56 protein-coding genes and 1 pseudogene (2 of these 57 running past the window's edge) are annotated in these 55,438 nt (G+C 66.9%); 29 read left to right on the forward strand and 28 right to left on the reverse strand.

Going from position 1 to position 55,438, the window contains the following annotated elements:
- From L5G33_RS05025 to L5G33_RS05050, 6 genes are all read right to left on the reverse strand, one after another.
- Positions 1-2: a 2-nt sliver of an excinuclease ABC subunit UvrA gene (locus tag L5G33_RS05025; RefSeq protein WP_236997057.1), read on the reverse strand. It extends 2,521 nt beyond the left edge of the window; a 2-nt sliver of its 2,523-nt coding sequence is all that appears in the window; only part of the start codon is in view: it crosses the left edge, with 2 bases visible at positions 1-2; its stop codon lies beyond the left edge, outside the window.
- Between the two features lie 113 nt (positions 3-115).
- Complete coding sequence (locus L5G33_RS05030) at positions 116-1,297, reverse strand: acyl-CoA dehydrogenase family protein (RefSeq protein WP_236997058.1); 1,182 nt, start codon at positions 1,295-1,297, stop codon at positions 116-118.
- 50 nt (positions 1,298-1,347) lie between these two features.
- Positions 1,348-2,127: an enoyl-CoA hydratase/isomerase family protein gene (locus L5G33_RS05035; protein ID WP_236997059.1), complete on the reverse strand. Its 780-nt coding sequence runs from the start codon at positions 2,125-2,127 to the stop codon at positions 1,348-1,350.
- Positions 2,124-3,737, reverse strand: coding sequence for an AMP-binding protein (locus tag L5G33_RS05040; protein ID WP_236997060.1), 1,614 nt, complete (start codon positions 3,735-3,737; stop codon positions 2,124-2,126). Before L5G33_RS05040 ends, L5G33_RS05035 begins: the two co-directional genes overlap by 4 nt.
- A gap of 12 nt (positions 3,738-3,749) precedes the next feature.
- Positions 3,750-4,490 (reverse strand): SDR family NAD(P)-dependent oxidoreductase, encoded by a 741-nt coding sequence (locus L5G33_RS05045; RefSeq protein WP_236997061.1) that lies wholly within the window; start codon positions 4,488-4,490, stop codon positions 3,750-3,752.
- A 26-nt stretch (positions 4,491-4,516) separates the two neighbouring features.
- A complete protein-coding gene (locus L5G33_RS05050) occupies positions 4,517-5,662 on the reverse strand; it encodes an acyl-CoA dehydrogenase family protein (protein WP_236997062.1) in 1,146 nt (381 codons plus the stop codon).
- A 333-nt stretch (positions 5,663-5,995) separates the two neighbouring features.
- On the opposite strand from L5G33_RS05050, the gene L5G33_RS05055 reads away from it, so the two are divergent.
- Positions 5,996-6,661 carry a TetR/AcrR family transcriptional regulator gene (locus L5G33_RS05055; RefSeq protein ID WP_236997063.1) on the forward strand — a complete coding sequence of 222 codons (666 nt, stop codon included), beginning with the start codon at positions 5,996-5,998 and terminating at the stop codon, positions 6,659-6,661.
- Between the two features lie 4 nt (positions 6,662-6,665).
- Here L5G33_RS05055 and L5G33_RS05060 read toward each other — a convergent pair whose 3' ends face one another.
- On the reverse strand, positions 6,666-7,535 hold the full coding sequence (locus L5G33_RS05060) for a MarR family transcriptional regulator (RefSeq protein WP_236997064.1): 870 nt from the start codon (positions 7,533-7,535) through the stop codon (positions 6,666-6,668).
- Positions 7,536-7,636: 101 nt separating this feature from the next.
- On the opposite strand from L5G33_RS05060, the gene L5G33_RS05065 reads away from it, so the two are divergent.
- Genes L5G33_RS05065 through bluB form a run of 3 tightly spaced genes read left to right on the forward strand, consistent with a single transcriptional unit; the run spans position 7,637 to position 9,601 of the window.
- Positions 7,637-8,419 carry an SDR family oxidoreductase gene (locus L5G33_RS05065; RefSeq protein ID WP_236997065.1) on the forward strand — a complete coding sequence of 261 codons (783 nt, stop codon included), beginning with the start codon at positions 7,637-7,639 and terminating at the stop codon, positions 8,417-8,419.
- Positions 8,420-8,448: 29 nt separating this feature from the next.
- Complete coding sequence (locus tag L5G33_RS05070) at positions 8,449-8,916, forward strand: nuclear transport factor 2 family protein (RefSeq protein ID WP_236997066.1); 468 nt, start codon at positions 8,449-8,451, stop codon at positions 8,914-8,916.
- A 25-nt stretch (positions 8,917-8,941) separates the two neighbouring features.
- Positions 8,942-9,601, forward strand: a complete 660-nt coding sequence (gene bluB / locus L5G33_RS05075; RefSeq protein WP_236997067.1) for a 5,6-dimethylbenzimidazole synthase — start codon at positions 8,942-8,944, stop codon at positions 9,599-9,601.
- A 48-nt stretch (positions 9,602-9,649) separates the two neighbouring features.
- On the opposite strand, the gene L5G33_RS05080 is transcribed toward bluB, so the two are convergent.
- From L5G33_RS05080 to L5G33_RS05100, 5 genes are all read right to left on the reverse strand, one after another.
- On the reverse strand, positions 9,650-10,639 hold the full coding sequence (locus L5G33_RS05080; protein ID WP_236997068.1) for a glycine betaine ABC transporter substrate-binding protein: 990 nt from the start codon (positions 10,637-10,639) through the stop codon (positions 9,650-9,652).
- Entirely contained in the window at positions 10,636-11,400 is a 765-nt protein-coding gene (locus L5G33_RS05085) for an ABC transporter permease (protein WP_236997069.1), read from the reverse strand. Before L5G33_RS05085 ends, L5G33_RS05080 begins: the two co-directional genes overlap by 4 nt.
- The gene (locus L5G33_RS05090) at positions 11,397-12,512 is read right to left on the reverse strand and encodes an ABC transporter ATP-binding protein (protein ID WP_236997179.1); all 1,116 of its coding nucleotides are present in this window, start codon (positions 12,510-12,512) and stop codon (positions 11,397-11,399) included. Before L5G33_RS05090 ends, L5G33_RS05085 begins: the two co-directional genes overlap by 4 nt.
- 86 nt (positions 12,513-12,598) lie before the next feature.
- Positions 12,599-13,246 (reverse strand): ABC transporter permease, encoded by a 648-nt coding sequence (locus L5G33_RS05095; protein ID WP_236997180.1) that lies wholly within the window; start codon positions 13,244-13,246, stop codon positions 12,599-12,601.
- Between the two features lie 154 nt (positions 13,247-13,400).
- Positions 13,401-15,011, reverse strand: a complete 1,611-nt coding sequence (locus L5G33_RS05100) for an AMP-binding protein (protein WP_236997070.1) — start codon at positions 15,009-15,011, stop codon at positions 13,401-13,403.
- 133 nt (positions 15,012-15,144) lie between these two features.
- On the opposite strand from L5G33_RS05100, the gene L5G33_RS05105 reads away from it, so the two are divergent.
- The 4 genes from L5G33_RS05105 (at position 15,145) to L5G33_RS05120 (ending at position 17,634) form a co-directional block, all read left to right on the forward strand.
- Positions 15,145-15,993: a helix-turn-helix transcriptional regulator gene (locus L5G33_RS05105; RefSeq protein WP_236997071.1), complete on the forward strand. Its 849-nt coding sequence runs from the start codon at positions 15,145-15,147 to the stop codon at positions 15,991-15,993.
- Positions 15,994-16,099: 106 nt separating this feature from the next.
- The gene (locus L5G33_RS05110) at positions 16,100-16,498 is read left to right on the forward strand and encodes a VOC family protein (protein ID WP_236997072.1); all 399 of its coding nucleotides are present in this window, start codon (positions 16,100-16,102) and stop codon (positions 16,496-16,498) included.
- A gap of 58 nt (positions 16,499-16,556) precedes the next feature.
- Positions 16,557-16,886 carry a hypothetical protein gene (locus L5G33_RS05115; RefSeq protein ID WP_236997073.1) on the forward strand — a complete coding sequence of 110 codons (330 nt, stop codon included), beginning with the start codon at positions 16,557-16,559 and terminating at the stop codon, positions 16,884-16,886.
- 73 nt (positions 16,887-16,959) lie between these two features.
- Positions 16,960-17,634 (forward strand): hypothetical protein, encoded by a 675-nt coding sequence (locus L5G33_RS05120; protein WP_236997074.1) that lies wholly within the window; start codon positions 16,960-16,962, stop codon positions 17,632-17,634.
- Between the two features lie 13 nt (positions 17,635-17,647).
- Here L5G33_RS05120 and L5G33_RS05125 read toward each other — a convergent pair whose 3' ends face one another.
- On the reverse strand, positions 17,648-18,310 hold the full coding sequence (locus tag L5G33_RS05125) for a PAS and ANTAR domain-containing protein (protein ID WP_236997075.1): 663 nt from the start codon (positions 18,308-18,310) through the stop codon (positions 17,648-17,650).
- A gap of 193 nt (positions 18,311-18,503) precedes the next feature.
- Here L5G33_RS05125 and L5G33_RS05130 point away from each other — a divergent pair, with 193 nt between their 5' ends.
- Both L5G33_RS05130 and L5G33_RS05135 read left to right on the forward strand, forming a co-directional pair.
- A complete protein-coding gene (locus L5G33_RS05130) occupies positions 18,504-18,908 on the forward strand; it encodes a hypothetical protein (RefSeq protein ID WP_236997076.1) in 405 nt (134 codons plus the stop codon).
- A 37-nt stretch (positions 18,909-18,945) separates the two neighbouring features.
- Complete coding sequence (locus L5G33_RS05135; protein WP_236997077.1) at positions 18,946-19,491, forward strand: Dps family protein; 546 nt, start codon at positions 18,946-18,948, stop codon at positions 19,489-19,491.
- An 82-nt stretch (positions 19,492-19,573) separates the two neighbouring features.
- Here the strand turns inward: L5G33_RS05135 and L5G33_RS05140 are convergent, their stop codons facing one another.
- Positions 19,574-20,002, reverse strand: a complete 429-nt coding sequence (locus L5G33_RS05140) for a ChaB family protein (protein WP_236997078.1) — start codon at positions 20,000-20,002, stop codon at positions 19,574-19,576.
- Between the two features lie 85 nt (positions 20,003-20,087).
- Positions 20,088-20,972: pseudogene (locus L5G33_RS05145) on the reverse strand (SDR family oxidoreductase).
- Positions 20,973-21,047: 75 nt separating this feature from the next.
- Here L5G33_RS05145 and L5G33_RS05150 point away from each other — a divergent pair.
- Positions 21,048-22,055: a hypothetical protein gene (locus L5G33_RS05150; RefSeq protein ID WP_236997079.1), complete on the forward strand. Its 1,008-nt coding sequence runs from the start codon at positions 21,048-21,050 to the stop codon at positions 22,053-22,055.
- 54 nt (positions 22,056-22,109) lie between these two features.
- On the opposite strand, the gene L5G33_RS05155 is transcribed toward L5G33_RS05150, so the two are convergent.
- Complete coding sequence (locus L5G33_RS05155; protein WP_236997080.1) at positions 22,110-22,730, reverse strand: TetR/AcrR family transcriptional regulator; 621 nt, start codon at positions 22,728-22,730, stop codon at positions 22,110-22,112.
- 75 nt (positions 22,731-22,805) lie between these two features.
- On the opposite strand from L5G33_RS05155, the gene L5G33_RS05160 reads away from it, so the two are divergent.
- The 3 genes from L5G33_RS05160 (at position 22,806) to L5G33_RS05170 (ending at position 26,428) form a co-directional block, all read left to right on the forward strand.
- Positions 22,806-24,023: an oxygenase MpaB family protein gene (locus tag L5G33_RS05160; protein ID WP_236997081.1), complete on the forward strand. Its 1,218-nt coding sequence runs from the start codon at positions 22,806-22,808 to the stop codon at positions 24,021-24,023.
- Positions 24,024-24,152: 129 nt separating this feature from the next.
- Positions 24,153-24,632, forward strand: a complete 480-nt coding sequence (locus L5G33_RS05165; RefSeq protein ID WP_236997082.1) for a MarR family winged helix-turn-helix transcriptional regulator — start codon at positions 24,153-24,155, stop codon at positions 24,630-24,632.
- Positions 24,629-26,428 carry an MFS transporter gene (locus tag L5G33_RS05170; RefSeq protein WP_236997083.1) on the forward strand — a complete coding sequence of 600 codons (1,800 nt, stop codon included), beginning with the start codon at positions 24,629-24,631 and terminating at the stop codon, positions 26,426-26,428. The genes L5G33_RS05165 and L5G33_RS05170 overlap by 4 nt, the downstream gene beginning before the upstream one ends.
- Here L5G33_RS05170 and L5G33_RS05175 read toward each other — a convergent pair.
- Genes L5G33_RS05175 through L5G33_RS05185 form a run of 3 tightly spaced genes read right to left on the reverse strand, consistent with a single transcriptional unit; the run spans position 26,413 to position 31,561 of the window.
- Entirely contained in the window at positions 26,413-28,767 is a 2,355-nt protein-coding gene (locus L5G33_RS05175; protein ID WP_236997084.1) for an ATP-binding cassette domain-containing protein, read from the reverse strand. The genes L5G33_RS05170 and L5G33_RS05175 overlap by 16 nt on opposite strands.
- A gap of 49 nt (positions 28,768-28,816) precedes the next feature.
- Entirely contained in the window at positions 28,817-30,820 is a 2,004-nt protein-coding gene (locus tag L5G33_RS05180) for a serine/threonine-protein kinase (protein WP_236997085.1), read from the reverse strand.
- Between the two features lie 9 nt (positions 30,821-30,829).
- Positions 30,830-31,561: a phosphatase PAP2 family protein gene (locus tag L5G33_RS05185; protein WP_236997086.1), complete on the reverse strand. Its 732-nt coding sequence runs from the start codon at positions 31,559-31,561 to the stop codon at positions 30,830-30,832.
- 113 nt (positions 31,562-31,674) lie between these two features.
- Here L5G33_RS05185 and L5G33_RS05190 point away from each other — a divergent pair, with 113 nt between their 5' ends.
- The 5 genes from L5G33_RS05190 (at position 31,675) to L5G33_RS05210 (ending at position 36,860) form a co-directional block, all read left to right on the forward strand.
- Positions 31,675-32,706, forward strand: coding sequence for a phosphotriesterase family protein (locus L5G33_RS05190; protein ID WP_236997087.1), 1,032 nt, complete (start codon positions 31,675-31,677; stop codon positions 32,704-32,706).
- A 7-nt stretch (positions 32,707-32,713) separates the two neighbouring features.
- On the forward strand, positions 32,714-33,172 hold the full coding sequence (locus L5G33_RS05195) for a Fur family transcriptional regulator (protein WP_236997088.1): 459 nt from the start codon (positions 32,714-32,716) through the stop codon (positions 33,170-33,172).
- Between the two features lie 75 nt (positions 33,173-33,247).
- The gene (gene katG / locus L5G33_RS05200) at positions 33,248-35,404 is read left to right on the forward strand and encodes a catalase/peroxidase HPI (protein WP_236997089.1); all 2,157 of its coding nucleotides are present in this window, start codon (positions 33,248-33,250) and stop codon (positions 35,402-35,404) included.
- 172 nt (positions 35,405-35,576) lie between these two features.
- Positions 35,577-36,611 carry an LLM class F420-dependent oxidoreductase gene (locus L5G33_RS05205; protein WP_236997090.1) on the forward strand — a complete coding sequence of 345 codons (1,035 nt, stop codon included), beginning with the start codon at positions 35,577-35,579 and terminating at the stop codon, positions 36,609-36,611.
- 93 nt (positions 36,612-36,704) lie between these two features.
- Positions 36,705-36,860, forward strand: a complete 156-nt coding sequence (locus L5G33_RS05210) for a hypothetical protein (protein WP_236997091.1) — start codon at positions 36,705-36,707, stop codon at positions 36,858-36,860.
- A 63-nt stretch (positions 36,861-36,923) separates the two neighbouring features.
- Here the strand turns inward: L5G33_RS05210 and L5G33_RS05215 are convergent, their stop codons facing one another.
- The gene (locus tag L5G33_RS05215) at positions 36,924-37,202 is read right to left on the reverse strand and encodes a hypothetical protein (protein WP_372476860.1); all 279 of its coding nucleotides are present in this window, start codon (positions 37,200-37,202) and stop codon (positions 36,924-36,926) included.
- A 127-nt stretch (positions 37,203-37,329) separates the two neighbouring features.
- Positions 37,330-38,160, reverse strand: a complete 831-nt coding sequence (locus tag L5G33_RS05220) for an adenylate/guanylate cyclase domain-containing protein (RefSeq protein WP_236997093.1) — start codon at positions 38,158-38,160, stop codon at positions 37,330-37,332.
- Positions 38,161-38,384: 224 nt separating this feature from the next.
- Between L5G33_RS05220 and L5G33_RS05225 the strand changes: the two genes are divergently transcribed.
- From L5G33_RS05225 to L5G33_RS05250, 6 genes are read left to right on the forward strand one after another with little or no spacing between them, the layout of a single operon-like run.
- Positions 38,385-39,458, forward strand: coding sequence for an ABC transporter substrate-binding protein (locus L5G33_RS05225; RefSeq protein ID WP_236997094.1), 1,074 nt, complete (start codon positions 38,385-38,387; stop codon positions 39,456-39,458).
- Positions 39,439-40,524 carry a FecCD family ABC transporter permease gene (locus tag L5G33_RS05230; protein ID WP_236997095.1) on the forward strand — a complete coding sequence of 362 codons (1,086 nt, stop codon included), beginning with the start codon at positions 39,439-39,441 and terminating at the stop codon, positions 40,522-40,524. Before L5G33_RS05225 ends, L5G33_RS05230 begins: the two co-directional genes overlap by 20 nt.
- 28 nt (positions 40,525-40,552) lie before the next feature.
- Positions 40,553-41,326: an ABC transporter ATP-binding protein gene (locus L5G33_RS05235; protein WP_236997096.1), complete on the forward strand. Its 774-nt coding sequence runs from the start codon at positions 40,553-40,555 to the stop codon at positions 41,324-41,326.
- On the forward strand, positions 41,323-41,940 hold the full coding sequence (locus tag L5G33_RS05240) for a hypothetical protein (protein WP_236997097.1): 618 nt from the start codon (positions 41,323-41,325) through the stop codon (positions 41,938-41,940). The genes L5G33_RS05235 and L5G33_RS05240 overlap by 4 nt, the downstream gene beginning before the upstream one ends.
- Positions 41,937-42,551 carry a hypothetical protein gene (locus L5G33_RS05245; protein ID WP_236997098.1) on the forward strand — a complete coding sequence of 205 codons (615 nt, stop codon included), beginning with the start codon at positions 41,937-41,939 and terminating at the stop codon, positions 42,549-42,551. Before L5G33_RS05240 ends, L5G33_RS05245 begins: the two co-directional genes overlap by 4 nt.
- Positions 42,548-43,051, forward strand: a complete 504-nt coding sequence (locus L5G33_RS05250; RefSeq protein ID WP_236997099.1) for a hypothetical protein — start codon at positions 42,548-42,550, stop codon at positions 43,049-43,051. Before L5G33_RS05245 ends, L5G33_RS05250 begins: the two co-directional genes overlap by 4 nt.
- Positions 43,052-43,061: 10 nt before the next feature.
- Here the strand turns inward: L5G33_RS05250 and L5G33_RS05255 are convergent, their stop codons facing one another.
- Positions 43,062-44,156 carry a DUF475 domain-containing protein gene (locus L5G33_RS05255; protein WP_236997100.1) on the reverse strand — a complete coding sequence of 365 codons (1,095 nt, stop codon included), beginning with the start codon at positions 44,154-44,156 and terminating at the stop codon, positions 43,062-43,064.
- Positions 44,153-44,434, reverse strand: a complete 282-nt coding sequence (locus L5G33_RS05260) for a hypothetical protein (protein WP_236997101.1) — start codon at positions 44,432-44,434, stop codon at positions 44,153-44,155. The genes L5G33_RS05255 and L5G33_RS05260 overlap by 4 nt, the downstream gene beginning before the upstream one ends.
- A 155-nt stretch (positions 44,435-44,589) precedes the next feature.
- Here L5G33_RS05260 and L5G33_RS05265 point away from each other — a divergent pair, with 155 nt between their 5' ends.
- Complete coding sequence (locus L5G33_RS05265) at positions 44,590-44,934, forward strand: RNA polymerase-binding protein RbpA (RefSeq protein WP_008376263.1); 345 nt, start codon at positions 44,590-44,592, stop codon at positions 44,932-44,934.
- A 47-nt stretch (positions 44,935-44,981) separates the two neighbouring features.
- Here L5G33_RS05265 and L5G33_RS05270 read toward each other — a convergent pair whose 3' ends face one another.
- From L5G33_RS05270 to L5G33_RS05290, 5 genes are all read right to left on the reverse strand, one after another.
- Positions 44,982-45,749, reverse strand: a complete 768-nt coding sequence (locus L5G33_RS05270; RefSeq protein WP_236997102.1) for a polyprenol monophosphomannose synthase — start codon at positions 45,747-45,749, stop codon at positions 44,982-44,984.
- Positions 45,746-47,410, reverse strand: a complete 1,665-nt coding sequence (lnt, locus tag L5G33_RS05275; protein WP_372476861.1) for an apolipoprotein N-acyltransferase — start codon at positions 47,408-47,410, stop codon at positions 45,746-45,748. The genes L5G33_RS05270 and lnt overlap by 4 nt, the downstream gene beginning before the upstream one ends.
- On the reverse strand, positions 47,407-49,026 hold the full coding sequence (locus L5G33_RS05280; RefSeq protein ID WP_236997103.1) for an amidohydrolase: 1,620 nt from the start codon (positions 49,024-49,026) through the stop codon (positions 47,407-47,409). Before L5G33_RS05280 ends, lnt begins: the two co-directional genes overlap by 4 nt.
- A 12-nt stretch (positions 49,027-49,038) precedes the next feature.
- A complete protein-coding gene (locus L5G33_RS05285) occupies positions 49,039-49,572 on the reverse strand; it encodes an FxsA family protein (protein WP_236997104.1) in 534 nt (177 codons plus the stop codon).
- Between the two features lie 82 nt (positions 49,573-49,654).
- Entirely contained in the window at positions 49,655-53,269 is a 3,615-nt protein-coding gene (locus L5G33_RS05290) for a cobaltochelatase subunit CobN (RefSeq protein WP_236997105.1), read from the reverse strand.
- A 194-nt stretch (positions 53,270-53,463) separates the two neighbouring features.
- On the opposite strand from L5G33_RS05290, the gene cobG reads away from it, so the two are divergent.
- The 3 genes in view from cobG to L5G33_RS05305 are tightly spaced (at most 60 nt apart) and all read left to right on the forward strand, a layout consistent with a single transcriptional unit that may run on beyond the window.
- The gene (cobG, locus tag L5G33_RS05295; RefSeq protein ID WP_236997106.1) at positions 53,464-54,624 is read left to right on the forward strand and encodes a precorrin-3B synthase; all 1,161 of its coding nucleotides are present in this window, start codon (positions 53,464-53,466) and stop codon (positions 54,622-54,624) included.
- A 60-nt stretch (positions 54,625-54,684) separates the two neighbouring features.
- The gene (locus L5G33_RS05300; RefSeq protein WP_236997107.1) at positions 54,685-55,308 is read left to right on the forward strand and encodes a precorrin-8X methylmutase; all 624 of its coding nucleotides are present in this window, start codon (positions 54,685-54,687) and stop codon (positions 55,306-55,308) included.
- A protein-coding gene (locus L5G33_RS05305; protein ID WP_236997108.1) for a precorrin-2 C(20)-methyltransferase crosses the window boundary here: on the forward strand, positions 55,305-55,438 show its 5' end (the start). The gene runs 1,354 nt beyond the window's last position; only the first 134 of its 1,488 coding nucleotides appear in the window; the start codon lies at positions 55,305-55,307; its stop codon lies beyond the right edge, outside the window. The genes L5G33_RS05300 and L5G33_RS05305 overlap by 4 nt, the downstream gene beginning before the upstream one ends.

The following is a 55,438-nucleotide window of genomic DNA, read 5'->3' on the forward strand; positions in this document are numbered from 1 at the left end:
ACCACAGTGGTCCAGCATGGCAGCCATCGCGGCGACGAGCGCGCCGTTGTCGAAGATCTCGGTGCTCGTCGAACCGATCAGCGTCATAATGTTCAGATAGCGATAGGTCGTGCGGTCAGCGATACGCGCCCTGTCCGGTGACCGCCTGCCCGATGATCAGCTGGTGCACTTCGCTCGTCCCCTCGTAGGTGAGGACCGATTCGAGGTTGTTGGCGTGGCGCATGATCGGGAAGTCCAGGGTGATGCCGGCTGCGCCGAGGACGGTCCGGCACTCCCGTGCGATCGCGATCGACTCCCGCACGTTGTTGAGCTTGCCGAGGCTGATCTGTTCGTGCCGGAGAGTCCCGGCGTCCTTCATCGCACCCAGGTGGGCGGCCAGCAGCATGCCCTTGCCGAGTTCGAGGGTCATGTCGGCGATCTTGGTCTGCGTGATCTGGAACGACGTGAGCGGGCGGTCGAAGATCTCACGGACGTTCGCGTAGCCGATCGTCGCGTCGAGGCAGTCACGGGCGGCGCCGAGCGAACCCCACACGATCCCGTACCGCGCCTCGTTCAGACACGACAACGGCCCACGCAGTCCGTCCGCTTCCGGCAGCATCGCCGAGGCAGGCACGCGCACGTTGTCGAGAACGAGTTCGCTGGTCACGGACGCACGCAAGGACATCTTGTGCTTGATCGGCGGTGCCGCGAATCCCCGGGTGTCGGTCGGAACGACGAACCCGCGGACGCCCCGTCCGCTGCCGGTCTCGTCCGTCTGCGCCCATACGACGGCGACATCGGACACCGAGCCGTTGGTGATCCACATCTTGTTGCCGTTCAGGATCCAGTCGTCGCCGTCGCGACGCGCACGTGTGCGCATCCCGGCGGGATTCGACCCGTGATCGGGTTCGGTCAAGCCGAAGCAGCCGATCGCCTCGCCTGCCGCCATGCGCGGCAGCCACTCCTGCTTCTGCGCCTCGCTCCCCCACTTCCAGATCGCGAACATCGCGAGCGAGCCCTGCACCGACACGAGCGAACGCAGACCCGAGTCGCCTGCCTCCAACTCCAGGCAGGCCAGTCCGTAGGCCGTGGCGGTCGTGCCCGCGCAGTCGTACCCGTCCAGATGCATCCCGAGGACACCGAGGGCGCCGAGTTCGAGAGCGAGCTCTCGGGCCGGGATCTCACCGGCCTCGTACCAGTCGGCGATGTGGGGTCGCACGGAACGGTCGACGTACTGGCGGACCGTGTCGCGTATGGCGATCTCCTCGTCGGAGAACAGGTGGTCGACGGAGAACAGTTCGAGCGGGGTGGTGACCATGGGAATCCTTTGCCGTGTGTGGTCAGACGAACGCAGAGACGCGCCGGCGCTCAGCGACCCGTCCATTCGGGAGCGCGTTTACCCAGGAACGCAGCGGCGCCCTCGGCTTTGTCCGCAGTCGTGTACAGCAACGACTGCGCGAGCCGTTCGACGACGAGGCCGGTGTGCTGGTCGGCGTTCATCCCCGCGCGAATCACCGTCTTCGCGAGGCGGACGGCCACCGGCCCCTTCGTCATGATCGACGTCGCGACCTCGTGCGCCCTGACGAGCAGGTCCTCGGGCGTTGTCACCCGGGTGACCAGACCGGCCGCGAGCGCTTCGTCGGCGGAGAGCATCCGCGCCGTCAGGATCATGTCGATGGCGAGACCGACGCCGACCAGACGTGCGAGCCGTTGGGTGCCGCCCGCGCCGGGGAGCACCGACAGGGTGGTCTCCGGCAGGCCGAAACATGCTCGTCGAGAGGCGATCCGAATGTCGCACGCCATGCTCAGCTCGCATCCCCCGCCGAGCGCGTATCCGTTGACCGCGGCGATCGTCGGCTTCTCGAACTGCTCGATGCGGTCGTACAGGCGGGCCATCGACCCGGCCAGGCCGGAGTGCATGTCGTAGTCCTGCAGTTGCCCGATGTCGGCGCCCGCGGCGAACGCCTTGTCGCCCGCGCCCGTGAAGACGACGGCGCCGATCGTGTCGTCGCCGCGGATCTGGTCGAGGACGGCCGCGAGGTCGGTCTGGACCTGCGCGTTGATGGCGTTACGGACGTCCGGCCGGTTCAGCGTCACGGTCGCGACTCCGTAGGTCGCGTCGACTGTGACGGTCTCGTAGTCGGTCACTCGACGACCTGCTTGCGGAGTGCGAACTTCTGGATCTTGCCGCTCGCGGTGGTGGGTAGCGTCTCGAGCACCTCGAGGCGCTCGGGCCAGTAGTGTTTGGCCAGGCCCTTCGACTTCAAGTAGGCGGTCATCTCCTCGAACGCGAATCCGTCGGCGACGAACTCGTCCTTGAGGACGACGCACGCACATGCCCGTTCCTGCAGGCGTGGATCCGGGACGCCGACGACGGCGACCTTCGCGATCTTCGGATGTTCGTAGAAGACGTTCTCGACGAAGGCGACCGGGATGTTCTCGCCGCCGCGGATGATCACGTCCTTGGTGCGCCCGGCGATCTTCAGGTAGCCGTCGCCGTCGATGGATCCGAGATCGCCGGTGTCGAACCAACTTCCGTCGAATTCCTCCAAGGTTTTGGCGATCCGGTGAAGGTAGCCGACGAACAGCGACGGCCCGCGGACTTGGAGACGGCCTTCGACGTCCGGGAGCGTCGGCGCTCCGTCGAGGTCGACGGTCCGGATCTCCATCCCCGGCCACGGATAGCCGTCGGTGTTGATCACCTTGTCGTCGGGGTCATCGGGGATGCCGAGGGTGACCAGTGCGTTCTCGGTCTGCCCCCACCCGCCGAGCACCACCAGGCTCGGCAGTTTCGCTCTGGCCGTTGCGACGACCGCGCGCGGGATCGGCGCGCCCATGCAACAGAACAGTCGAAGGCTGGAGACGTCGTGCGTGGCAAGACCTTTGGCATCGATCAGGTCGTGCAGGAACGGTGTGGCCGCGGACGTGTACGTGATCGAATGCTCGGCGACCAGTGCGCAGAAGTTCTCCGCGTCCCAGACGTCCTGCAGGACGCACGTCGCGCCGTTCTGCACGTTCAGCCGTGCGCCGTAGAGAAAGCCGGTCAGGTGAGCAAGGGTCGATGCGATGTGGAACACGTCGTCGGAGGTGATCGACAGACGGTCCGGAAGCGGGAGGTTCGCGGCGGTCAGCGTGTTGTGGGTGTGCATCACGCCCTTCGGCTCGCCCGTGGTGCCCGACGTGAAGATCAACAGCGACACCTCGTTCGCGTCCGGCCGAAGCGCGGCCAGCTCGCGACGATCCCGTCGCTCCTCCCACGGGGTCGCCATGAACTCGTCGTAACTGTCGCCGACGACCAGCGTGTGTTCGACCGTCGGAATGCGATCCGCCATGTCCGCATACATCTGCGGGTAGTCGAAACCGCGGAACGACGTCGGGATCACCAGCACCTTAGACTCGGCGAGCGCGATCATGAAGCCCACTTCGCGTTCGCGGTAGATCGGAATCAGCGGGTTGCTCACCGCACCGATGCGGCTGGCCGCGTAGTGCACGACCACCCATTCGATCCAGTTCGGGAGTTGGAACGACACCACGTCGCCGGGAGCGACGCCGAGCTCGAGCAGGCCGAGCGCACAACGGTCGACCTCGTCGCGCAGGTCCGCGTAGGTGATGGTGCGGTGGGCGTCGACGAACGCGATCTTGTCGGGGGCGGCATCGGCGACCTCGTCGAGCCAGTCGGTGATGACGCGCCCCCGCCAGAAGCCGTCGCCGGTGTGCTGGTCGATCAGGTCCGCGGTCAGAATCGTCTCGAAGGACATGAGGTTCTCATCTCAACTCATGGACAGGCCGCCGCTGACGCTGACGGTCTGGCCGGTGATGAACGACGCCTCGTCGGAGGCGAGGAACGCGACGGTGTTCGCGAGGTCTTCGGGCTGGCCGAGACGTCGCAGCGGGATGGCCTTCTGTAGAGCGGCACGCAGCTTCTCGCCGCCCATCGAAGCGAACAGCGCGGTGTCAGTCGGGCCGGGGCAGACGCAGTTGACGTTGACCTGCGCGCGGGCCATTTCGCGGGCGGTCGACTTGGTGAACGCGATCACCCCGCCCTTGGCGGCCGAGTAGACGGCTTCGCCGGAGGAGCCGACCCGGCCCGCATCCGACCCGAGGTTGACCACGTGTCCGGAGCCCTGCGCGGCCATCATCGGCAGGACCCTCCGGGACGTGTTGAGCACGCCGAACAGGTTGATGTCGATGATCCGCTCCCATGTCTCCGGTTCGGACTCGATGAACGGCTCGGCCTTGTCCCAGCCCGCGTTGTTGACCAGGATGTCGATGCGGCCGAAGCGGTCGACGGCAGTGTCGACCGCGGCGTTCACCGACTCGCGGCTGGTCACGTCGACGGGTAGGCCGATGCTGTCGCCGCCCAGCGACGCCGCGGTCGCTTCTGCGGTCTCGGCGTTGATATCGGTGACGACGACCGTGGCGCCTTCGGCGGCTAGCTTCGCGGCGATGGCGGCGCCGATGCCTTGGCCTGCGCCGGTCACGAAGGCGATCTTGTCTGCGAGCTTGCTCATGGTGGATGTCCTTTGCTGTGAGCGGTTTACGGGGCTGCGGTCCGGCCGAGGAGGCTGCGAGAGATGACGAGTTTGGAGACCTGTGCCGTTCCGTCGCCGATCTCGAGGCCGATCACGTCGCGCAGACGCTGGCCGACCTTGTGCTCGGTGGAGTACCCGACGTGGCCGAGGGTGAGGAGGCACTGGTGGATCACGTCCACTGCGAGCTTCGGCGCCCAGAACTTGGCCATGGCGGCTTCCGCGGAATGCTCGATCGCATTGTCCTTGCGCCACAGCGCCTCATAGCAGACGTGACGTGCGCCGGTGATGTAGGTGGCGTGCTCGGCGAGTGGGAAGGAGACGCCCTGGAACTTGCCGATCGGCTGTCCGAACGCCTCGCGCTCCTGCGCCCAGACGACGGCCTCGTCGAGCGACTGCTGCGCAGCCCCGAGGCAGAGCAGTCCGATGATGGCGCGCGAGTAGTCGAAGCCCTGCATCACCGAGACGAAGCCGCCGCCCTCGTCGCCGATCAGGTCGGCCGAAGTGACGGGCACGTCGTCGAAGTGGACCGATGCCCGGCCGATAGCTCGACTGCCCAGATCGTCGAACGGCGACCGGGTGATTCGCTCGTCGTGCAGGTCGACCCAGAACGCGCTCACCCCACGGGCGCCCGGGCCGCCGGTCCGGGCCAAGACGACCCCGCGGTCGGACGCCATGCCGAGCGTGATCGACGTCTTCTCCCCGGAGAGGAGCCACCCGTCGTCGGTCGGTGTCGCCTTCAGCGACAGCGCCGCAGCATCCGTGCCGTGATCCGGCTCGGTGATCATGATGCACGGGACCGTCTCCCCCGAGGCGATGCCGGGAAGCCATGCGGACTTCTGTTCGTCGGTGCAGTTGCGGACCAGGACGTCGCTGATCAACGCCGTGTTGATGATGAGATAGCCCGCGTTGAAGTCGGCTCGGCCGACCTCCTCCGCGGCGATGCCCGCGATGACGGCAGTCGCGTCCTGGCCGCCGTACTCCTCGGGGATGCGAAGCCCGGTCAGCCCCATATCGGCCATGTCGGTCGCCTGCTGTCGTCGGAACTGCGCGGTCTGGTCGTCGGCCTGATAGTGCGGGGCGAGGACCTTCTGCGCCCACCGCGCCATCTCCGTGCGGAAGGCCCGTTGGTCGTCGTCGAATCCGTAGTGCACGTGCATCTCCTCTGTTCTTGGCTTCTAGCGCACGTGCAGGACGTGACGGCCGCCGCAGTGACTCCCGCCGCAGTGACTCCCAGCGCAGTGGTTCCCAGCGCAGTGGTGCCCAGTGCAGCGGTTCCCAGTGCAGTGATTCATGGCGTACTCCTGATCGATGTCGGGGCTGAGAGCGCCGATTCGAATGAATATCGATTCACTAATGATGAATCTATGTTCATCCCGTCGGAGTGTCAAGGGTCACGCCCTATCTGTGCCGCAGCGAGGGAGTCACGCACCCTCATCTAGAATGAACGCAGATTCATTCCCGCAGATTCATCCCCAGGAGGTGTCATGTCCGCGGATCCACAACGTGCGTCAGTCAGTGACGCGGTGCGAGTGGTCAGCGCGTCGATGCGATCACGACAGATTCTCGACGCGGCGGCCAGGCTGATGGAGCGCACCGGGTCCGAGGCCGTTTCGATGCAGGCACTCGCCACCGAGGCCGGAGTCAGCGTCGGATTGATCTACCGCTACTTCGGCGGAAAGGACGACGTCCTCCTTGCCGTGATCGTCGAGGTCCTCGACGCGTTCCGGACCAGCGTGCCGCAGGCTGTCGACGCCGCGGGGGACGATCCTGTGCGACGTCTCGCCGCCGCGTTCACCGCGTACTGCCACGTGATCGCGCGATACCGCCACGCGGCCGTGTTGACCTATCGCGAGTCGAACACGTTGTCCGCCGAGGGCCGCGAGACCATCAAGACGCTCGAGGTTGAGACGAGCCAGCCACTGCGTACGGCGGTCCGCGACGGGGTCGACGCCGGGGTGCTCTCGACGCCCAACGCCGACCTCGTTGCCTACGACCTGCTGCTCCTCGCACATGCGTGGGCGCTCAAGCACTGGTACTTCGAGCAGACCATGACGTTGGACGAATACGTCGATGCGCAGTTGGCACTGATGCTCCAGGCGCTGATTCGACCAGACCTGCGCGCCGAGTACTCGGACCTGCTCGACCGCTGACCCGTCAGGCGGCGTCCAGCAGCGCCGAGATGCGCGTGGCCGCTTCAGTGAGGGCCAGCCCGAACTCGGCGCGCTCGCGTGGATGCACGGCCGATCGCAGAACTCCGAGCTGCAACTCGTAGCCTGCCTCGCCGTGGTGGAAGATCGGCGCCGCCAGATAGCTGACCGGTAACGCCTCGTCCGCTGCGAGATCGTCGGAGAGATAGGCACGCGACGTCAGGCCGGCGAGCTGTCGGGTTGCTGTACGGCGAACCGCCGGGTCGATGAGCATCGGCCCGACAGCGCTCAACAGATCAGCCAGGGACTCGACGAGCGAGGCATCGGACGACATGGGCCGGTACGCCGCATAACCGAGTTCGCGAACGCTGTCGAGAACCGCTCGCGCCCGGTCGCCGTTGTCCGGACGGTCGCCCTGCCACCTGAGCTGATCGGCCGGCGACCGCCACGCCATGACAGCGGCCACTGCGGGATACGACACCGTCAATGTCTGCCCGAGCCCCAGGCCCGGGACCGGGCGGATCGGCGAGTGGACCTTCGCCACCACCGTCATCCGGTCGTCGACGAGTCGACTCACCGTCACACCGCACGACGTGGCCGCCACCAGATCGTCGAGTATCGAGATGATGTCCGGCGTCATCGCCGTACCGGCTCCGTCGCCTCCTCCGAGGGCTGCGACGCCGGCGCCCAATCGGTACGCGCGCGAGGTGTCTCGCTCGACCCATCCAGCCGCATCCAGCTCGGCCAGGATCGCCGACATCGTCGGGCGCGCCACCCCGACCGCATCGGCGATCTGGGCGATCGTGCACGGGGCCTCGGCGCTCGCGAGATGCTCGAGCGTGTCGACCACGCGACGGGTCGGGGGTGAACCGGGCACGTGTAGGTCCGCCTCTCTTGTCTGGGCCGAGCGACACGGTTACGGTGTGTCGGATATTCACACCATATGAATCGATTATTCGAATAGCAAGGGAGTCTCGGTTGCTCGACACATTCAAGTTGGACGGACAAGTTGCCATCGTGACGGGTGCGGGCCGCGGGCTGGGTGCCGCGATCGCTGTCGGACTCGCGCAGGCAGGCGCCGATGTGGTGATCTCGGCGCGCACCGAGGCCGACCTGTCCGAGGTCGCGGACCAGGTGGCCGGAGCCGGCCGCCGTGCAGTGCCGGTGCCGTTGGATTTCGCCACCGACGAACCCGGACAGCTCGTCGACATCGCAGTGGAGAACTTCGGCAGAGTCGACATCGTCGTCAACAACGTCGGCGGTGCGATGCCCACGCCCTTCCTCAACACCCGGGTGAAAGACCTCGAGCGTGCGTTCTCGTTCAACGTCGGCACCGCGCATGGACTCTCGCTCGCAGCTGTCCCGGTCATGTTGGAGAACGACGGCGGTTCGATCATCAACATCACGTCGTCGATGGGCCGCCTGGCGGGCCGAGCGTTCCTCGCATACGGGACGGCGAAGGCCGCGCTCGCCCACTACACGCGGCTGGCCGCCGAAGACCTCGCACCGAAGATCCGCGTCAACGCGATTGCACCCGGCGCCATCCTTACCTCGTCACTGAGCTATGTCGCCGAAAACGACGACATGCGTGGCGAACTCGAGTCGAACACCCCGCTCCGTCGAATCGGCGATCCGGGCGACATCGCAGCAGCCGCCGTCTACCTGGCGAGCCCCGCCGCCGCGTACGTGACCGGCAAGATCATCGAGGTGGACGGCGGCCTCGAGGCGCCGAACCTCGTACTCCCGATCCCTGATCTGTGACCCGCCCCGACTACCGCAAGGATCGCCCGATGACTCTGCTCGAGACCGTTCGCGAGATCGAACATCTGAAGTACCGCTACCTGCGTGCAGTCGACACGAAGGACTGGGACGGGTTGTCGGCGACGCTGACCGAGGACGTCCACACCGATTACGGGACCAAGATGGGCGGCCAGGACCTGTCGTTCACCGACCGGAAGTCGGTGATCGAGTATTTGAGCCGGGCGATGAGCGGTTCGATCCTCACCGAACACCGCGTCGATCATCCGATCATCAATGTCGACGGTGAAACCGCCACCGGCAGTTGGTATCTGCAGGATCGCGTCATGGTGCCCGAGTTCGACACGCTCATTATCGGAGCGGCGTTCTATGCGGACGAGTACCGGTTGACGCAGGACGGCTGGCGGATCAGCCGAACCGGCTACGAGCGGACGTTCGAAGCGGTCGGCAGCCTCTCGGCGGGCGGTTGGCAGGTCCATCCCGGTCCGGCGCTCACCTGACGACGCGCCCGAGTACGTTCGGGTCATGGTCGAACGAACCTCATCCACCGGCGCAGGCAGCTTCGACCGCGAGTTCGTCGCCGAGTTCGACGAACTCCTGCGCTGGCGTCGGGATGTTCGGCGTTTCCGCACAGACCCGCTCGAACCGGGGGTGCTCGATGAGATCCTCGCGTCGGCGGAGCTCTCCCCCTCGGTCGGCAACAGCCAACCGTGGCGCTGGGTGGAAGTCCGGTCGCCTGGCCCGCGCGCCCTGGTGAAAGCCACTTTCGAGCGGTGCAACTCCGCCGCCCTCGCCGGCTACGACGGCGCCCGCGCCCGTGACTACGCGACGTTGAAGCTGTCGGGTCTCGACGACGCGCCGGTCCATCTGGCGGTGTTCTGTCGGCCCGACCCCGACCAGGGCGCGGGCCTGGGACGTCGGACGATGCCGCAGACACTCGAATACTCCGTGGTGATGGCCGTCAGCGCGTTCTGGTTGGCGGCGCGTGCCCGCGGCGTAGGGGTCGGCTGGGTGTCGATCCTCGAACCCGGCGACGTCGTCGCCGCTCTCGACGTCCCCGACGACTGGGCCCTGGTCGCCTATCTGTGCGTCGGCTATCCGGAGTCGCTCGACGAGACCCCGGAGCTCGAACGGCTCGGCTGGCAGAAGCGGACCGACCCGCACGCCCGCTACGAGACCCGCTGACCAGTCGGTACCGAACAGGCCAGTCGACACTAGACACGCCACTCGGCACTAAACAGTGACGAAGCCCTTCGTCACCATCCAGTCGCGGGCGACGTCGGCCGGCTCTCGGCCCTCGACGTCCACCTGCCGGTTGAGTTCGCTCATCTCCTCCGAGGTCAGGGCCTCGAGAACGGGCTTGGTGACCACGGCGATCGCCGGGTAGGCCTCGGCCGTGTCCTCCCGCATCGTCAGCGCCGCGTTGTAGTTCGGAAAGAACGCCTTGTCGTCGTCGAGCAGCGCGAGGTTCAAGGCCTTGATCCGGCCGTCGGTGGTGAAGACCTCGCCGAACGCACAGTTCCCGTTCGCAATGGCCTGGTAGATGATGCCGGTCTGCAGGATCTGCGTCGGCACAGACGCCGGATCGAAGCCGTAGGCGGCAGCCATGCCGGGGAATCCGTCCTGGCGGCTGCGGAACTCGGTCTCCACGCACGTGGTCGCCGCACCCGGGTCACTGTTAACCAGATCGGCGTACTCCGAGAGTGTGTTGACTCCGAGCTTGTTCAGATTGGCCTGGTTGACCGCCAACGCATACGTGTTGTTGAGGGGCGCGGGATTGACCCACACGACACCGTTCTCCACGAGGTCCTGATCGCGCACCGCCTCGAACTGCTTCGTCGGATCCGGGATGGGCTTCTCGTTCCCGAGGTAGTTGATCCAGCCTGTGCCGGTGTACTCGATGTTCAGGTCGACCTGTCCGGCGAGCATGGCGTCGCGGGCCGAATTCGAGCCCTGAATGTTCGTCAGGTCACGTACATCGGCTCCGGCCGCAGCGAGACTGAACTCGAGGATGTAGCCGAGAATGACCTGTTCGGTGAAATCCTTCGATCCGACCGTGAGTTTCGTACCATTCAGCTCCTCCTGCTCGGTGATCGATCCAGGCTTCACCGGCAACGGGAGCGCGCCGCCGGATTCCAGACCGCATGCCGCACCGACGACGATGGTGAGCGCCGCGATGAGAACCCCGGCGAACCCGCGGAACCACTGCGCACGCGAGCTCATCGCAGCCCCTTCGGTCCGAGGTAGCGTTCGGCGAGCGCACCGCACCAGTCGACGAGCAACGCCAGACACACCGCCAGAATCGCACCGAGAATCAGCGTGACGTTGTCGCGCAACTTGTAGCCGGTGTCGATCAGGATGCCGAGACCGCCCGCGTCGACGAGGAAGCAGAGAGTCGCTGTGCCGACGGCGAGGACGAGCGAGGTCCGCAGCCCGGCGAGGATGAAGGGGACGGCGAGCGGGAACTCGACGATGCTCAGGATCCGGACCTCCGACATGCCCTGGCCTCGCGCCGCGTCGATCAGCGCCGGATCGACTTCGTCGAACCCCAGGATGCTGTTGCGAAGCACCGGCAGCAGCGAATAGAACGCGACAGGCAGGACGCCGATCCAGAATCCCGTGGTCGCCGTCCACAGGAAGAACAGGACGAGCAGACCGATCGCCGGGGCGGCCTGCCCGATGTTGCCGATGCCGACGAAGATCGGTGCCATCCAACGGAATCGCCGCCTCGTCACCAGGACGGCGAGCGGCACGGATATGGCGAGGACGATCGCGGTGATCGCAGCGGTCAACGCGAGATGCTCACCGATGAGCTGGGTGATGTACGACGCGTTGATCGTCGCCTTCTGGGTGTCCGTGAGATCACGGGAGAACGCCCAGATCAGCACGCCCGCCGCCAGCACGCCGACGATCAGTGGCTGCGCCCACAGTTGGACGATGCCCGCCCGGCCGGACTTGGCCTCCGCGGCAGCCGTCGTGGTCATTGACTCGGGCTCTCGGTCGCGGGGGCGGCAGGCGGATCGGCGATCGGCGGATTATCCTTGTGCTCGTCGCGCAGCATGCGGATCGTGTCGACGAGGGTCTCGATCGTGATCACGCCGACGTATCGCCCGCGTGACCCGGTCACCACTGTGGCGGCGTTCCGCTCGGCGAGGATCGCCTCGAGCGCGTCCTGCAGGGTCGAAGCGGTCGTCACGCTCTCGCCGAGCGCCAGTCCGACTCCGGTGAGTGAGGTCGCGCCCCTGAGATGTTCTCGATCCGTCCACCGGACGGGTCTATCGCGCGCGTCGAGGATGATGCCCCAGGTGTCGATGCGGTCCGCGAACTCCGTCGCGGAGTCGCCTTCCCGCGCGGTCGGACGTTGTTCGATGTCGACGTCTCGCACCCGCATCAGATTGAGTTGCTGCAAGGCGGCGCCTTGGCCGACGAACCCTTGGACGGTCTCGTTCGCAGGGTTCGCGAGAATCGCCTCCGGTGTGTCGTACTGCAGTACCTTCGACTGCTCGCCGAGGACTGCGATCCGGTCCCCCAGCTTGACTGCCTCGCTGAAGTCATGGGTGACGAAGACGATCGTCTTCCGCAGTTCGGCCTGCAACTGCATGAGTTCGTCCTGCAGCAGACCGCGCGTGATGGGGTCGACGGCGCCGAACGGCTCGTCCATCAACAGGACTGGAGGGTCGGCCGCCAACGCCCGCGCGACGCCGACGCGTTGCTGCTGTCCGCCGGACAGTTGGCGCGGGTAGCGGTCACCGAACTGCTCGTGGTCGAGACCGACCAGATCTAGGAGTTCCGTCACCCGATCGGCGATTCGCGCCTTACTCCATTTCAACAGTTTCGGGACCACCGCGATATTCTGCGAGACCGTCATATGCGGAAACAGTCCGCCCTGCTGAATCGCGTAGCCGATGCTCTGTCGGAGTTTGTTGGCGTCGAGCGACAATGCGTCACGGCCGCCCATCGTGATGGTTCCCGATGTCGGTTCGATCAGCCGATTGATCATCCTCATCGTCGTCGTTTTACCGCTCCCGGACGGTCCGACGAACACCACGATCTCCCCCGCCGGAATCGTGAGTGACACGTCGGCGACCGCGGGCATCCGTTGCCCGGGGTATGTCTTCGACACGTGGTCGAGGACGATCTCCACTCCGGAGATGCCGTTCCCGGATTCTTCTGGATTCGCGCTCAACGGATTCCCTTCGAAGTCGTGAGTCGACCGATCACCACGTAGATGCCGTCGAGGATCAGCGCCAGGATGACGATGAGGACGGTGCCGGTGAGGGCTTGAGGAACTGCGCTTGGGCTGCCCACCCTCGACAGTCCGGAGAAGATCAGATTGCCCAGGCCGGGGCCTTTCGCATATGCGGCGATCGCCAGGATTCCCATCGCCATCTGGGTGCTGACCCGCATGCCGGTGAGGATCGACGGCCACGCGAGCCGCAGTTCAATGCGGGTCAGGACACGGAATCTGTTCATTCCGATCCCGCGCGCCGCGTCGGTGATCGCCGGGTCGACGGCGCCGAGTCCGACGATCGTGTTTCGGACGATCGGCAGGAGCGAATACAGCGTCAACGCTATGACAGTCGGCGGCACACCGAGTCCGAGTATCGGAATGAGCAGACCCAGCAGCGCGAAGGACGGGACCGTCAGAATCGTGCTGGACAGCGCGGTCGCGAGCGATGAGCCTGCCGGACTGCGATACACGAGAATGCCGACGCCGACGCCGATCACCGTGGCGAGCAATAGGCATTGAATCACGGCACTGACATGCAGATAGGAGTCCACAGCCAGCTGTGACCTGCGATTGCTTATGAAATCCCAGATATCGTTCAGTGGATCTGTCCTCTAATCGAAAGTCGCGCTAATCGACAGTTACCGTAACCCACTCACCGACACCTGTTCACGAGATCGTGCGACAATCCCTGCACCCGCCGACATCGAATCGGTCGGCCCGCCGTCGTGATGCTCGATCGACAGGTGCGATCTCTCAGGCTTCTCGCTTGGCCTGCTCTCGCAACGTGAACTTGAGGATCTTGCCGGTCGAGGTGCGGGGCAGATCGTCGACGAACACGATGTCTCGCGGAATCTTGTATCCAGCGAGCAGTTTGCGGGCGTGGGCGATCAACTCGTCCGCGGACACCATTTCGCCCGGCCTGCGCTGAGCATAGGCACGGGGCCGTTCACCCCACTTCGCGTCCGCCACGCCGATCACCGCGACATCGAGGATCGCGTCGTGACTGACGAGAGCCTGCTCCACCTCCACCGTCGAGATGTTCTCGCCTCCGGAGATCACGATGTCCTTGGCCCGATCCTTCAACTGGATGTAGCCGTCGGGGTGCATGACCCCGAGATCGCCGGAATGGAACCAGCCGCCGACGAACGCCTCCTCGGTGGCCTCCGGATTCTTGTAGTACCCCGCCATCACGTTGTTGCCGCGCAGGACGATCTCGCCCATGGTCTCGCCGTCTGCGGCCACGTCGTTCATCTCGCTGTCGACGACGCGTGCCGCCTCGGCCTGCACCATGCCGACGCCTTGGCGCGACAGCCTCCCCGCCCGCTCGTCGGCGGGCAGATCGTCCCACGCAGGCTGGTACTCGCAGATCGTGTACGGTCCGTACACCTCGGTGAGTCCATACACGTGGACGACTGTGACGCCGATCGCCTCGAGCTGACCGATGACCGTCGGCGACGGCGGAGCCCCGGCCGTGGTGATGTACAACGGCGCGTCGAGTGCATGGGCGCGATCGGCGCTGACGATGGTCGTGCACACCGTCGGCGCACCGCACAGGTGAGAGACGCCGAGATCGTCGATCGCGTCCCAGATCGCGTCGCCGCGCACCGCACGCAGACAGATGTGGGTGCCCGACGCCTGGGTGACCGCCCACGGCGTGCACCAGCCGTTGCAGTGGAACATCGGCAACGTCCACAGATAGCGGGTCTCGGGCGTGAAGCTGTTGTGGAACGTCTCGCCGAACGAATTCAGGTAGGCGCCGCGATGGGTGTACATGACGCCTTTGGGCTTACCGGTAGTGCCGGACGTGTAGTTGATGCTGATGATGCGGCTCTCGTCGTCGACGACCCACGGGATGGGCGGCGAGTCGAGGGCGCCCGCACAGGCGAGGTAATCGGTGTACGAGACGGCCCCGTCGACGGTCGTCTCCGATGGCGTGGGACCGAACTCGGTGTCGGTGATCTCGACGAGTGTCGTCAGCTTCGGCAGCTGCCCGACGATGGCGGCGACCACGTCACGGAACTCTGCATCGTAGAACAGGGTGGTGGCCTCGGCGTGGTCGAGGATGTAGACGAGTTCGGGTCCGGCGAGCCTCGAGTTCAATGCGACGAGGACGCCACCGGACAGCGGGACGCCGAAGTTCGCGACCAGTGTCTCCGGCAGGTTCGGCGTCAGGAACGCGACGCGGTCGCCGTCGTCGATGTGATCTCGCAGGACCCGGGCCATCGCCTGCGCTTCCGCAGCGAACTCGGTGTAGGTCCACCGCCGCGAGCCGTAGACGATCGCCTCCTTGTCGCCGAAGACATCGGCGGCACGCTCGAGGAATCGGAGCGGGCTCAGTTCACTGCGGTTCGGGACGGGTGCCATCACGGTTCCTCCGGTCGATGCATCTTGGACGGGCTCGATTCTTGACGGTAGGTCCACGCCGGGCCCGGCCACCACCCCCGAAAGTAGGTAGGGTGATCTGGCACGATTGGCGAGGGGGCGGCAGAGAGAGACGATGGACACCAAACGCCCGAGCGATGCCGACGCTCTCGCCGCCGTCTTGCGCGCGGGGGGCCGCAACGCCGGTCTGCCGGTGATGTTCGGCGGCCTGGTCGGCGAGCGTGCGAGCGCGTTGCTCACCGGGTTCGTCGGCACGCGCAGCCGTATCCTGCAGAATCTGGTGATCGATTCCTCGCGCGGGCTCGGTGGACGTGCGATCGCCGAGGGTCGGGTCGGCGCCGTCGCCGACTACGCGAACTCGTCCGAAATCACCCACGAGTACGACCGGGAGGTCGCAGGCGAAGGCATCGAGTCGCTGCTGGCCGTGCCAGCGGTCGTCCGCGGCCGCACGCGCGCGGTGATCTACGGCGGTCTGCGGCGCGTCGAACTGATCGGGGACCTCGCGATCAACCGGATCGCGACATCCGCTGCCCGGCTGGCAGGCGAGATCGAGATCCGCGACGAGGTCGATCGTCGCGTCGCACTCATCGCGGAATCAGCTGCCGCGCAGTCGCTCCCAGTCCCGGCCGGGGTGTCCGAGGCGATCATCTCCAGCTATGTCGAGCTCGCCGACATCGCCCGTTCGACGGCGGATCCTGCTCTAGCCGAACGCTTGCACGGCGTCGAGAAGGTTTTGCGCGGCGCCGGTACCGCGCACGATTGTGACGGCCCGCACCTGTCCCCGCGCGAGTACGAGGTGCTCAGCCATGTGGCGCTCGGGTGCGGCAACGGTGAGATCGCCGATCGGCTCGGACTGCGCCCGGAGACCGTCAAGTCGTACCTCCGCACGATTATGACCAAACTGGAAGTCCGGAACCGTCGGGAGGCCGTAGTTGCCGCACGTCGGCACGGACTGCTGGTGTGACCACACCACGCTATGACCACATCCGTTGTGGGGAGCCGAGTGTTTCGGCCCGACAGTGGCGGGGAACCCAGACGTCGAGAATCGCCCACGCGCCACGAAGGGACCCATGTTCATCCTCGAGTCCGACACGCCGCACCGCCTGGCAACCGACGACATCGATCGCACCGCGGAGTTCTGGAGCCGTGCGCTGCACCTGACTCGGCGCCGACGTGGCGGCGAGGGCAAGCGCGAGGGCCAGGACATCGAACTGGTCGACGACGATGATCGCACGCGATTGGTCGTCGCCGCCCCGCCAGGGCATCAGACACAGCCCCGTCCGACACACATCGGGATACGCGGGTGGGACACCCAGGACGTGACGGCGGCGGTCGAACGGTTCGTCGCGCTCGGCGCCTCGACGCCGAGCCCACCGTATCCGGATCGGCCCGGTTACGCCGTCGTCGTCGATCCCGACGGCAACACCATCGAGATCACCGCGCGCAACAGCCCTGCCGCTGACGGTTGAGCCCCGATGGTTGAAGTCCGGATGATTGAACTGACGGTCGACTGGGTACTCGTCCGGCATGACGCCAGACACGCCGAGCGCCGGACGGCGGGACGCCGAGAAGCGGTGGTCCGATCCGAACTCGTTTCGCGCCGCGGCCCGCTATGCGGCTGCGGTGCTCGTGGTCGGCGCCGTCCTGCTCGTCGTCTTCGCGGCGACCGGCGGCACGAGCGTGGTACTCGGAGCTTCGGTGCCGGGGGTGTTCGGCGTGGGCGGCCTGCTGGCGCTGGGCATCGGTTTCGCCGCGTATCGGCGCGGGCGGATGTGGGTGTACTGGCAGGGCGCTGCGTGGGCTCTTCTCGCGTTGATGCTCATCGCGCTCCCCCTCGCCCTCACTGCGCAGCGATAGTGCCCGCCCGCCGTCCTAGCCGCGCAGCGATAGTGCCCGCCATAGACCGTCACACCACAGTCAGGAGAAGGCCATGACCGGGTCGAGGTTCACCGGCGCCGCGGAACGGATCGGGCACGCCGTCGCGAGTCTGCGCAGTGGCCGGGCGGTGCACCGCCGCGGACTGACGTTGCCGGGTTCGGCGACCGTCGAGCGCGGTGTGCTGCCGATCGGATCCGGACCGGTCACCCTCCGCGTCTCGAAGGGCATCGGTGCGCCGGGCGCACTGCCCGACCTCGTCGGTGTCGCCGTGCGCTTCGCGCCCGAGACCGTTCTCGTCACCAGTGACTCGGGACCCTGGGATCTGCTCATGACGGGGCCGGTGCGTCGGGTTGCAGGCATTCCGATTCCGACACCGACCCGCGGGTGGGGCCGGATCGATGTGTCCGCCCTGACCGAGTTCCGGCATGACGAGGCGACCTGGCGAATCGCGGGACGACTCACCTGCCCACCGACACCGCCCGGACTGGATCTCGATTCGCTCGCGGCCGCACTCCACACCCAAGAAGCGACCCTGTCCGTCACCGCGAGCCGCGACCGCGGCCAGTGGACGCAGCTCGCGACCGTCGTATTCGGCGGAGACGTCGTCGCCGACGACATCGCATTCGACCCGTCGATCACCCCCCACTCGGTGGAACCGGTGCCCGGGCGGTTGACCGACATCCGGCGCGCCGCCTACCGCGGCAGCCGCCACGGCCGAGACCGGTAGGTGCCGAGCCGGTCTACGGCTCGGATTCTGCCGAGCCGCTCAGCACGACGAGGTCGAACTCGCGCCGGACGCTCTCCGGTATGCACGGATCAGCCAACGCGCCCTCGACGATCGTTCGACAGACGTCGACGACGGGCACGTTGCGCGACTGCGAGAGCCAGCGGAGCACGTCGAACGCGCGGTCGTCGTCGATGCCGTAGACGAGCATGAGCATGCCCTTCGCCTGCTCGATGACTGCTCCCCGGGCGCGGAAGTGCTGTACCTGTTCGTCGACGCGGTCACGGACCGTGTCGTCGACCGCGGGCCCGAGATCGACGTAGAAGCCGCCGGTACCGGCCACCTCGCCGTCTCGACCCCGGAACGTGCGACCCATCACGACGACGTGATGAACGCGGCCCGCCGTGTCGACGATGCGATGCCGACTGGAGAAGTGCGTTCGCCTCTCGCGCATGGTCCGCACGAGTTCGGTGAACGATTGGCGGTCGTCGATGTGCTTGTGCGAGATGAGCAGCGCGGTCGTCGGCTGCACTTCTCCCGGCCGGTACCCGTGTATCGCGGCCACTTCGTCCGACCACTCCCACCGGTCCTCGTCGAACCAGTACCGGAAACTGCCGACGCGAGTTCCCGATGCCCTCTGGCTCGCCGAATCCGCTCCCGCGTTGGTTGAGTTCGTCACTGTACTGACATTAGCGTTCGGAGACCTCGCCCGCTGCCGTGAACGAGGAGAACACCGCCGGTACTCGCGGTGCAGTGTTTGCCGATGAGCGTGACCGGGTACTCCTTGGTCCTGAGCGCACAACCAGTGCGCTGAGCTCCAATCGCCGAATATGACGGTCACCGATCGTCACGATCTATGGGAGGTCTTCTCCATGAACGTCGAACCAACCCCGGGCGGCGGGAGCGGGCCCGCGAACGGCGGCCCGACCGACCCGGTACGGTCACACCTGTTCGCGCGGACGGCTCGGCCGCTCAAGGCGGTCGGACTCGTCGGCTACGGCGCACTTCTCCTCGCGGTGGCATCACTCGCGGTGACGATCGCCGCTGCCGGATTCGACATGATGGTTACGCCGTGGATCGTGGCGACCGTCGTATTCGGAATCATCGGCATCAGCTGCCTGGTGTTCGCTCGCACACGTCTGACCGCCGACGACTCACTCGACCGTCCGGGACACGATCCGATCGTTCCCGAGGTCACCGCCGAAGAGGCGGCTGAGTACGAGCGCGAGTTCCACGGCCGCCGCGTCCACCGCGACGAATCGCCGGATCCTCGATGACATCGCCTGCATGATCAACGAAGGGAGCACTACCGCGATGACCGTTCAGCACACCATCGCCAACAACACCAACACCAACGACTCGGAGAGGTTGATCGCCGCACTTCAAGGGCGGTTGAGCGCCCTCAGCGATCTCCACCTGACTCTCAAACATGTGCATTGGAACGTGGTCGGTCCGTCGTTTATCGGCGTCCACCAGATGATCGACCCCCAGGTGGAGACCGTACGCGGGTTCGCTGACGATCTCGCCGAGAGGATCGCCGCACTCGGTGGTTCGCCGTGCGGTACGACCGCAGCGATCGCCGACAACCGGACATGGGACGACTACAGCCTCGGCCGCGACACCGTGACCGCACACCTCGCGGCGCTCGACGTCGTCTACGACGGCGTCGTCGGATCACACCGCGCGGCGATCGAACTGGCGGGCAAGATCGACCCCGTGTCCGAAGACATGCTGATCGGGCAGACTGGGGAACTCGAGAAATTCCAGTGGTTCATGCGGGCACACCTGGAAGACCCGTTCGGCGACTTGCCGCACGCTGCGCAGGCCACCGAGGCGGGGGCCGCCTCGACCGCTCGCTGACCCGACCGACAGGTGAGCGCCGCTCGACGATCTTCGTCGAGCGGCGCTTCCCTCTGCGTGGCGTGTCCTTCTGCGTGGCTTGTCAGTTCTTCTTGCGTGCCGATCGGGCGCTGTGGGCGTTGGCGTCTTCGATGGCGTCGATCAACTCGCCCTTGCGCATCGTGGAGCGTCCACGAATGTCGAGGTCTCGTGCGACGTGAAGGAGATGGTCCTTGGTCGCCTCGGCGTTCACCCCGGAGTGGCTCTTTCCCGACGCGTTCGGGCCGCCGCTCTTGTCCCGCTGGTCGGACGGTCCGCGGGACGACTTGGCGACCCACCGGTCGCCGACCCGTTCGTACGAGTGCTTCAGGGCGGCGTACGCGACACGGTGTGCGCTCTCCTCGGAGTCGTACTCCTTGAGGGCGCTGTCGTGCGCCTCGGCGAAGGTCCGCTGCGCCTTCGCGGACGAACGTGCCACGGTATCGGGCAGTTCGGAACGACGCGGACGGCCCTTCTTGTCTGTCTTCGGCATCTTCTCCTCCTTCTGTCGGGCGGATGGCTGTACGACAGGGTCGCTCAGATGTGACAGTCGACTCTGATGCGGGTCGGATCGGTGATCAGCCGGGGTGCGTCTCGCCGCCAATCGGTGAGAGAACCTCCCCCGTGTAGTACGACGACAGGAGCGGGGACGCGAAGAACACGTACGACGGCGCGATCTCGTCCGGTTGCGCGGCGCGACCGTACGGCGCCTGTTCGCCGAAATGCTCGACGTCCTCGTCGGGAAGCGTCGCCGGGATGAGCGGCGTCTACACCGGCCCGGGCGCCACACAGTTGACGCGGATCTTCCGATCGAGCAACGCTTGCGCGAGCGACTTGGTGAGCGTGTGGACTGCCCCCTTGGTCGCGGCGTAGTCGATCAACGTCTTGTTTCCGCGCAGCCCGTTCACGGAGCCGGTGTTGATGATCGACCCGCCAGGCGTCAGATGCTCAAGCGCCGCGCGCGTCGTATGGAAGAAGCTGTCGATGTTGACCGCGAACGTCCGCCGCCACTGCTCGTCGGTCAACTCTGCGAAGTCGTCTACGGGCGCCTGATACGCGACGTTGTTGACGAGGACATCGAGTCCGCCGAGGTCGGCGACCGTCCTCGCGACGACGTCGGAGCAGTGGTCGGGCTCGGCGAGGTCGCCAGGGTAGGCCACACCTCGGCGCCCCTGCTCCTCGACGAGTTCGACGGTCTTCGCGGCGTCGTCGCTTTCCGAGAGGTACGCGATCGCGACGTCGGCGCCCTCCTTCGCGAACGCCACCGAGACGGCTCGCCCGATGCCCGAGTCGCCCCCGGTCACGAGGGCGCACTTGTCGGCCAGCAGCCCCCGGCCATGGTACGAGCGCATCTCGTCGGACGGCTGCTCGTCCATCTGTGAGGTGTGCCCTGGATACGGGATCGGCCCGGCCTTCCCTGGCGCGCGAGGATCGATTGAATCATCTGTGCCGAGTGAGTCCATAACTGACGAGTTCCCGGGAACCGCGCTGGTCAAACATGGGTGAAAACCAGAAGCTCATGCAGTACGTTCGGGTCGATGAGTGATGACGTGACAGTCGTCGGGCTGATGGCCGACCGGGGTGTCCCGAACCGCATTGCGGCGTCCGTCTGCGAGCGCCTCGCGCGTGACCTGCGTCGGGATGTCGGCGGTCAGTGGGAAGTTAGGCGCAGCCAGGAAGTGCTTCCAGTCGACCCGGACGGCGAGATCCCTCTCGCTGCGCAGGCACCCGCCCTGATGGAGCGCAACGAGTGGGACGTCGTCGTCTATCTGACGGATCTGACGCATCACCGCGGCGGCAGGCCGATCCGCTACGAGGTGTGCAGTCCCGACCCGGCGACCGTCGTCTTCGTGCCCGCACTGGGCGTGTGGCGCCAGCGTGCTCGCACCGGCCGACTGCTGACGGGGCTCGTCGCGGCCGTGTCGGCGGGGCGGCAACCGTCGGACGACGTCGTGCCCAAGCGCGAGATCTCCAGCCTGGCAGGACGTCTCGCGATGCTTGCGGGCATGGTGCACAGTAACCGCCCCAGCCGCATGCTGGGCGCGCTGACCGGCTGCACCGCGGTCGGCCTCGCATCCGGTGCGTTCGGCATCTTCTACGGCAGCGTCTGGCAGATCGCGGACGCTCTCGCGCTCGCCCGGCTGAGCGCGATCAGCCTCGTAGTCGTCACGGCCCTCGCCGCATGGCTGATCGTGAGCAACGGGCTCTGGACTCATTCGGCCCGGCCGCACCCACCGGGACGCGCCGTGGACAACGCGTCGACGGTGATCACGGTCTGTTCGGCTGTCGCCCTCATGCACGTCCTGCTCGTGGCGGGACTCACCGCGCTGGCGTTCGTCGTCGTCGATTCGGCGTACTTCGCCAGTCAGCTCGGACACGACGTCGGAACGTGGAGCTATGTGCGGCTGGGGTGGTTTGCAGCATCGCTCGGCACCATCGCGGGCGCGCTCGGTTCCAACTTCGACAGCGAGGAGTCGGTGCGGGAGGCCACCTTCAGCAAACGGTGGTACGAACGGCGCAAACTATTCGACGCCTACGACCGCTGACTCACTACGACCGCTGAATCCCTACGACGCTGAATCCCTACGACCGCTGACTCACTACGACCGCCGAACTGTCGTCAGCGACATCGCCAACCGTGTACAGATGTCGGCCAACTCGTCGGCCTCGACGTCGCGCTCGACGAGCCACGTCTCCATCAGGCGGTAGACGCCACCGACCGCGAACCGGGCGGTGCGACGCAAGTCCGTCTCCGCGGCGTCCGACTGTTCGGCGAGGTTCGCGACAACGGCTTCGGCGACCAGGTCCAGCGTGTCGCGGCGACGACGATCGAGCCCCTCGACACCTGCGTCGTCACTGGTCATGATCCGGAACATCTGCGGATCGTCGGCGATCACGGACAGGAACGCGCGGAGCGCGACCCGCAACTGTTGCTCAGTTCCGCCGCCGGCTTCGACGCTCGACTCGATGAGGGTCGTCACCAGTTCGGTGCGCACCTCGTCGGCGACGGCGACAATGAGCGCGTCCCGGTTGGGGAAGTGCTCATAAAAGTACCGGTACGCGAGGCCGGCTTCGCGAGCCGTTCCGCGGACGGTGACGTCGCCGATCCCAGAATCGCCCCAGATTCGCCGGCCCGCGGCGACCAACCGCCGGCGTCGATCATCACGACGGTCACCAGCGCTCACTCCGCCGTAATCACGGACTACTTCTCTGCGTGTCATTGACATCGCATTCTAGTCCGCACTAGTTTGGGAAACGCTCGTTATCCATTAAATCGTCGAACTGAGGTCACGCGAATGAGCGCAGGCATTCCTCGCAGGCATCCCGACTCCCCGCAACGAGTACCGGTCGGCGTCGACGGATTCGCCCGACTCCTGCGCATTCATCCCGTCACCGACGCGGAGTTCGCGCGCATCGGCGAAGCCCTCACGGAGGGCGATCCACTGATGGATCACGTCGTGGACGAGATGATCAAGGGCGCGGGAATCCGAGCCCTCCGTCCGATGTACGAACAGGCTCTCGAGCACGGCATCGACGCTGTCCCCGACGCGCCGGAGTATCTGCGCGGCTTCTTCGCCATCGTCGAACGGACACCCGACTGGGTCGATCAACGCAAGCTCGAGACCGCGGCGCGGACGATGAACAGCGGCGGCGCCGACGGACTGTACGTCGCACGTGACGTCGCGCTCGTCGGCGGCTACGCGTTCTCCGGCTTCAACCAGACGCTGCTGCGCACCGGCGCACTGGAGAAGGGGTCGAACACCCGGTTCGCCGAGACGTCGCAGTGGGCGCTGGACGTGATCGAGGAGGGAGGCCTGCTCGCGCAGGGTGTCGGTTATCGGTCCACCCTGCGCGTCCGGTTCATCCACTCCCTCGTGCGCAGGCACGTCGCCGCGATGGACGACTGGGACTCGGACGAGTGGGGGCTCCCGATCAACCAGGCGGACATGGCTGCGACCATGGTCGGTTCACTCATCGCGCCGATGGTCGGCGGACTCGCGATGGGATTGTTCAACACGCCGGCGGAATACCAGGCCGTCGCGCACTTGGCCCGATACGTCGGGTGGCTCATGGGCGTCGCCGACGAATTCCTGCCCGTGGACTTCCGGGACGGCATCCGCATCCTGCACCACACGTCGGCTGCGCTCTCCACCCCCGATGAGACGTCCGCCCAACTGGCGAGGCCGATGGCGGACGACCCGCTGCGGTGGCACTATCCGAGGTTCCAGACGCTCCGCCGTCGGATAGCCCAGTCGCAGCACCTGTCGGTCAGCGCGTTCTTCCTGGGACGCGGCGCAATGCGGACCCTCGGCCTGCCGACCCGAACGGTCCCCTGGTACCCGATCCTTCGGATTCCGGTGAACACCCTGCACTCGATCGCCAAGCTGCTGCCGGGCGGCAGCGTCCGCGCCTCTGCCCGCGGACGGGCCGAGCAACTGCGTTTCATGCAGACCATGCAGGACAGTCCAGTGACCATCGGCCATACGACGCACCTGTCGCAGCACGCTGCCTGACCTGCTCAGAAGAGTCCCCTCCGCAGTCATCGCGGAGGGGATTCTTCTTTTGTGTCGCCGTTGTCCGACTGTAGTTAGCTGTTGGCAACTAATAGTATTCTCCGAGTTCGACGAGGGAGACGATCTACGATGCAAGACGAGCAGACCAGCGAGACGTTCGCCGACGACGTCGCAGGCATGTACCGACATCTCACCCGCATCACCCGGACGTTGCGCGCCAAAGCCGCCGGTTCGGGACTCTCCGCGGGTGGCGCCGCCACCCTCTGGACGATCATCAACAACGCCCCCATCCGGGTGACCGCGCTGGCCGTGGCCGAATCGGTCGCGGCACCGACCATGTCGAAGATCGTCGCGAACCTCGTCGATCGAGGCTACGTCGAGCGCGTCGGCGATCCCGACGACGCTCGCGCGAAGCTCGTCCAACCCACCGCCCAGGGGCGAGCGGTCATCGCCGACATGCGGCTCGTCCGCGCTCGCGCACTCGCCGACGCACTCGAGACGATGTCTCCCGCCGACCGAGACACCGTCGACGCAGGCCTGCGACTGCTGTCGACAGCACTCGCTCCCGGACTCGACTCCTCCGATCGACAGAAGGACGCCATTTTATGACCTCGTCCCCACCAGCGAGATCCCACAGCGATTCACCACAGGCCGGCGACGACCCCCACTACAAGTGGATAGCGCTGTCGAACACCACCCTCGGCATGCTCATCGCGACGATCAACAGCTCGATCGTGCTGATCGCGCTGCCGGACATCTTCAAAGGCATCGGCCTCAACCCGTTGACTCCGTCGAACACCAGTTACCTGCTGTGGATGATGATGGGATTCCTCGTCGTCACCGCGGTCCTCGTCGTCAGCTTCGGCCGCCTCGGCGACATGTTCGGGCGGGCCCGCATGTACAACCTGGGTTTCCTGATCTTCACGATCTCGTCGATCTTCCTGGCCATCACCTGGTTCGACGGTGCCGAAGCAGCCATCTGGCTCATCGTCTGGCGCGTCGTTCAGGGCGTGGGCGGTGCCTTCCTGATGGCCAATTCGTCGGCGATTCTGACCGACGCGTTTCCGGCCCACCAGCGCGGGCTTGCGATGGGCATCAACGGTGTCGCCGCGATCGCCGGTTCGTTCCTCGGTCTACTCGTCGGAGGCCTCCTCGCACCGATCCAGTGGCACTACATCTTCCTCGTGTCGGTCCCGTTCGGACTCGTCGGCACGGTGTGGGCGTACCTCAAGCTCCGCGACACGGGCGTCCGCACCAAAGCGAAGATGGACTGGTGGGGCAACCTGACATTCGCGATCGGTCTCATCGCGATCCTCGTCGCCATCACCTACGGGATACAGCCGTACGGTGGTTCCAACATGGGGTGGGCCAACCCGCTGGTCCTGACCGGGCTGATCGGCGGAGTCCTCGTACTCGTCGTCTTCACCTGGATCGAGACGCGCGTCGACAGCCCCCTCTTCGAGCTCAGCCTATTCCGCAATCGGTCGTTCACGGCGGGCAACGCGGCGAACCTGATGGCGTCGATCGGTCGCGGCGGTCTCCAGTTCATCCTGATCATCTGGTTGCAGGGCATCTGGCTCCCCCAGCACGGATACGACTATTCGCAGACTCCGCTGTGGGCGGGCATCTACATGGTTCCGATGACCATCGGCTTCCTCTTCGTCGCACCGGTGTCCGGCGCGCTGTCGGACAAGCTGGGCACCAAGTGGTTCACCACGCTCGGCATGCTGATCACCGCGGGCACCTTCGTCGCGTTGATTCTGCTGCCCGTCGACTTCGCGTACCCCGCCTTCGCGGTGATCCTGTTGATCAACGGAATCGGAATGGGCCTATTCAGCTCGCCGAACCGGGCGGAGGTGATGAACTCGCTGCCCGCCACCTCGCGGGGCTCGGGCGCGGGCATGATGACGACGTTCCAGAACGCCGCGATGGTGCTGTCGATCGGATTGTTCTTCTCCCTCATGATCGTGGGTCTCTCGTCGAACCTGCCCGACGTGATGTTCTCCGGACTCACCGAGAACGGCGTGCCCGCCGATCAAGCCGAGACGGTGGCGAACCTACCGACCGTCGGCATCCTGTTCGCCGCGTTCTTGGGTTACAACCCGATTCAGGAACTACTCACGGGCAGTGGATCAATGCCGGGCGTCGACATGGACCACCTCACCGGCCTGGACTTCTTCCCACACTTGATCTCCGAACCGTTCGCCGACGGTCTGTCGGCCGCGTTCTGGTTCGCAGTCGTGTGCTGTGTCCTCGGGGCGATCTTCTCGCTGTTCACTGGGAACCGGACCCCGAAGGTCACCGCGGTCGACGTGTCAGGGGGCGTGCCCGTCGACGTGTCAGGGGGCGTGTCAGACGGCGGCGAGGCAGCGGACGAAGCACAGGCGGATCAGACGCCGGTGTAGGCCGCGAGGTGCTCACCGGTCACGGTGGCTCGTTCGCCGACGAGGTCGGCCGGCGTGCCCTCGAACACCACGGTGCCGCCGTCCTGGCCGGCGCCTGGGCCGACGTCGATGATCCAGTCGGCATGCGCCATGACCGCCTGGTGGTGTTCGATAACGATCACCGACTTGCCCGCGTCGACGAGCCGATCGAGCAGCCGCAACAGCTGGTCGACGTCGGCGAGGTGGAGGCCGGTCGTTGGCTCGTCGAGCACATACGTCGTCGCCTTCTCCGCCATCGCCGTCGCCAACTTGATCCGTTGACGCTCCCCGCCGGACAGGGTCGTCAACGGTTGGCCGAGCGTCAGATAGCCGAGACCGACGTCGTGCAGACGGACCAGGATCTTGTGCGCGGCAGGAGTCCTGGCCTCGCCGTCGTCGAAGTAGTCCAGGGCCTCGTCGACGGACATGGCGAGGACGTCACTGATGTCGCGGCCGTCCACCCGGTAGTCGAGGACGCCTGCGGCGAAACGTTTGCCCTCGCAGTCGTCGCACACCGTCGCGACCCCGGCCATCGTCGCGAGATCGGTGTAGATCACGCCGTTGCCCTTGCACGTGGGGCAGGCGCCCTCGGAGTTGGCGCTGAACAACGCGGGTTTGACGGAGTTGACCTTCGCGAAGGTCTTGCGGATCGGGTCGAGCAGCCCGGTGTATGTGGCCGGGTTGCTCCGTCTCGATCCGCGGATCGCCGTCTGATCGATCGTGACGACATCTGCTGACGCGGGCATGCTGCCGTGGATCAGCGAACTCTTGCCCGACCCCGCGACGCCGGTGACGACTACGAGGACGCCCAGGGGGACGTCGACGTCGACGTCGCGCAGATTGTTCGTCGACGCTCCGCGAATCTCGATGGCGCCGGTCGGTGTCCGGAAGTCTGCCTTGAGGGAACTGCGATAGCCCAGATGCTGTCCGGTCAGTGTGTCGCTCGCCGCCAGCCCGGCCACGTCGCCCTCGTAACAGATCTCGCCTCCGTCGGCGCCCGCGCGCGGCCCGATGTCGACGGCGTGATCGGCGATGGCGATGGTCTCCGGCTTGTGCTCGACCACGAGGACCGTGTTCCCCTTGTCGCGCAGGCGCAGCAGGAGATCGTTCATGCGTGCGATGTCGTGCGGGTGCAGTCCGATGCTCGGCTCGTCGAAGACGTATGTGACATCCGTCAGCGCCGATCCGAGGTGGCGGATCATTTTGGTGCGCTGCGCCTCGCCCCCGGACAAGGTGCCTGTCGGCCGGTCCAGCGCGAGGTACCCGAGCCCGATCTCGACAAACGACTCGAGCGTCGCGTGCAGCTTGGTCAGCAGTGGCGCGACGTTCGGCTCCGACAGGCCGCCGACCCACGCGGCGAGGTCGGAGATCTGCATCGCGCACGCGTCGGCGACGCTGATCCCGTCGATGCGGCACTCGCGAGCGTGTTCGGCGAGCCGGGTGCCGCCGCAGTCCGGACAGGTATCGGCGGTCACGGCCCGTTCGATGAACGCGCGGATGTGCGGTTGGACGGAGTCGATGTCCTTGGACAGCATCGACTTGGTGATCCGAGGGATCAGCCCCTCGTAGGTGATGTTGATGCCGTCGACCTTGATCTTGACGGACTCCTTGTACAACAGATCGTCGAGTTCACGTGTGGTGTACTCACCGATCGGCTTGTCCGGATCGAAGAAGCCCGAACCGCCGTACACGCGGCCGTACCAGCCGTCGGCGCTGAAACCGGGCACCGTGATTGCGCCCTGGTTGAGTGACTTGTCGGCGTCGTAGATCTGCGTGAGGTCGATGTCCGAGACCGTCCCCATGCCTTCGCACCGCGGGCACATTCCGCCGACGCGTTCGAACGACGCCTTCGCAGCCTTCTTTCCCTCCGCTTTGATCACACCGCCGCCGGAGACCGACGGCACGTTGAACGACAAGGCATTCGCCGTCGGCACCGGGGGTGTGCCGAGCCGGCTGAAGAGGATCCGGAGCATCGAGTTCGCGTCGGTGATCGTGCCGACGGTAGATCTCGGGTTGCCGCCGATCCGCTCCTGGTCGACGATGATCGCCGTCGTAATGCCGTCGAGCAGGTCGACGTCGGGCCGTCCGAGACTCGGCATGAAGCCTTGAACGAATGCGCTGTACGTCTCGTTGATGAGCCGCTGCGACTCGGCCGCGATCGTGCCGAACACCAGCGAGCTCTTCCCGGACCCGGACACGCCAGTGAAGACCGTCAGGCGTCGCTTGGGTAGTTCGACGTCGACGTCTTTGAGGTTGTTGACGCGAGCACCGCTCACTCGGATTCGGTCATGACTGTCGGCCGGTCGCGGGTTCTCCACCATGCGTGAACTCTAATACGAGCCGCCAACAGTTCTCCGACGACGAGCCCGGTCAGTCCCTCACGAGGAGCCCGCGCACCGCTTTGTCGACGGCCTGCTGCGTCGAGGCGTCCCCAATGGGGCTGATCCCGATCGCGACGGTCATCGGCCTGCTGTCGACGACGACGACGAGCACATCGTCGCCTGTGACGCCCGACGGCCCGTTGCTGACCGGGATGGTTGCATTCAACAGCGTGTAATCGGTGTCGCGATTGTCGACCTTCGCGTTGATGACCTGCCCGTACCGGAGGGCGCCGACACTCACCGTGTCGTAGCCGGGGCCGACGGACAGGCACTCGATGTACTTGCGCGCAATCTCCTCGGTGTGGGCGTTGAAGTCGGACGGCAGGACGCCGACCGCGATCTGCGCGACCCAGGTGGCCGCGCCCGGCGGCCGATTCAGCGTGACGCCGTCGGCCTGCGCGACGAACGGGAAGTGCGTTCCACGGTCGGGGTCCCACCCGCTCGGCAGCACAGTCGACGGGATGGAGATCTTGCCCGACGAGAGTTGCCGGGTGGACGTGTTCGACGCCGGCTGACCGTTGACGCACTGCGTCGGGACGCCGTTGACGACGGCGGGATTCGAGTTGCTCGTCGACGGTGACGTCGTCACCGATGACGGCACGGTGCTGCTGGGTCCGTCGGCCTCGTCGTCGCCGTCGTCTCCGATCGCGGCCTTCACCACGAACGCCAGACCGGTCGCCAACGCCGCGACGAGAACGATCGCGCCGAGAATCAGGACGATCTGCTTACCTCGTCCACCGCCCGGCCCGGAACCGTTCCCCCCGGGGGGACCGTATGGAGGTTGCGGCGGACCACCGTAGGGCGGCTGCGGTCCGAGCGGTCCCGACCCGTATGCGAACTGCTGGGGCGCGAACTGTTGGGGCCCTGATTGTTGGGTTCCCGGCTGTTGGGTTCCCGGCTGTTGGGCTCCGGGGTACGGAAGCCCAGCGTTTTGAGGTGGCGGGCCAGGCGTCTGCGGTCCCGGAGCCTGCGGACCGGACGGCTGCGGACCGGACGGCTGCTGGGCCCACGGCGACGGTGTGGAAGTCGGTTGGGCGGGAGGCGGTTGGGCGGGTGTATGCGGCGGCGCAGGGCTCGGGCGCGGGGGCGCCGGTGGCGTCGGCGGACGGCTCGGGCCAGGATTGATCATCGTCGCCGGAAACCGCGGCGCTCCGCCGGACGCACGCAGCGCCGCTTTCAGGTCGCGCGCGAAGTCGGCGCAGGTCGGGTAGCGATTGACGGCCTTCTTGTCCATCCCGCGCGCCAGGACCGCGTCCACCTCCCCGGGCAGTTCGGGGCGGAGTTCTCGTGCGTGTGGGATCGGACTGTTCAAGTGGGCGTTGATGATCTCTGTCGGCTTGCGCTCTGGATAGGGCGCGCGGCCGGTGAGGAGCTTGAACGCGGTGCACGCGAGCGAGTACTGGTCGGCCCGTCCGTTGAGATCGCCGCCCCGCAACTGCTCGGGTGAGGTGTACTGGATCGATCCGACGGTCAGGTTGGCTGCGGTCAACGCCGTGTCGTTCCCGAGCGTCCGCGCGATGCCGAAATCCGTCAGGTAGATCTTGTGGCGGGTCGCCGACGTCCCGTCGATCAGAATGTTCGCAGGTTTGACGTCGCGGTGCAGCAGCCCCTTGCCGTGGGCGTAGTCGAGTGCGTCGGCGACCGAGGTGACGACGTCGACCACGTCCTGCACGGCGAACGGCCCACTCTGTTTCATGAGCACGTTGGCATCCGACCCCGGAATGTACTTCATCGTGATCCAGAGCTGCCCCTGGTCCTCACCTCGGTCGTACACGCTGACGATGCTCGAATGATCGAGTCCGGCGGCGAGATCGGCCTCCCGGATGAAGCGCGCCCGGTAGGTCGGATCGTCGGTGAGTTCGGTCGGCAGAACCTTCAGCGCGTCCTCGCGAGGCAGTCGCGGATGTTTCGCGAGATACACCTCGCCCATACCGCCTGCACCCAGGACTCGCACGATCCGGTAATCGGCGAACTGCTGTCCTGGACTGAACATGGATACAGACTAAGGCATCGTCGACGCGCGTCGACCGTCCGTCATTCGGTCGACGACCCACACCGTTCCGAGGCCTGTCGCGACGCCGAGCAACAGGCCGCCGACCGCGTCGGACGCCCACGTCATGCACAGGTACACGCGTGCCGCGGCCATCGCTACGACGACACAGGTCGCGATCGCATACGAGATCCACCGGGCCCGACTGTGCGCCGCCGTGACCAGCAGGACGGTGACCAGAACCATCGCGGTGAGGCCCGCGACGTACGTCGACGGGAACGCAGGCGTCGTCTCCGGTCCGCCGAGCTGCCACCCGACCGGAGGTCGTGGCCGGTCGGCGATCCATTTCACGATCTCCGACACGGCGACCGCGACCCAGGGGCCGGCGATCATCGCGATCGGACGACGCGCCGAACGATCGTGGGCTGCCAACAGCAGTGCGCCGACGGCCGCGAGCGCGACGACGGTCAGCGGCCCGACGACCGCCGAGTACCCGCGCGCGAGGTCGGTCAGCCAGTCAAACTGATGTCGGCGGACGAACCGGATGGCGACGCGGTCGTCGTGGAGCGGGCGAGCGACGACCGCTGCGGCGACGGCCACGACGACGAAGGCACCCGCGGCCGCTGCGGCGCCGACAGCGGACGGACGACGCGTCGGTGGATTCTGGATCAACTCGGCTCTTCCGTACTCCTCTGCGAGGTCGACACCGTGCGTGGTCGACTCATTGCCAACAAACTCTGCCATCGTCTGATCGGACCTGAGAGGTCGGGCGGATTCGCCCGCGTCGACCCGACGTTCGCACTACCGTGGGGATCGTTGCCGGCCCCGTCGAGTGGACCGGTCTTACGAGAGGCCACATGGACCGCATCGACACTGTCGCCGGGCGCATCGGCGCAGATCAGTTGGGAGCCGTGCTCACTCATGAGCACGTGTTCGTCGTCCAAGAGGACTTCCGGCTGAACTATCTGCCCGAGTGGGATGAGGACGCGGAGGTCGACAACGCGGTCGCCACGTTGACGCGGCTCAAGTCCGCGGGCATCGACACGATCATGGACGTCTCGGTGCTCGGCATCGGACGAAACATCGAGCGAGTCGCCCGCGTGGCAGCACAGGTGGACCTGAACATCGTGGCGGCGACCGGCTTCTTCACGTTCAACGATCTCCCGTTCCAGATGCACTACACAGGGCCGGCGCTCGGCTTCGACGTCCCCGAACCGCTCGACGCCCTGTTCATGCGAGACATCACCGAGGGGATCGGACCCACCCAGATCAAAGCGGGATTCCTGGTGTGCGTGATCGAAGCCGAAGGGCTCACCGTCGGCGTCGAACGGGTCATGCGGTCGGTCGGCCGGGTCGCGGCGCGGTCCGGCCTGCCGATCGTCGTGCACACCAATCCGCACACCCAGTCGGGTCTGGTCGCGCAGCGTGTGCTCGCCGAGGAGGGGGTGGACCTCACTCGCGTGATCCTCGCGCACAGCGGCGACTCGACCGACTTGGACTACCTGATGCGGGTGGCCGACGCGGGTTCGGTGCTTGGCATGGACCGGTTCGGTGTGGATCTGCTGCTCCCCCATGCCGACCGCGTCGACACCGTCCTCGCCCTGATCGATCGCGGCTACGGCGATCGAATCGTGTTGTCGCAGGATGCGTTCTGCTACAGCGACTGGTTCGATCAGCACGCGATCGACGTGGTGGCCGATCAGTGGGACTACTTCCAGGTGACCGGCCGGGTGGTTCCTGACCTGCGCAGTCACGGGGTCTCCGATTCGGTGGTCTCGATGATGCTTCGCGATGTTCCGGCCCGTCTCTTGATGCCGAGTGGCAGCGCAGTCGGCGGGGGCCGACCAACTTCCGCAATAACTGGACTGAGTCCAGAAAAGCAGGCATAATCGGGTCATGGCCACCGACACGCACACCGAAGCCCTGCGGGGCGCAGGACTGCGGGTGACCAGACCGAGACTCGCGGTCCTGCACACCGTGGACGCGCACCCGCACGCCGACACGGAGACGATCCTGTCCGGTGTGCGAGACATGCTCGACGGAGTCTCGAAACAAGCGGTCTACGACGTGCTTCGCGCACTGACGGACGTCGGACTCATCCGACGAATCCAGCCCTCCGGTCACGTGTCTCTGTATGAGACACGTGTCACCGACAACCACCACCACCTGGTATGCCGGTACTGCGACAAGGTCGTCGATGTCGACTGCGTCGTAGGAGCGGCCCCTTGCCTGGACGCCTCAGACGACCACGGCTTCGTCATCGACGAGGCCGAGATCGTGTACTGGGGCGCCTGTCCCGACTGCGCCACATCCGGGCTCGGGACCACATCGAATGAATCCGATCATCAGCCATGACGAGAACACCCGAAACGTTAACGAAGGAACACCGTGTCTGAACAGCAGAGTGCGACCGCAGTAGAAGGATGTCCGATGCACGGCGGCAGGATGCCGCTGCCCGCTGCAGGCGGCGGCAACCGTGACTGGTGGCCCGGCCAACTGAATCTGAGGCTCCTCGCGGAGAACCCGGCCGAAGGTAACCCGAACGGCCCCGACTTCGACTACCCCACCGAGTTCGAATCCGTCGACCTCGCCGCGGTGAAAACCGACCTGACGACTCTCCTCACCGACTCCAAGTCGTGGTGGCCCGCCGACTACGGCAACTACGGCCCCCTGTTCATTCGCATGGCGTGGCACGCCGCAGGCACGTACCGGGTGTCGGACGGTCGCGGCGGCGCCGGCCACGGCATGCAGCGTTTCGCCCCGCTCAACAGCTGGCCGGACAACGCCGGCCTCGACCGGGCACGCCGCCTGCTGTGGCCGATCAAGCAGAAGTACGGCGCGAAGCTCTCCTGGGCGGACCTGATCGTGCTCGCGGGCAACGTTGCACTCGAATCGATGGGCTTCGAGACCTTCGGTTTCGCCGGCGGACGTCCCGACAAGTGGGAGCCGGAGGAGATCTACTGGGGGCCCGAGCGCGGGTGGCTCGACGATGAGCGCTATACCGGCGACCGCGACCTGGAGAACCCGCTCGCCGCGGTCCAGATGGGTCTGATCTACGTCAACCCGGAAGGCCCCAACGGAAATCCGGATCCGCTGCTCGCCGCTCGCGACATCCGCGAGACGTTCGCTCGCATGGCGATGAACGATGAAGAGACCGTCGCGCTGATCGCCGGCGGCCACACGTTCGGCAAGACGCACGGCGCAGGCCCGGCCGACAACGTCGGCGACGCCCCCGAAGGCGCTCCGTTCGAGCAGATGGGCATCGGCTGGAAGAGCACGTACAACTCTGGAGTCGGCGTGGACGCGATCAGTTCCGGCATCGAGGGCGCGTGGAACAGCACGCCGATCACCTGGGACAACAACTTCTTCTGGACTCTGTACGGCTACGAGTGGGAGACGTACACCGGGCCCGCGGGTGCCACTCAGTGGCGGCCGAAGGACAACGCCGGTTCGACGAGCGTCCCGGACGCCGCCGACCCCGACAAGCGCCATCAGCCGATGATGCTCACCACGGACATCGCACTACGCGAGGATCCGGAGTACGGCAAGATCTCGCGTCGCTTCCTGGAGAACCCGCGCGAGTTCGCGGATGCTTTCGCGCGCGCCTGGTTCAAGCTGACGCACCGCGACATGGGCCCGCTGGCCCGCTACCGCGGCCCGGAGGTCCCCGAAGAGAAGCTGATCTGGCAGGACGTCGTCGACGCACCCAGCGGTCCGCAGCCGCGCGACGCCGACGTCGCTGAGCTCAAGCGCCGCATTCTGGCGTCGGGTCTGACCGTGTCACAGTTGGTCTCGACAGCATGGGCGGCGGCTGCCTCATTCCGTGGCAGCGACTACCGCGGAGGAGCCAACGGTGCCCGCGTGCGACTCGAGCCGCAGCGGAGCTGGGAGGTCAACGATCCCCAGGCGCTCGCGCAGGTCCTGCCGGTACTGGAGACCATCGCCGATGAGTTCAATGCGGCGTCGACCGCGCACGTGTCGATCGCCGACACGATCGTCATCGGCGGCGCCGCTGCGATCGAGCAGGCTGCGGCCGACGCGGGCCACGCGATCACCGTTCCGGTGGCACTCGGCCGCGGCGACGCGACGCAGGAGCAGACCGACGTCGAATCATTCACCGAGATGGAGCCGCGGTGGGACGGGTTCCGCAACTACGTCGCGGCCGATGTCGAGACGCAGCCCGAGTACCTGCTGGTGGACCGCGCCTACCTGTTGCAGCTCACACCGCCGCAGATGACGGCCCTCGTCGGGGGCCTCCGCGTGCTCGGCGCGAACCACGGCGACTCGACACACGGCGTCTTCACCGACCGCCCAGGCGTCCTGTCGAACGACTTCTTTGTGAACGTCCTCGACATGGAGACCGAGTGGACCGAGGAGCCCGACGGCACCTATGTCGGCGCCGACCGTGCGACCGGTGAGAAGAAGTGGACCGGTACGCGTACGGACCTCGTCTTCGGCGCCAATTCGCAACTGCGTGGCGTCGCCGAGGTCTATGGCGCCGACGATGCGGGCCGCAAGTTCGTCGAGGACTTCGTCGCCGCCTGGAACCACGTCGTCAACGCCGATCGGTTCGACCTCCACAACTGATCCAGCCCCTTTTCTGATCGGGCCCCCTTTTCTGATCGGGCGGAGTCGAGACCCCACGACGCGGGTCTCGATTCCGCTCGACCGGCGTGTGCGCTCTCGGGTGTGCCGCCGGCGTGTGTGCTCTGGGATGTGCCGCCGTCGATGTTCTGTGACGACCGATACAGTCGGCATCATGAAACTCGGACTTCAGCTCGGATACTGGGGCGCACAGCCGCCGAACAATCATCGGGAACTCGTCACGGCCGCTGAGGAGCACGGTTTCGACGCCGTCTTCACCGCGGAGGCGTGGGGGTCGGACGCGTACACCCCGCTCGCATGGTGGGGTTCGGACACGCAGCGGCTCCGACTCGGGACGTCGGTGCTGCAGTTGTCCGCGCGGACACCGACGGCGTGCGCGATGGCGGCTCTGACACTCGATCATCTGTCCGGCGGCCGACACATCGTCGGGTTGGGCGTCTCAGGGCCCCAGGTGGTGGAGGGCTGGTACGGCCAACGGTTCCCGAAGCCGCTGGCGCGCGCCCGCGAGTACATCGACATCATGCGCCAGGTCTGGGCGCGTGAGGCTCCGGTCACGAGCGGCGGTCCCCACTACACGCTGCCCGCCACCCAAGACGGCACCACCGGGCTCGGTAAAGCCCTCAAGCCGATCGTTCACCCGCTACGCCCCGACATCCCGGTGTTCCTCGGCGCGGAGGGTCCGAAGAACATCGCGCTCGCCGCCGAGATCGCGGACGGCTGGCTGCCGCTGTTCTACACGCCGCGTCTAGCTGACCAGTACAACGAGTGGCTCGATGAAGGTTTCGCCCGCCCGAGCGCCCGGAATACACGCGACACGTTCGAGATCTGCGCGACCGCGCAGATCGTCCTCACCGACGACCCTGAAGCCGCGTACGCGGCGATCAAACCGTTTCTCGCGTTGTACATGGGCGGCATGGGCAGCGAGGACACGAACTTTCACGCCGAGGTGTATCGCCGGATGGGCTACTCGGACGTCGTTGACGACGTGACAGCCCTTTTCCGTTCGGGTCGGAAGGACGAAGCCGCGCAGATCATTCCGAACGAGGCTGTCGACGATTCGGCGATCATCGGCGACGAGGCGCACGTCCGCGAGCAGATCGGTGTCTGGGAGCAGGCCGGCGTGACCACCATGCTCGTCTCCCCCGGTTCCGCCGACGAGATTGCGAGGCTCGCCAACCTCGCAAGGTGAACGCGAGGTTAACGCTTCCGGAACGGTAGTTGACTACGGGTGGATTCTTGGTTACCTTAGTGTGGACTGAAGAAGACGGAGGAGGACTCCACCATGCGAAAGAGCACCAGTCCGGCGCTTGCGTCGACACTCCGCGGGTACACCCGCCGTATCAACAAGATGATGAACATGAGCAACTCCGACCGCGCGGCACTCCAGCTGTCGAACTCGCCGGTCGCTGTACTCGGCCCCACGCCGCGTCGTCGCTGATACTGACCACACCTTTGAGTGAACGGGCCCGACCATCACGGTCGGGGCCCGTTCACGTTCGGGTCATTCCGGTCGCGGTACACCGCTCGTGAGATGCCAGTAGCCGCATCGGCATTCGTAGGAGCGCAGGGACGGGCGCGACCGTGACTGCCGAGTCAGCGCGAGAATCGCGCCGGTGACCGCAGCATAATCCGGGTAGGCGATCTTCTCGGGTGTCGGGCAGACGATCGCCGCTGTCGCTACGACGCGCCGTCGCCGCCGAGGGCGGGCGCTGGCCGCCTCGGTACGAGATTCGATACGACGATAGAAATGCTCGAGTTCGTCGTCGTCGAAGAGTGCCACGTCGTCCATTATCCTCGGGGACCGAGCGTGCGCCGGTGCACGCCACACATCGACAGCCTCATCGATGCCGGCGACTACCGACTAGGCGAAACACTAATGCGGGCGACACACTAATGCGGGCGCAACGCTATTGCGGCGGAACCGGATCGGTGTCGTCGTAGCGCGGCAGCACGCGGAAGACGTGCAGGTCCTTCGGAACGCCTTTCGCGCGGAACCGCCGCTTCTTGACCAGGTATCGGCCGGTGTCGAGGTCCGCGAGCGTCGCCTCGCTGACGTACACCTCGCCCGCGCCCGCGGCGTCGCAGACGCGCGCCGCGATATTGACGTCGACGCCGATGAAGTCATCGCCGACGGCGCGCGGCTCGCCGGTGTGCATTCCGGCGCGTAAGGCGGGCCGATGACCGCCGACCGTGATCGCGGCGACCGCCTCCCCGCACTCGTAGGCCGCCTCGACCGCTTGAGTGGCGTCGATGAACACCGCCATCGTGCCGTCGCCGAGAGTCTTGACCACATGGCCGCCGTGACTGCGGATCACCTGGGCGCATGCATCGTTCACTTGCTTGAGCAGGTCGAGGACCTGGTCGTCACCCGCGCGGAGCGCCCACGAGGAGAAGCTCACGAGGTCGGTGAACAGGATCGTCACCGGTACGGGGACGTCGCTTGCCGACGGTCGCCGTCGTTCGATCATGTTCTGCCACAACGACACCGAGGCCAGACCAAGCTCTCGAGTCGCACTCTGTCGACCAGGCTTCGTGTCGCCGATCAGGCGAGCCAGCCGGTCCGAGGTGCGCTCGTGGCTCGGGAACACCGTGTTCTCCTGCGGCGCCAGCTTGCGCGCCAGACGCGCCGCTCGCACCGCAGCCTTCGACGAATCGGTGCGCGAGAGAAAGTCTCCGGCCCGATGCAGGGGTGACGACTGGTCGTCGTCGGACGGCTCATCCGAGCGCGGTTCGGTCACGAATCAGAGTCTACGACGGGTCATCGGATCGGTTCGCGTCCATCCTGCCGCCTGATCGTGACCGTCACCCGATCGTGCGACCCAGTCTGTGCGAATGATTGACCCAACGCTAACCTAAGTTAGCTTAGGATTACTTGAAAGAAGGCCCTCCCATGCCCACTTCCACGATGTCCCGACGACGTCGACCACTTTCCGACACCGGCAGGCGATGGATGGCGACCGCCATGATCGCGGCCGTGGCACTGACTGCGGGATGCTCCAGCCGCGACGCTGTGACCACCGACGATTCGGCCGGTTCATCGGCCCTCACGATCGTCGATCAACGTGGCAAGACGATCACGCTCGACGGGCCCGCCGACAAGGTGGCGTTCACCGTGATGCCTGCGCCAGCGATCTTCGCTGCCGTCGATCGAAGCTATGACCGCATTGTCGGCATCAACGAGTCGACGCTGACTGCGAACCGAGGAGGCATGTTCGCGACGATGTTCCCCGGGTCGGCAGAGTCGCCCGTCGTCGCCGGAAACGACTTCGTGCCCAACGTCGAGACCCTGCTGCAACTCGACCCCGACGTGGTGGTGCAGTGGGGCGACCGCGGCACCGGGGTCACCGAACCGATCGAAGCCGCAGGGATGCCGGTTGTCGGTCTCGAGTACGGGACCCAGGAAGACCTCGAGAACTGGATCACCCTGTTCGCACAGATCGCCGGCAAGCCCGAACGCGGCACCGAACTCGTCGGCTGGCAGCACGCCGAGATCGCGAAGATGCGCGACCGCGTCGCGAAGCAGAGCGGCGAGCGCCCGCGAGCGATGATCCTGTCGAAGACCGGTGATACGTATAGCACGACGACTGCCGACGGCTACGACGGTTTCCAGTTCGACCTGGTCGGCGCCGACCTGGTGACCGACGGCTTCGTCTCCGATTCTGGCCAGGTGAACGCCGAACAGATCCTCGCGTGGAACCCTGAGGTGATCATGCTCAGCGGTTTCGACACGAGCACGCCCGCCGATATCTACGCCGACTCGCGACTCGCGGGCACCAGTGCCGTGAAGAACAAGCGCGTCTACAAGACACCGCTCGGCGGCTACCGCTGGCAGGTGCCGAGTGCTGAGTCACCGTTGATGTGGCAGTGGATGAACCAGATCCTCTACCCCACCGAACGCAACGGTGAACTGCGCACGCAGATGCGCGACGCGTTCGACGATCTGTTCGCCTACGACATCTCCGAGGACGAGATCGACCAGGTGCTCCGACTCGACATGAACGGCGATGCGGCAGATTATGACCAGTTCCGCCGCTGACCTCGCACCGGCGCCGGCGTCCGAAGCCCCCGTACGTCGCCGGTTGCCCGGAGCCAACGTCCTCCTGATTCTCACGTTCACCGCTGTCCTCATCGTGGTAGCGATCGGCTCGCTCGCCGTCGGCCGCTACTTCGTCCCGGTCAACGAGATCGTCAGAATCCTCCTAGGACAGGTGCTCCCGATCGAACAGACGTGGTACCCGCAGGAGTATTCGACCGTCATTGACGTCCGACTCCCCCGCGTTCTCCTGTCTATCCTGATCGGCGGAGGCCTCGCACTCACCGGTGCCGTGATGCAAGGTGTGTTCCGGAATCCGCTCGCCAGCGCGCAGATGCTCGGCGTCTCGTCGGGTGCGTCGTTCGGCGGCGTGCTCATCCTGCTCACCGGGGCCGGCGGTGCCGCGTTGGTCGGCGGAGCCTTCTTCGGCGGCATTGCCGCCCTTCTGCTGGTGCTCGCCATCGCCCGAGCTGTGCCGGGTGCGCCGCTGCTGATGATCATCCTCGGCGGCACCGTCGTCGGCGCGATGTTCCAGGCGCTGGTCTCCTTCATCACGTACATCGCTGACCCGTACAGCGAGATGCCGTCGATCGTGTTCTGGCTCATGGGATCACTAGGGTCGGCCACCTACACCAAATTGATGATCGCAGCGGTCCCGATCATCATCGCCAGCACGGTGATGCTCGCGCTGCGGTGGCGGCTCAACATCCTGTCGATGGGCGACGAGGACGCCACCGCGATGGGGCTGCGGCCGGGCGTGCTCCGGGCAGTCCTCCTCGTCGGCGTCGCGCTCATCACTGCCGGATCGGTCGCCGTCGCAGGCGTCGTCGGGTGGGTCGGGCTCGTCGTCCCACACCTGGTCCGCATGATGGTCGGCACCGACAACCGCCGGGTCCTGCCGATCAGCGTGTTGCTCGGCGCCACCTACCTGACGGTGATCGACACGATCGCCCGCTCGGCCACGAGCACGGAGATCCCGATCGGCATCCTGACCGCACTCGTCGGCGCCCCGTTCTTCGTCCTGCTCCTGATTCGGAACCGGTCCAGACTGTGGGGTTCACATGCCTAAGGGGCTACCCATGTCTGAGGGGGTTCACATGCCTAAGGGGATGCCATTGCTTGAAGCGCACTCGATCTCGTTCCGGTACGCAGCCGGCCGCCCCTGGATCTTCCAGGACGTCTCGGTGGCCGCACACGCGGGGGAAGTACTCGCCGTGCTCGGGCCGAACGCGCGTGGAAAGACGACGATGCTCAAATGTCTGTCGGGTCTGCTGCGGCCGGTGTCCGGATCGGTTGCCACGACCGGGAGCGTCGGATACGTTCCGCAGAGCCATTCGGTGGTGTTCTCGTTCAGTGTGCTCGACATCGTCCTGATGGGTCGCGCCCGCAAGGTGCGACTTTACAGCGCGCCGACGGCGGCCGACCGCCGAGCCTCCGAAGAGGCACTGGTGCGCGTGGGCGCCGAGCACCTCGCCGAACGCGACTACACGGGGCTCAGCGGCGGCGAGCGGCAGCTGGTCCTCATCGCACGGGCACTGGTGTCCGAATGCGACACCATCGTCCTCGACGAGCCCGCTTCCGCGCTGGACCTGCGGAACCAGGCAGGCGTTCTGACGGTGCTCCGCGCACTCGCGGACGAAGGCATGTCGGTGATCATGACGACGCACCATCCCGACCACGCCCTGCACATCGCCGAGCGGTCCATGCTCATGGTGTCCGGCGCCGACCAACGCGTCGGCCCCACCCGTGAACTGCTCACCGACGAACTGCTCAGCGAGATGTACGGCGTCCCGATCGTCACCGCCGACGTCACGACCCCGAGCGCAATCCGACGATTGACCGTGCCCGACTTCGGGCGAGGAGTGGCATGAGTGTTCTGAAGGCGATGATGGCTCCGCGCCAGGGCGAACTCGTCGACGGCTTCCACGAGGTGGACGTGTACGACCTTCTCGGGGCGTGCACACCGGAGACGACCGGCGTCTACCTGACCGGCGACGTCGACCAGGAGTTCCTCGCCGCACACCGCGACGAATTGACTGCGTACGTGCGCGACGGCGGTCGGATGCTCGTCAACGGCCACGTGCAACGGATCTTCCTCGACGGACTGAGCCGCTGGCGCAGACTCGACTTCCGGTCGCCAGCCGACCTCGCCCTCAACAGAGTGTGCGACCACCCGGTGTTCTCGAGCGTCGATCCGAAGGCGTTGCTGTACAACAGCGGCCGGACCGGCCCGGTCCCGTTCGACGAGCTGGAACAGATCGGCGTGGCCGGGTTCTATGGACGCGGCTGTTATCTCGACTTGCCAGACGAGGCGCGCGTGGTCCACACGATCGGCCGCACCGCGGCCCCGATCGACTACGAGTACCCGATCGGCGCGGGCCGGGTGCTCGTGCACGGCGGAAACGATCTACTGCAGTTCGCGGGCGAACACCGCGGCACCGCCGCCCTGCGAACACAGATCGTCGAATGGTTGGAGGGCCGATGACGCGAATCGCATTCCTGCATGGGGGCAGTCACAGCCACCTCGCGACGCTCGCCGATCCGGCTCTCGCGCCGTACCGCCTTGCACCGATGCATGTGCGGACCGATCGCCCCGACGCGGTGCGGGACGCGGACGTGCTCGTGGTGGCCGATCGCCTGCGACCGGATCTGCTGACCGCCTGGGCCAGCGAGATCTCCGCAGCGCTCGCGCGCGGCGCGACGGTGATCGCGTTCGGCGAGAACCATGTCGGCGACTGGCTTCCCGGTGTCCGCGAACAGCCCCGACCGACCGTCTTCTGGTGGTGGCGGACCGGCGAGGATCATCGTCTCCGCACCAAGCACCCGGAGCATGCCGCGTGGCAGTTCTTCTCCGAGAAGTCCGTGATCTGGCACTACCACGGGGTTCTCGAGCTGCCGGCGGGCGCGGTCAGCCTCGTCGACCTGCACACCGAGGACGGTGAGCGGGATGGATCCATTCTCTACGTCGACGAGAACACCACCGCAGGTCGGCTGCTGGTGACCACGATGGATCCCGTCTACCACCACGGCTCCGGGTTCATGCCCGGCGCCACCCAGATGCTGTATTCCGCCCTGCACTGGGCGACGAGAGGATGAGAGATCAGATGTTGACCGTGTACGAGGACGGAACACCGATCGAGCTGGCCGTCGACGACGTGATGAAGTACCACGGGCCGACCTTCCCCGGCGGTGTCGCGCACGGATTCTGCGCACTGCAGCACGCTGTCGTACTGTTCGGCGACGTCGAGCGCCGCCGCGTGCAGGTGAGGACCGCGTTCCCGGGACCGGGCGGCCGGGACGCCATCGAAATGGTGTTGCGGGCGGTCACCGGCGACCGGTTCGCGGTGGACCCTGACCTCGCGAAGCCCGAACGCGGCACCACGCTGGCCCGGTACGTGTGGGAGTTCTCCTACGACGGGCGCACCGTCCTGCTGCAGTTGCGCGACGACGGCCTCGTCACCGACGAGTTCATCGCGCTAGGCGCCAAAGTGGACCGCTCTGCCGACGAGGACGCGCATCTGCGGGTCCTCAAACGTGAGATGACCGACCGGCTGCTCGCCCGCCCCGTCGGTGAAGTGTACGAACAGATCGGCTAGTGCGACCCTGTCAGTCGGCGACCGGACTCGCCGACTGACGGGCCGCGTCGCGACGATTGGCCCAGATGCTCGACAGGGTCGCCGCACCGATGAACGCCACGCCGATCAGGCCGGTCACGATCTCGGGCACCTCGATGTTCTCGTCGACGCTCACCAGCATGATCACGGCGAGCGCGCCGATCGCCCAGTGTGCGCCGTGTTCGAGGTACCGGTATTCGGACAGCGTTCCGGCGCGGACCATGTAGACGGTGATCGAGCGGACGAACATGGCCCCGATGAAGCCGAGTCCGAGCGCGATCAGAATCGGGTCCGAGGTGATCGCGAAGGCGCCGATGACTCCGTCGAACGAGAACGATGCGTCCAGGACCTCCAAGTACAGGAACAGGAACAGGCCAGCCTTGCCGACGGCCTTGACCGCTTCGCTCGGCCCGGCGGAATCGTCGGGTTCATCCTGTTCGATGAGGCCGGTCAGACCGTTGACCACCAGATACGTGAACAGGCCGAGGATGCCTGCGGTCAACACCGACACGGTGGCATCGTCGGCGGCGAACTGAGCGGCGGTGACGAGAGCCGCCAGCGCGACGACGGTCGACGCGCCCGGAAGCCGTCCGAGGCGACCGAGCGGCCCTTCGATCGGGCTGAGCCAGGTGACGCCGGAGTCGTCGAAGACGAAGTCCAGGAACAGCATGATCAAGAACATGCCGCCGAATGCCGCGATCTGGGGATGGGCGTCGGTCAGCAGCGTCTCGTAGCTCGCGGATCCGTCCGCGAACGTGGCGGCACCGTCTGCCGGCGGATTCAGCGCGAGATCCATGGCGTCGACCGGGTTGAGGCCGGCGGTGGCCCACACGATGACGAGCGGAAAGAGCAGCCGCATGCCGACGACGGCGATGAGGATGCCGACGGTGAGGAAGATCTTCTGCCACATCGGGCTCATGCGTTCGAGGATGGTCGCGTTGATGACGGCGTTGTCGAACGACAGGGAGATCTCGAGGATGCCGAGAATCGCGCACAGCGCGACTCCCGACCAGCCCGCGTACAGGAATGCGACGACGAGCGAGAGGATCGTGACGACGAACGACGCGCCGAATACTCGCGCGATCAACGCAGACGCTCCGACTCTTCGGCGAGGCGCACCAGTTCGTCGGCCATCTCCTGCAAGGTCGCCGGATCGGCCCTCTCACCGATCGCGGTCCGGACATCTTGCGCCGCGCACCGCAGTGCGAACAGTCGGTCGCCGAGCGATTCGGCCTCGTCGGCGGACAGGATCAGAGCGTCGCCGGGAATAGCGGTGCCCGCTACGAGCGTTCTCTGTTCGTAGGCCCGTTGGCGGCAGGACCGCTTGCAATACTTCCGTCGGCGGCCTGACTCGGAGTCGACCATCTGTCGCCCACACCACGCGCATGCGTAGGGGCGCTTGTGTTGGGACGTCGATGACACTCCGTGGACGTTACTCGCTTGATCCGACGCGTCTGCGCGCCCACGCGCGGTGACGCGTAGACTGTTAGGGATCGACTGTCTGTTGAGAGGAACCATGAATGGCTGATCGAGTACTGCGCGGTAGCCGACTCGGAGCGGTGAGCTACGAGACCGATCGCGACCACGACCTCGCACCGCGGCGGATCGTCCAGTACCGCACCGACAATGGCGAGATCTTCGACATCCCGTTCGCCGACGACGCGGAGATCCCGTCGAAGTGGCCGTGCAAGAACGGTATGGAAGGCACCATTCTCGAAGGCGCCGAGCCCGAGGAGAAGAAGGGCAAGCCCCCGCGCACCCACTGGGACATGCTGCTGGAGCGTCGCTCCGAAGAGGAGCTTGAAGTGCTTTTGGCCGAACGACTGGACCTGCTCAAGCAGCGCCGTCGCGGCGGAACCGCATAAGAGAACACATTCCGAAGGCCCCGGCTCGCGCCGGGGCCTTCGGTGTGTCAGCGGCGGTGTGTGCCGAGGCGTCCCTGAATCCCCCAGCGCGCCACGCTGATGAACGATTCGGCGATCACGCCGCCGTCCATCTTCGATTCGCCGATGGCTCGCTCGGTGAACGTGATCGGGACCTCGCGCACAGTGAACCCATGCTGCAGGGTGCGCCAGGCGAGATCGATCTGGAAGCAGTACCCCGCCGACTCGACCTCGTCGAGTCCGATCTTCTCAAGCACTTCGCGACGGAACGCGCGGTAGCCCGCGGTGATGTCGTTGATCTTGGCGCCGAGAGCCAGGCGCGCATACGTGTTGGCGCCCTTCGACAAGAGCTCGCGTCGCTTCGGCCAGTTGACGAGCGCGCCGCCGGGGACGTAGCGCGAACCGATGACGAGGTCGGCGCCGTCGTTGATTCCGGCCAGCAGACGATGCAGTTGCTCGGGTGCATGCGAACCGTCGGCGTCCATCTCGACGATCACTCGGTAGTCGCGGCCGAGTCCCCATGCGAATCCGGCGAGGTACGCCTTGCCGAGACCGTCTTTGGCGGTGCGGTGCAAGACGTGGATACGGCCCGCAGAGTCCTCGCGTGCGAGCTGGTCGGCGACATCGCCGGTGCCGTCGGGGCTTGAGTCGTCGACGACGAGGAGGTGAATGTCGGTGAGTGCGGAGAACAGTCGCTCGACGATCAGCGGCAGGTTCTCGCGCTCGTTGAACGTCGGCACGACGACGAGGGCCCGGCCACCGTGCTCAGTGACCACGTTCTGATCGGTACCGCTCATCGTGCTCCTTCGTCTGGGCGTGCGGCAGTGTCGTGCCGACCGCTGTCCTCGTCCGCTAGTCGATTCCTTCCCCCGCTGATCGAGCGGAGCCGTGATCCACCGGCGAACATTTCGAGGCTAGTCGTTGTGCACAGCGCGTACAAAAATCCCGCGAGCAACGCGAGCAGCGCCACACGCTCGGGCCAGGCGCCTAACCAGACGGCCGGGGTGGTCCCGTCCCGCAGGTCCAGTGGGCTCTCCAGGATCGCCGGCTCGAACAGCCCGCTCTCGGTGATGATCGATCCGTCCGGGCGGATCAGCGCACTCAGACCGCTGGTCGACACCACGGCGACCGACCGTCCGGTCTCGACGGCACGCACCCGGGACATCGCCAACTGCTGGCTGCTCATGTCGGTGAGGCCGAACGTCGCGTTATTGGTCGGGACGTACAGGAACTGTGCGCCGTCGTTCACCGCCTGCCGCGGCGAGCGGTCGAAGGCGACCTCCCAACAGGTGGACACCCCGACCCGCACCTGCCCGTTCGGGGTGTCGGCGGTGAGGATGGCCGGGCCGGTGCCGGCTTGGAAATTGCCTGCGCGGTCGGCGTACGAGGAGAAGTGGCGGAAGAAGTCGCGCCACGGCAGGTATTCGCCGAACGGCTGGATGATGTGCTTGTCGTACCGGTCGGACGGCATCTGGTCGGCGACCCCGTCGGTCAGCCCCCACAGCAGGACGCTGTTGGTCGGCCCGTCAGGGTTCGGCATGAGCGTGCCGACTGTGATCGGGACGCCGGCAATGGTGACCGCAGTACGGATCTCGGCTGCCGCGTCCTCGTTCTGCAGAGGCGGGATGTCGGAGGCGTTCTCCGGCCACAGGACGAGGTCGGGTCGGCGACGTTCACCGCGTTGCACCTGTCGGGCCAGTTCCATCGTCTCGTTCACGTGGTTGTCGAGGACTGCGCGCCGCTGCGCGTTGAAGTCGAGGCCCAAACGCGGCACGTTGCCCTGAACGGCCGCCACCTCCAGCGTGGACGTCGAGTGCGTTCCGGGCGCACCGGTGCCCAACAGGACGCTGCCTGCGATCAACGGAACGATCAGCGCCGCGGCCGCCGCGGCCGCCCGCCGCCACGACCAGGAGCCCGTGCGCGCCGCCACTGCCGCGAGGACGAGCGATGCCGCGCCCGCGCCGACGAGCGCGACGAGGAACGACAGGCCTGGTACTCCGACGACGGAGGCAGTGGGCAGCACCAGGCCCGATGTCTGGCTGAACGCCGCCCTCCCCCACGGGAATCCGCCGAACGGAAAGGACGAGCGAACGGCTTCGACGCCCGTCCAAGCGATGGCGAACCAGAGCGGAGCCCACCGTAGGCGCATGGTGACCGTGGCGACGGCGCCGAATGCGGCCAGATAGAGTGCCATGATCACGGCAAGCGCGAGCCACGGCAGCGGACCGACGTACTCACCTATCCACGGGAGCAGCGGGACGAAGAACACCAGGCCGTACACGAGGCCGGTGAGCGCGCCAACTCGGATGCGGGGGCGCCCCACTCGCAGCACCGCGTAGAGGATGCCGAGTGATACCGGCGCAAGGAACCAGAGGTCGCGCGGCGGGAACGCCGCGAACATCAGTCCACCGCCGGCCGCAGCGCCGATCAGACGCCACGCCCAGGCGGGCAGACTCACGCAGTCGGCCGTTCGTACACGGTCTGGCCACCGATCACGGTGCGGACGCACTCGGGTAGACGCGCGCCGGGTGCGACGTCGGGCAACGCGGGGACCCGGGACCGCGGATCCGTCGACCAGCGCTGGACACCCTGGTGGGAGGCTGCGACGACCAATTCGTCGGCGTCCCACACCGCGTAGTGGGCCGGCGCACCGGGCACGAGCGTTCCGGTCAGGCCGTCGTTGACTCCGCCTGCCCGCCATCCGCCGCGTGTGCACGCGGCGAACGCCGCTCGTGGCGAGATGGCGTTGGTCGGGGTGTGGTGGTGGACGGCGGCGCGGATGGTCGCCCACGGGTCGATGTCGCAGACCGGGGCGTCGCTCGAGAACGCCAGTGCGACGCCTGCCCGGGCCAGTCCGGCGAAGTCGTTGAGAGTCGCGGCGCGTTCGCCGAGACGGTGTATATAGAGGGCGTCGTCGCCGCCCCATTCGTCGTCGAACAGCGGCTGCATCGATGCGATGACTCCGCAACGGGCGAACAGTTCGGCCTGGTCGGCGGTCACCATCTCGGCGTGTTCCAGACGGTGGGCGCACCGGGCGAGCGCAGCCGTGCCGAGTTCGTCGGCGACTGCGGTCATCGCGGCGGCGACGGCGGCGACGGCCCCGTCGCCGATCATGTGGAAGCCCGCCTGCACTCCGGCGAGGGTCGTCGCGCGCAGGTGCGCCGCGATGGTCTCCTCATCGAGGTAGCTGACGCCGTACTCACCGGGGGCGTCGGAGTACTCGTCGCGCAGCCACGCGGTGCGCGAGCCGATCGCTCCGTCGACGAACAGATCACCGCCGATCGCGTCGGCACCCATCGCCGACATCACGGCTCTGGCCTCTTCGAGGGTGCTGACCGGTTGCCCCCAATAGCGCCGGACCTGCACCGGATGGTCGAGGTCGGCGATCGACCGGAAGTCGTCGACGCCGCTGATGTCGGGGCCGCCGTTCTCGTGGACGACGACCACCCCGCGTGACGCGGCGTGGTCGAGCGCGGTCAGTTGGGCTCGGCGCCGCGCCTCCGGGGTGATGAGGGCACGTGCGGCGGCGCGGACGCGGTGGTGGGCGTCGGCCACGAGCGGGGTCTGCGGGTCGAACCCGGTGGCGGCCTCGATGCCGTGGACGAGCTCGCGCAGTGCGCTGGATGCGGCGGCCGAATGCTCGTCGACTCGCGCCAGGTAGACGGGGCGGTCCCCGGCCACCGCGTCGAGGTCGGCCGTCGTCGGCGGCAGCCCTTCGGCGTCCGAACCGTCCCAGGTCGACGAGTCCCACCCGAGCCCCCAGACGATCGCGTCGTCAGAGGTCTCCAGATGCGCGGCGAGCCGCTGCAGACAGTCGGAGCGGCTGGTGGCCCCGCTCAGGTCGAGTCCGGTGAGCCGCAGGCCGGTGTCGGTCAGATGGACGTGCGAGTCGACGAACGCGGGCGCCACGAAATGCCCGCCCAGGTCGACGATCTCCGCGTCCGGGTGCAGAGCGCGTCCCACGTCATCGGTTCCGACCCACACGACGATTCCGTCGGTGATCGCGAGGGCGGTGGCATCGGGGGCCGCAGGCGAGGAATAGACCGTCCCGCCGAGGAGCAGTTGAGTCGTCACACGACAATTGTGTCAGGGACGGGTGGCGGGCGGCTCGGGGAGGCCGGGCAAGTCGATGTAGACCGAGCCGTCGGGACGTCGCGCGGTGACGTCGACGACGTCCGACGTCTCGTCGACGACGCTGCCCTCGACGGTCCCGTCCACGTACCGGCCGCCCGGCGCGCGCCCACCGGGCACTCCTGCGACCAAGATCGACGCGCGGCGCATCATGCCCGCTTCCACGGCTGGCCGGAGGATCTTCCGCGCGGGCGGGGTCATCAGGAGCAATCCGACGACGGTGGACACGACTCCGGGCAGGACGGTGAACAGTGCGGCGCCCGCGAACAGGACGCTGTCGCCCGCCGGTCGGGCGTCGGTCGGTTCGCGGCGTGCGGCCCGTCGTAGGTCCGCGGTGAGTGTCCGCGCACGTCGGCCGAGGACTGCGAACCCGACGGCGGCCGCGCCGACGGTGATCAACAGCGCCCACCCGAAGTTGAGGAAGTGGGTGAGCGCCCAGAACGCCGCGATCTCCACGACGAGGTAGGCCACGATTGCGAGCCTGATCATTGCTTCGTCACTCTCCGATACACGAGGTGGTGTTCACTGGTGCAACGCCCAGCCTGCCCGAAGAGTTCCCGACTGGGACGAGTCAGTCCTCGGAGCGCCCTTCGATGTCACCTTCGGCTTCCAGGTACACCTGCCGCAACCGGTCGAGAAGTTCCGCGGGCGGCTCATGCCACATGCCGCGCTCGACCGCTTCGAGGAGCCGCTCGGAGATGCCGTGCAACGCCCACGGGTTGGACTGTTCGAGGAAGTCGCGGTTGGTCTCGTCGAGGACGTACTGCTCGGTCAACTGCTCGTACATCCAGTCGGCGACGACGTCGGTCGTCGCGTCGTAGCCGAACAGGTAGTCGACGGTCGCCGCCATCTCGAAGGCGCCCTTGTATCCGTGACGGCGCATCGCCGAGAGCCACCGTGGGTTCACCACGCGCGCGCGGAACACTCGCGACGTCTCCTCGTGCAGGGTGCGGGTGCGCACCGAGTCAGGCCGAGTCGAGTCACCGATGTAGGCCTCCGGATTCTCGCCGGTCAGCGCGCGCACGGTGGCGACCATGCCGCCGTGGAACTGGAAGTAGTCGTCCGAGTCGGCGATGTCGTGTTCGCGGGTGTCGGTGTTCTTCGCGGCGACGGCGATCCGCCGGTAGGCGGCGCGCATGTCGTCGACGGCGGCCACCCCGTCGAGGTCGCGGCCGTAGGCGTAGCCGCCCCACTCGGTGTAGACGGCGGCGAGGTCCTCGTCGGTCCGCCACTGTTTGGAGTCGATCAACTGCAACAGGCCCGCACCGTAGGTGCCGGGCCGGGACCCGAAGACGCGGGTCGTGGCGCGGCGGGCGTCACCGTGGTCGGCGACGGCTGCCCGGGCGTGCGCGGCTACATAGTTCCGGTCGTCGGGTTCGTCGGCGTCCGCGGCGAGCCGGACGGCGTCGTCGAGCATCGTGACCACGTGTGAGAACGCGTCGCGGAAGAACCCGGAGATCCGGATCGTCACGTCGATGCGCGGACGGCCGAGCTCGGCTAGTGGAACCAGTTCGAGCCCGGTGATACGGCGCGACATCTCGTCCCAGACCGGTGCGACGCCGAGCAGCGCGAGGATCTCGCCGACATCGTCGCCGGAGGTGCGCATCGCGCTTGTCCCCCACACCGACAGGCCGACCGACGCGGGGAACTCGCCGTGATCGTCGACATATCGCTCGACGAGCGAATCGGCCATCGCGCGACCGGTCTCGAACGCGAGTTGCGACGGGACGGCCTTCGGGTCGACCGAGTAGAAGTTACGGCCGGTGGGCAGCACGTTGATCAGACCGCGCAGCGGTGATCCGCTCGGACCCGCTTCGATGAACCCTCCGTCGAGCGCGTGGAGCACCTGGTCGATCTCGCGGGAGGTCTGGCGCAGTCGGGGAATCACCTCGTGGGCGGCGAACGCCAGGATCTTCCCGACCTGGTCCGGCTGCCCGTGGGATGCCGCGGCGACGGCGTCGTCCGACCAATCGCCTGCGGCGCACGCGGACACCAGGCCGCGGGCCGTCGCCTCGACCCGGTCGACGTCCCCGCGTGCCGACTCGTTCTCGGCGAGGCCAAGCGCTTCACGCAGACCGGGAAGCGTCTGAGATCCGCCCCAGATCTGCCGCGCCCGGAGCATCGCCAGCACCAGGTCGACCTCGGTCTCGGCGTCCGGCGCCTGTCCGAGAACGTGCAGGCCGTCGCGGATCGCCGCGTCCTTGATCTCGCACAGCCAGCCGTCGACGTGCAGCAGCATGTCGTCGAACACGTCTTCGTCGGGACGCTGGTCCAATCCGAGGTCGCTGTCCATCTTCGCGGCGGTCAGCAACGTCCAGATCTGCTGCCGGATGGCAGGCAGCTTCGACGGGTCGAGAGCCGAGATGTTCGCATGCTCGTCCAGGAGTTGTTCGAGACGTTCGATGTCCCCGTACGTTTCGGCGCGCGCCATCGGCGGGATCAAGTGGTCGACGAGTACCGCGTGCGCACGGCGTTTCGCCTGGGTGCCCTCGCCCGGATCGTTGACGAGGAACGGGTAGATCAGCGGCAGATCGCCGACAGCGGCATCGGTTCCGCAGTCGGCGGACATGCCGAGCGTCTTTCCCGGCAGCCATTCGAGATTGCCGTGCTTGCCGATGTGCACGATCGCGTCAGCGCCGAATCCCCAACCGTCGTCGTCGTTGCGGGACGCGAGCCAGCGGTAACTCGCCAGATAGTGGTGGCTCGGCGGCAGGTCGGGGTCGTGGTAGATCGCGACCGGGTTCTCCCCGAATCCGCGCGGCGGCTGCACCAGCAGGACCACGTTCCCGAACGTCATCGCCGCGATGACGATGTCGCCGTCGGCGTTGTGGGTGCGGTCGACGAACAGTTCCCCCGGCGGCGGCCCCCAGTGCCCGGTCACCGACTCCCGCAGCCCGTCGGACAGCGTCTGGAACCACGCCGTGTAGTCGGCCGCCGACACCCGGATCGGGTTGGCGGCGAGCGCCTCCTCGGTGAGCCAGTCCTGGTCCTGTCCGCCCGCGTCGATGAGCGCGTGCATCAACGCGTCGGGATCGTCGTCGTCGGGAGTTGCACCGAGTCCGGGAACGTCGCCGGTCACCTGATACCCGGTATCGGCCAAGGCTCGGAGGAGGTGGACGAGGCTGCGCGGCGTGTCCAGGCCGACGGCGTTGCCGATCCGCGCGTGCTTGGTCGGATACGCCGACAGCAGCAAGGCGACCCGCCGTTCGGCGGCCGGCAGGTGACGAAGACGCGCGTGACGGACGGCAATGCCCGCCACCCGCGCGCATCGTTCGGCGTCGGGCGCGTAGAACGGCAGGCCGTTCTCGTCGAACTCCTTGAACGAGAACGGGACTGTGATTATCCGGCCGTCGAACTCCGGCACGGCGACCTGGCTCGCGACGTCGAGCGGCGAAACACCGTCGTCCTGCGACGCCCAGTCCTCCCGCGACGACGTGAGACAGAGCCCTTGCAGGATCGGGATATCGAGCGCGGCGAGACGCTCGACATTCCATGCCTCGTCGTCCCCGCCCGCACCTGCCGTGGCAGGCTGGGTGCCGCCCGCCGCGAGCACGGTCACGATCAACGCGTCGAACGTTCCGAGGTGGTCGATCAGGTCGTCGTCAGCCGCCCGCAGCGACGCACAGAACACGGCCTCCGCCTCGGCGCCTGCGCTTTCGATCGCGGTGCAGAGCACGTCGACGTATTCGGTGTTCCCGGCGAGGTGCTGGGCGCGGTAGTACAGGACGCCAATGCGTTCGGGCCGCGCGGTGGGCGCGGTCGTGCGCTCGAGCACACCCCAGGCTGGTGTCTGCACCGGTGCCGCGAACCCGAGACCGGTGAGCAGGACCGTGTCGGACAGGAAATCGTGAACGGCGGCGAGGTTCGCATGGCCGCCTGCGACGAAATAGCTGTGGGCCTGTGCGGCGACCCCGGTCGGCACCGTCGACAGCGCCATGAGGTCGGGGTCGGGGTTGAGTTCGCCGGAGAGCACCACGACCGGGACCGGCTGCGCGAGAACAGTGTCGAGACCGTCCTCCCACGCACGGCGCCCGCCGAGGATTCGGACGACGACGAGATCGGCTCCGTCGACCAGTGAAGCGATCTCGTCGAGCAGAATGCGGCTCGGGTTTGCGACGCGGTAGTCGGCACCGCAGGTCGCCGCGGTGCGCAAGTCGGTATCGGATGTGGACAGCAGCGTGATCACTGATCGCTCCTAGCCGGGTTGGCGCGCCCGGCGTCGTTGGGACCGACCGGATGTCCCGGTCGAACGACATGGGTCTGGCTCGGGCCGCAAGCCTGCGACCCTCACAGTGGCGCGTCCGCGCCGGCTTCTCACCGGCTTCCACGTCGTTGGTTCTCGATCAGAGTATCGGCAGCGGTGCGGCCTACTCTGGAGAGGTGACTTCACCCGCAACCGGTCCCGCCCCCGACCGTTGTCCCGGCGTCTTCGCGACGCACAGCGCCCTCGACGGCGAACTGGCGCGTATCCGGGTGCCGGGCGGCGTCATCGGCGCGGCCGCTCTGGAGGCGATGGCCGACGCGGCCGACGAGTTCGGCGACGGCGGCATCGAGATCACCGTCCGCGGCAACCTGCAGGTGCGCGGGATCCCGACCGGTCGGGTCCCCGAGTTCGCCGCCGCGGTGACCGCAGCCGGCCTCGTGCGCGGGTCCGCGCACGACCGGGTGCGGAACATCGCGATGTCGCCGCTTACCGGCCGGGTCGCCGGCACAGCGGATCTGCGTCCGGTCGCGCCTGCGCTGCACGCCGCGATCGTCGACCGCCCGTGGTCGTCGGGGCTGTCGGGACGGTTCTGGTTCGGTCTCGACGACGGTCGCGGCGATGTCTTGGCGCACGGAACCGACGTGACCGGCGTGGCGCTCGACGGCGACCGTGCGGCAGTCGTCGTCGGTGGTCGTGCCGTGGGCGAACCCGTGCGCCTTGCCGGTCTCGCCGAAGCGATGGTCGCCGCCGCCGGCGTGTTCGTCGAAGTCGCCGACGGCGCGTGGCGGGTCGCCGACCTCGACGCCGACCGGACGGACACTCTCTACGCGCGGCTGGGCACCGGCGACACGGCGGTGCCGCAGGCTCGACATCCGGAGCCGCGAGTCGGCTGGTTCACGCAGACGGACGGCCGGGTGACGGTCGGCGCCGTGGTGCCGTTCGGTCGCCTGACCGCCGAACAGGCCCGCTACGTCGCAGCGATCGGGACTCCGGTCACGGTGACCCCTGAACGCGAGATCCTGGTGGGAGACCTCGACGACGCCGTCGCCGACACGGTGGTCCGTGTCCTGGCCCCGCTCGGTTTCGTCTTCGACGCGAGATCTCCGTGGACCGCGCTCACCGCGTGCATCGGCTCGTCCGGCTGCGGGAAATCGCTCGCGGACGTCCGCGGCGATCTGCGCAGCCGGGTCGCCGACCTCGATTCGGAGGTCGGCGCCCGAACGCCGGAACACTGGGTCGGCTGCGCGCGCGGCTGCGGCTCGCCGGCCCGCACCCATGTACGAGTGCTCGCATCGTCCGACGGCTACGTCCACGAGCGGCGCGACACAGCACGCTAGCGCCCACCCGAGACCCGCGACGACTTTCGCATCGACCCACTCAGTAGTGTCGAACGCACTATGACCGACTACATCCGTGATGGCGCGGAGATCTACCGCCAGTCCTTCGCAACGATCCGAGCGGAGTCAGATCTGGCCCGTTTCCCGGCCGACGTCGAACCCGTCGTCGTACGCATGATCCATGCGTCCGGGCAGACGGATCTGGCCGACGACGTCGTCGCGACACCGGGTGTGGTCGCCGCGGCCCGCGCCGCGCTGGCGTCGGGCGGCCCCATCCTGTGCGACACGAACATGGTCGCCTCCGGCGTCACCCGCACACGCCTTCCCGCCGACAACGACGTGCGCTGCCACCTGCGCGAACCTGGCATCGTCGAGCTCGCCGAGAAGCTGGGGAACACCCGAACCGCAGCCGCGCTGCAGTACTGGCGGGACGACCTCGAAAATTCGGTCGTCGCGATCGGCAATGCACCGACCGCACTGTTCGCGCTCCTCGACCTGATCGACGAGGGCTGGCCCCGCCCGGCAGCCATCGTCGGTGCCCCCGTCGGCTTCATCGGAGCCGCCGAGTCGTGCGCCGCGCTCGCCGCGCGCACCGACCTCGAATACCTCACGGTCACCGGTCGACGCGGTGGTTCGGCGATCACCGCCGCCGCCCTCAACGCACTCGCGAGCGTCGTCGAATGAGCGGCAAGCTGTGGGGTGTCGGGCTCGGGCCCGGCGACAGCGAACTGGTCACCGTCAAAGCCGCACGCGTCATCGGTGAGGCCGACGTCATCGCGTTCCACTCGGCGCGACACGGCAACTCGATCGCGCT

The organism is Gordonia liuliyuniae (genome assembly GCF_021738805.1).
GTDB lineage: Bacteria > Actinomycetota > Actinomycetes > Mycobacteriales > Mycobacteriaceae > Gordonia > Gordonia liuliyuniae.

What these genes read in the sequence shown, in the direction of transcription:
- L5G33_RS05175 (WP_236997084.1), bottom strand. Translation starts at nt 28,767, where the DNA reads ATGGTGGAGAACCCGCGACCGGCCGACAGTCATGACCGAATCCGAGTG.
- L5G33_RS05055 (WP_236997063.1), top strand. Translation starts at nt 5,996, where the DNA reads ATGTCCGCGGATCCACAACGTGCGTCAGTCAGTGACGCGGTGCGAGTG.
- L5G33_RS05150 (WP_236997079.1), top strand. Translation starts at nt 21,048, where the DNA reads ATGAGTGATGACGTGACAGTCGTCGGGCTGATGGCCGACCGGGGTGTC.
- L5G33_RS05230 (WP_236997095.1), top strand. Translation starts at nt 39,439, where the DNA reads ATGACCAGTTCCGCCGCTGACCTCGCACCGGCGCCGGCGTCCGAAGCC.
- L5G33_RS05260 (WP_236997101.1), bottom strand. Translation starts at nt 44,434, where the DNA reads ATGGTCGACTCCGAGTCAGGCCGCCGACGGAAGTATTGCAAGCGGTCC.
- L5G33_RS05270 (WP_236997102.1), bottom strand. Translation starts at nt 45,749, where the DNA reads ATGAGCGGTACCGATCAGAACGTGGTCACTGAGCACGGTGGCCGGGCC.
- L5G33_RS05080 (WP_236997068.1), bottom strand. Translation starts at nt 10,639, where the DNA reads ATGAGCTCGCGTGCGCAGTGGTTCCGCGGGTTCGCCGGGGTTCTCATC.
- L5G33_RS05155 (WP_236997080.1), bottom strand. Translation starts at nt 22,730, where the DNA reads ATGACACGCAGAGAAGTAGTCCGTGATTACGGCGGAGTGAGCGCTGGT.
- L5G33_RS05245 (WP_236997098.1), top strand. Translation starts at nt 41,937, where the DNA reads ATGACGCGAATCGCATTCCTGCATGGGGGCAGTCACAGCCACCTCGCG.
- L5G33_RS05030 (WP_236997058.1), bottom strand. Translation starts at nt 1,297, where the DNA reads ATGGTCACCACCCCGCTCGAACTGTTCTCCGTCGACCACCTGTTCTCC.
- L5G33_RS05265 (WP_008376263.1), top strand. Translation starts at nt 44,590, where the DNA reads ATGGCTGATCGAGTACTGCGCGGTAGCCGACTCGGAGCGGTGAGCTAC.
- L5G33_RS05110 (WP_236997072.1), top strand. Translation starts at nt 16,100, where the DNA reads ATGTTCATCCTCGAGTCCGACACGCCGCACCGCCTGGCAACCGACGAC.
- L5G33_RS05300 (WP_236997107.1), top strand. Translation starts at nt 54,685, where the DNA reads ATGACCGACTACATCCGTGATGGCGCGGAGATCTACCGCCAGTCCTTC.
- L5G33_RS05135 (WP_236997077.1), top strand. Translation starts at nt 18,946, where the DNA reads ATGACCGTTCAGCACACCATCGCCAACAACACCAACACCAACGACTCG.
- L5G33_RS05210 (WP_236997091.1), top strand. Translation starts at nt 36,705, where the DNA reads ATGCGAAAGAGCACCAGTCCGGCGCTTGCGTCGACACTCCGCGGGTAC.
- L5G33_RS05140 (WP_236997078.1), bottom strand. Translation starts at nt 20,002, where the DNA reads ATGCCGAAGACAGACAAGAAGGGCCGTCCGCGTCGTTCCGAACTGCCC.
- L5G33_RS05205 (WP_236997090.1), top strand. Translation starts at nt 35,577, where the DNA reads ATGAAACTCGGACTTCAGCTCGGATACTGGGGCGCACAGCCGCCGAAC.
- L5G33_RS05040 (WP_236997060.1), bottom strand. Translation starts at nt 3,737, where the DNA reads ATGTCCTTCGAGACGATTCTGACCGCGGACCTGATCGACCAGCACACC.
- L5G33_RS05165 (WP_236997082.1), top strand. Translation starts at nt 24,153, where the DNA reads ATGCAAGACGAGCAGACCAGCGAGACGTTCGCCGACGACGTCGCAGGC.
- L5G33_RS05115 (WP_236997073.1), top strand. Translation starts at nt 16,557, where the DNA reads ATGACGCCAGACACGCCGAGCGCCGGACGGCGGGACGCCGAGAAGCGG.
- L5G33_RS05130 (WP_236997076.1), top strand. Translation starts at nt 18,504, where the DNA reads ATGAACGTCGAACCAACCCCGGGCGGCGGGAGCGGGCCCGCGAACGGC.
- L5G33_RS05225 (WP_236997094.1), top strand. Translation starts at nt 38,385, where the DNA reads ATGATCGCGGCCGTGGCACTGACTGCGGGATGCTCCAGCCGCGACGCT.
- L5G33_RS05120 (WP_236997074.1), top strand. Translation starts at nt 16,960, where the DNA reads ATGACCGGGTCGAGGTTCACCGGCGCCGCGGAACGGATCGGGCACGCC.
- L5G33_RS05100 (WP_236997070.1), bottom strand. Translation starts at nt 15,011, where the DNA reads ATGGCACCCGTCCCGAACCGCAGTGAACTGAGCCCGCTCCGATTCCTC.
- L5G33_RS05185 (WP_236997086.1), bottom strand. Translation starts at nt 31,561, where the DNA reads ATGGCAGAGTTTGTTGGCAATGAGTCGACCACGCACGGTGTCGACCTC.
- L5G33_RS05070 (WP_236997066.1), top strand. Translation starts at nt 8,449, where the DNA reads ATGACTCTGCTCGAGACCGTTCGCGAGATCGAACATCTGAAGTACCGC.
- L5G33_RS05180 (WP_236997085.1), bottom strand. Translation starts at nt 30,820, where the DNA reads ATGTTCAGTCCAGGACAGCAGTTCGCCGATTACCGGATCGTGCGAGTC.
- L5G33_RS05090 (WP_236997179.1), bottom strand. Translation starts at nt 12,512, where the DNA reads ATGCCCGCGGTCGCCGACGTGTCACTCACGATTCCGGCGGGGGAGATC.
- katG (WP_236997089.1), top strand. Translation starts at nt 33,248, where the DNA reads ATGCACGGCGGCAGGATGCCGCTGCCCGCTGCAGGCGGCGGCAACCGT.
- bluB (WP_236997067.1), top strand. Translation starts at nt 8,942, where the DNA reads ATGGTCGAACGAACCTCATCCACCGGCGCAGGCAGCTTCGACCGCGAG.
- L5G33_RS05045 (WP_236997061.1), bottom strand. Translation starts at nt 4,490, where the DNA reads ATGAGCAAGCTCGCAGACAAGATCGCCTTCGTGACCGGCGCAGGCCAA.
- L5G33_RS05250 (WP_236997099.1), top strand. Translation starts at nt 42,548, where the DNA reads ATGAGAGATCAGATGTTGACCGTGTACGAGGACGGAACACCGATCGAG.
- L5G33_RS05085 (WP_236997069.1), bottom strand. Translation starts at nt 11,400, where the DNA reads ATGACCACGACGGCTGCCGCGGAGGCCAAGTCCGGCCGGGCGGGCATC.
- L5G33_RS05285 (WP_236997104.1), bottom strand. Translation starts at nt 49,572, where the DNA reads ATGATCAGGCTCGCAATCGTGGCCTACCTCGTCGTGGAGATCGCGGCG.
- L5G33_RS05235 (WP_236997096.1), top strand. Translation starts at nt 40,553, where the DNA reads ATGCCTAAGGGGATGCCATTGCTTGAAGCGCACTCGATCTCGTTCCGG.
- L5G33_RS05170 (WP_236997083.1), top strand. Translation starts at nt 24,629, where the DNA reads ATGACCTCGTCCCCACCAGCGAGATCCCACAGCGATTCACCACAGGCC.
- L5G33_RS05195 (WP_236997088.1), top strand. Translation starts at nt 32,714, where the DNA reads ATGGCCACCGACACGCACACCGAAGCCCTGCGGGGCGCAGGACTGCGG.
- L5G33_RS05160 (WP_236997081.1), top strand. Translation starts at nt 22,806, where the DNA reads ATGAGCGCAGGCATTCCTCGCAGGCATCCCGACTCCCCGCAACGAGTA.
- L5G33_RS05190 (WP_236997087.1), top strand. Translation starts at nt 31,675, where the DNA reads ATGGACCGCATCGACACTGTCGCCGGGCGCATCGGCGCAGATCAGTTG.
- L5G33_RS05105 (WP_236997071.1), top strand. Translation starts at nt 15,145, where the DNA reads ATGGACACCAAACGCCCGAGCGATGCCGACGCTCTCGCCGCCGTCTTG.
- L5G33_RS05240 (WP_236997097.1), top strand. Translation starts at nt 41,323, where the DNA reads ATGAGTGTTCTGAAGGCGATGATGGCTCCGCGCCAGGGCGAACTCGTC.